Here is a 57,671-nt window from a genome sequence, read left to right as displayed (position 1 = left end):
CACGCCCGGCGGTTCGCCGCCGGTCTCCAGCAGGTCGCCGACGCGGACGTCGTGCCAGCCGAGGTTGGGGGCGCTGTGCAGCAGGCCGCCGTTGACGGGGCCGGGGACCGCGAGAGTGGAACCGGCGATGACGAGCCCGGCCGCCCGGGCTTCGTCCACAGCCCTGTGGATAAGTTTTTGCAGGCGGGCGAGGGTTTCCACAGGTGACGCGGCCCTGTTGTCCACAGCCTGTGTATAACGGAGCCGTACGGTCAGGGCGAGGTCCACGACGCACGCGGAGAGGTAGTCGACGTTGATCTCCAGACCGAGCGCCGCCACCCGCCCGCCGCTCAGGCTGACCGCCGTGCCGGGTCGGCCGCGCTCGCCGTCGCGGAGCGTGCCGGTCTCGGTGACCATCCCGGCGTCGAGCAGGTCGCCGACCATCTTGGACACGGTCGTCTTGGTCAGGCCGGTGATCTCCGCCAGCGCGGCGCGGGTGACCGGGCCGCTCCTGCGGACCTCGCCGAGGACCAGGCCCAGATTGCGGGCGCGCATCGAGTCGTGGCGCACGGCCTGTGTCATGGAACACCCACCCCTTGACGATCCCACTCTCCGCACTCATATTAAGTCCATAACGTGGATTAAATCGGAGGACCGCCTCATGAACGCCTACACGCCCACCCCGCAGGACCGCTTCACCTTCGGCCTGTGGACGGTCGGATGGCAGGCCCGCGACCCGTTCGGCGACGCCACCCGCGCCGCGCTCGACCCGGTGGAGTCGGTCCACAGGCTCGCCGAGCTCGGCGCGTACGGCGTGACCTTCCACGACGACGACCTGCTGGCCGTCGAGCCCGACCGGGACAAGGCGATCGAGCGGTTCAAGGGGGCGCTGGCCGAGACCGGGCTCAAGGTCCCGATGGCCACCACCAACCTGTTCACCCACCCGGTCTTCAAGGACGGCGCGTTCACCAGCAACGACCGCGACGTCCGGCGCTACGCGCTGCGCAAGGTCATCCGCAACATCGACCTGGCCGCCGAGCTGGGCGCGACCACCTACGTCTGCTGGGGCGGCCGGGAGGGCGCCGAGTCCGACGCCGCCAAGGACGTCAAGGCCGCGCTCGACCGTTACAAGGAGGGGCTCGACCTGCTGACCTCCTATGTGATCGACAAGGGCTACGACATCCGGTTCGCCCTGGAGCCCAAGCCGAACGAGCCGCGCGGCGACATCCTGCTGCCGACCGTCGGCCACGCGCTGGCCTTCATCAACGAGCTGGAGCACCCCGAGCGGGTCGGCCTCAACCCCGAGGTGGGCCATGAGCAGATGGCCGGGCTCAACTTCGTGCACGGCATCGCCCAGGCCCTGTGGCACGGCAAGCTCTTCCACATCGACCTCAACGGCCAGCACGGTCCCAAGTACGACCAGGACCTGATCTTCGGCCACGGCGACGTCAAGAGCGCGTTCTTCCTGGTCGACCTGCTGGAGAACGGCGGCTACGACGGCCCCCGGCACTTCGACTACAAGCCGCTGCGCACCGACGACGCCGCCGACGTGTGGGAGTCGGCCGCCGCCAACATGCGCACCTACCTGATCCTGAAGGAGAAGTCGAAGGCCTTCCGCGCCGACCCCGAGGTCCGGGAGGCGCTGGCCGCCAGCCGGGTCGACGAGCTGGCCCAGCCCACGCTGGCCCCCGGCGAGACCGTCGAGGACCTGGCCCGCGACGACTTCGACCTCGACGCCGCCGCCGAGCGCGGTTTCCACTTCACGCGCCTGAACCAGCTCGCCCTGGAGCACCTGCTCGGAGTGCGCGGATGACGCTCGTGGCCGGGGTGGACTCCTCCACCCAGAGCTGCAAGGTCGTGATCAGGGACGCCGGGACCGGCGCCCTGGTCCGCCAGGGCCGGGCGGCCCATCCGGACGGCACCGAGGTCGATCCGGAGGCCTGGTGGACGGCGCTGTCGGAGGCGATCGAGCAGGCCGGCGGGCTGGACGACGTCGCGGCGGTGAGCGTGGCGGCGCAGCAGCACGGCATGGTCTGCCTCGACGAGTCCGGAAAAGTCGTGAGAAAGGCGTTGCTCTGGAACGACACCCGGTCGGCGCGCGCCGCCGTGGACCTGGTGGAGGAACTGGGCGGGCCGGCGAAGTGGGCCGAGGCGGTCGGCAGCGTGCCGGTCGCGTCGTTCACGGTGAGCAAGCTGCGCTGGCTGGCCGAGCACGAGCCGGACAGCGCCCGCCGTACCGCCTCGGTGTGCCTGCCGCACGACTGGCTGACGTGGCGGCTGGGCGGCGCGGCCGGGGAGCTCGTCACCGACCGCGGTGACGCGTCCGGAACCGGTTACTGGTCCCCCGCGACCGGGGAGTACCGGACCGACCTGCTCCGGGCCGCCTTCGGTTCCGTCCCGCAGCTCCCCAGGGTGCTGGACCCCCGGGACGGCGCGGGCGAGGTCCGCCTCGCCCGCGACCCCGGTCCGGGCGCACGGCTCGCGCCCGGCACCGGGGACAACATGGCCGCGGCCCTCGGGGTGGGGGCGCTGCCCGGGGACGTGGTGGTCTCGATCGGGACCTCCGGTACGGCGTTCGCGGTCGCGCGGACCCCGAGCGCGGACCCCACCGGGATCGTGGCCGGGTTCGCCGACGCGACCGGGCGGTTCCTGCCGCTGGTGTGCACGCTCAACGCGGCCCGGGTGCTCGACGCCGCCGCGCGGATGCTCGGCGTCGGCCTCGACCGGCTGGACGAGCTGGCCCTGTCCGCGCCCTCGGGGGCGGGCGGCCTGGTCTGCGTGCCCTACCTGGAGGGGGAGCGGACCCCGAACCTGCCCGACGCGACCGGGTCGCTGCACGGCCTGACCCTGGGCACCTCGACCCCGGCCCATCTGGCCAGGGCGGCGGTCGAGGGCATGCTCTGCCATCTGGCGGACGCCTTCGACGCGCTGGGGATCGACCCGGCCAGGGTGCTGCTGATCGGCGGCGGGGCCAGGTCGAAGGCCGTACGGCGGATCGCCCCGGCCGTCTTCGGCCGGCCGGTGGTCGTGCCCACGCCCGGGGAGTACGTCGCCGACGGGGCGGCGCGCCAGGCGGCCTGGCTGCTGGCCGGGAGCGAGGAGCCGCCCACCTGGCCGGCGGGCGGGACCGAGGTCTACGAGGCCGACCCCGCCCCTTCCGTGAGGGCCCGCTACGCCGAGGTCCGCGGCCTGAGCTGATCCTCCGATGCCGTGCCGGATCCCGCGCCCGCCGTACCGGCGTGAGGGGGAGTGCGGGGTCCGGCCGCTCCCCGCCGGCCGGGGTCTCGCGGGTGGGATCTCAGGGACGGGTCAGGGTCGGGCCAGGGGCCGTTCCCGATGTTCGTGGGGGTGCTCCGGGGACAGTGTGGGGACATGCTCCGGTTGAAGATGTTCTACCCCCTGATCGCCTGCGTGGGCATCCTGATGGCGGCCGTCGCGGCGGTGGTGGGGCAGATCGACCCCGACCCCTATCTGGACCCGCTGAACCTGACGATCAGCGAGTACGCCGTGCTGGACCGCGGCGGCGCGACCGAGTTCTCCATGCTGTCGCTGGGGATCGCCTCGTTCGCGCTGGTCGCGGGCCTGCGCACGGCGAAGGCGCCGGTGGGGGCGCTCGCGGAGCGGCTGATGCTGGTGTGGAGCGGGGCGCTGGTGCTCATCGCGCTCGTGCCGACCACCGCGCCGGGGCTGGCGCTGGACACGGGCGCGCAGGTGCACCGTTACGTGTCGATCATGGCGTTCGTCGCGATGCCCGTGGCGGGGGCGCTGATGGTGGGGCGCTTCGCCGAGGACGAGCGGTGGCGGGCGGTGGCCCGGCCGGTGGAGTGGCTCTCGCTGGCCGGCGGGTTCGGGGTGCTGGCGATCACCTATGTGGCGCTGCCCGGGGACCGGGTGCTGATCGGTCTGGTCGAGCGGGTGCTGCTGGGCGCCGAGGTCGCGCTCGTCGGCCTGCTGGCCGTACGGCTCCTCCAGCTGACCTGGGTCCGCAGCACGCGTGCCGCTCAGGTCACTCTGGGATGACTTGTCACCTTACATGACTGTTTCCTGACTTATCACAAATAGGACAAAGTAACAGGACAGGTCAGTGCTATCCTCGTCGGCGATCTAGCGATCGCCCGGAGGGGTCCCCTCCTCTGGCGCTCCCAGACCGAGCCGTCGAGGTGACATGGCATCGAGCAGGTCCATCCGGTTCAAGGTCTCGGCGCTCCTGGTCGTCCCCCTCACCTCCCTGGTGGCGCTGTGGGGCTTCGCGGCCACCACGACGGTGGGCGACGCGGTCGGCATGCTCAACGTCAGCGCGCTCCACGACGGCGTCATCAAACCCGGTGACGCGCTCCTCATCGCCCTGCAGCGCGAACACCTCATGTCGGCCGAGTATCTGGCCAGCCGCTCGGACGCCGACCGCGCGACGCTCGCCAGCCAGCGCACGACGACCGACCAGGCCCGGGAGAGGCTCCGCGAGGACTCGGCGGAGGAGTCCACGCAGTCGGCTCTGACCCCGGAGATGAAGGTCCTCTTCGACGCGCTGGTGACCCGCGTCGGTCAGCTCGACGCGACCCGGGCCAAGATCGACGAGGGCCGCATCGAGATCGCCGACCTCCCCCGGGAGTTCGCGCCGGTGCCCGACGTGTTCCGGCGGCTCGTCTCCATCATGGCGATCGACAACGATCCCGAGACGCAGGCCGTGATCGACATCGGCTACTCCAAGGACTTCCTGACCCGCCAGCGCGCGATCGCCGCCGGGGCGACGGCCCAGGAGCGGCCGCTGTCCCCCCGCGAGCTGCAGCTGTTCAGGGAGTTCTCCACCACCCGGAACTTCCTGCTGAACCAGGCCATGGCCGACATGCAGGCGGAGCTGGGCGACCCCTTCACCGAGGTGGTGGGCTCGCCGGTGTACACCCGCTTCACCGCCATGGAGGAGCGCCTGCTGGCCGGTGAGGCCGTACGGCACGCGGCCTGGCGGAGCGTCGCCGACGACCTGGAGGCCGCCATCCAGGTGAACATCAGCAAGGCGACCGTGATCCTGACCGACCGGGCGGTGCCCCCGGCCGTCACCATCTTCGTCAGGGCCGGAGCCGCAGGCGCCCTGGGCCTGGTGGCGGTGATCGTGTCGCTGGCCGTCTCCTACCGGATGGGCCGCGGGCTCACCCGCGAGCTGGCCGGGGTGCGGCAGGCGGCCGTGGAGATGGCCGAGACGCGCCTGCCCCGGATCATGGAGCGGCTGCGGCGCGGCCAGGACGTGGACGTGGCGGCGGAGGTGCCCGGGATCGAGCGGCTGGGCAGCACCGCAGAGGTGCACGCCGTGGCCGCCGCCTTCGACAGCGTCGGGCGCCGCGCGGTGGACGCGGCCGTGGAGCAGGCCCGGCTCCGCGACGGCGTCGCCCACGCCTTCCGCAACCTCGCCCGGCGCAAGCAGGGCCTGCTGCAACGCCAGCTCAAGCTGCTGGACGGCATGCAGAAGCAGACCGAGGACCCGCAGGCGCTGGAGAACCTGTTCGTCCTGGACCACCTCACGACCCGCATGCGCCGCCACGCCGAGGGCCTGGTGATCCTGTCCGGCGGCGCGGTCGGCCGCCGGTGGCGTTCGGCGGTCCCGATGGAGGACGTGCTGCGCGGCGCGGCCGCCCAGGTCGAGGACTACGCCCGGGTGCGGATCTACCCGATGCCCGACGGCACGCTGGTCGGCGGCGCGGTGGCCGACATGATGCACCTGTTCGCCGAGATCATCGAGAACGCGACGGTCTTCTCCCCGCCCGGCGCCGAGGTGTCGGTCCGCGGCGAGCGCGTGGGCCGGGGCTTCGCGGTCGAGATCGAGGACCGGGGCCTGGGCCTGCCGCAGGACAAGCGCGACGCGATCAACGCGAGGCTGGCCAGCCCGCCGGAGTTCGACCCGGCGGAGACCGATCGACTGGGCTTCTCGGTGGTCGGCCTGCTGGCCGCCAGGCACGGGGTCAAGGTCGTGCTGCGCCCCTCGCCGTACGGCGGGACCGGGGTGGTCATCCTGATCCCCGAGCCCCTGCTGGGCGTGCCGGAGCCGGTGCTGACGGGAGCGGGCGAGCCGCACTTCGGGCACTTCGGATCGGGCGCGGCCGCCGAGCCCGTCCGGAGCGTCGCCCCCGACGACCTGTCCGGGCTGCCCGGACTGGCCGCGCAGATCCCGGCGGCCCGGGCGCACTCCGAGCTGGACGAGCGCAGGACGCCGCAGCGGCGCAACGGCGGGCTGCCCCGCCGGGTGCGCCAGGCGAACCTCGCGCCGAGCCTGCGCCAGGAGCCCGGACGGGTCCCGGCCGACGAGACCACGCACGAGAGCCCGCAGAAGGCGGAGAGGTCGCCGGAAGAGGCGAGGGCGTTGCTGAGCTCGCTGCAGTCGGGATGGCGGCGTGGGCGGTCGGAAAGCGAACACACTGGTGGGGAAGGGGCTTGACCACGTGCCGGGTGAGCTGTATTGGCTTTTGGATGACTTCGTCACGAGCGTGGCGGACGTCTCGCACGCGCTGATCCTGTCCAACGACGGGCTGATGATGGCGTCGTCGCGCGGGCTCAGCAAGGAGGACGCCGACCATCTGTCGGCCGTGGCCTCGGGCTTCCAGAGCCTGGCCAAGGGCACGAGCCTGCAGTTCGGCGGCGGCAGCGTACGGCAGACGATGGTGGAGATGGACTCCGCCTTCCTGTTCGTCACCTCGGCCGGTCAGGGCAGCTGCCTGTGCGTCATGACGAGCGGGGCCGCCGACGTCGGCCTGATCGCATATGAGATGGCCCGCCTGGTCAGCCGGGTCGGGCAGCACCTGGCCACCGGACCACGGACGGCGGGACAATGAGCGACGAAATCGAGTGGATAGACGAGGAGGCGGGCCCGGTGGTCCGCCCCTACGCCATGACCGGCGGCCGGACCAGGCCGTCCTCGACGGCCTTCGACCTGCTGTCGATGGTGGTGGCCACCGGCGCCACCATCTCGCCCCGGGCGAACCTGGGCTCGCAGCACCGCCGGCTGCTCGGCGTGGTCGGGCGGGCCCGCCCGATCGTGGAGATCGCCTCCGAGGTCGAGCTGCCGGTCGGCGTGATCAGAGTGCTGCTGGGCGACCTGCTGGACCAGGGCCTGATCCTGGTCAGGCAGCCGGTGACGGCCGCCTCCTCGCCCGCGCAGAGCCTCCTGCAGGAGGTCATCAACGGCCTGCGCGCCCTGTAGGGCGCGGCGGGCGGCTCCCGTCCGGGGGATCGGAAGCCGCCGCCCACTTGCCTCAGGAGCGCGTCAGGAGGAGGACTGGCTCGCGGTCAGCACCTTGAGCGAGTGCTCCACGAGCGTGATCAGCACGGTCTTGGCCGAGGCGCGGCGCCGTACGTCGCACAACAGCACCGGTACGTCCGGGTCGAGGTCGAGAGCCGAGCGCACGTCCTCGGCGTCGTAACGGTCCGCGCCGTCGAAGCAGTTGACCGCCACGATGAACGGCGTGCCCCGCTGCTCGAAATAGTCGATCGAGGGGAAGCAGTCGGTCAGCCGCCGGGTGTCGGCCAGCACGACCGCGCCCAGCGCGCCGTACGACAGCTCGTCCCACATGAACCAGAACCGCTCCTGGCCGGGCGTGCCGAACAGGTAGACGACCAGGCCCTCCCGGATGGTGATGCGGCCGAAGTCCATCGCCACCGTGGTCGTCGTCTTGCCCTCCACGCCCTCGACGTCGTCGATGCCGATGCCGCGGTCGGACAGCACCTCCTCGGTGCGCAGGGGGCGGATCTCGCTGATCGCACCGACGAGCGTGGTCTTGCCCACACCGAAGCCGCCCGCGATGAGAATCTTGAGCGCGACGGGCTCGTCAGAGGGCTCGAAGTCCATTGATCACTTCCTTGAGAATGCGCTCACTCGCCGAGGCGCGTCCGATGGAGATGAGGCCGTGGTCCTGCAGGTCGCCGAGGAGGACGCGGACCACGCCCAGCGGCAGGTCCAGCTCCGAGGCGACGTCGGCGACCGAGGTCGCCCCGGTGACCAGGGTGAGGATCCGTTCCTGCTCCGGCCCGGGGACGAAGCCGCCGGACGGCGCGGCCCCGGTCGCGGTGACCAGGGCTACCAGGTCCAGGGCGTCACCGGAGGACCGGGTCCGGCCTCCGATGAGCGCGTAGGGCCGGACGACCGGTCCGGCCTCCTCATCCATCCAGCGGGTCATGACGAGCCTTGGCGTGGATTGGTCGAGAGGTGCTGCCCGACCCGCTTGACCAGCATCGCCATCTCGTAGGCGATGTGGCCGACGTCGGCGTCGGAACTGCTCAGCACGGCCAGGCAGGTTCCCTGCCCGGCGGCCGTGACGAACAGGAAGGCCGATTCCATCTCCACGATGGTCTGGCGGACGTCGCCGCCGCCGAAGTGGCGTCCCGCGCCGCGCGCCAGGCTCTGGAAGCCCGCGGCGACGGCGGACAGGTGCTCGGCGTCCTCGCGGCTGAGGCCCTTGGAGAATCCCATGGCGAGCCCGTCGGTGGACAGGATCACCGCCTGCCGTACCGCGCCCACCCGGCTGATCAGGTCGTCGAGGAGCCAGTTGAGTTCGCCGGTGTTGCTCACTTTTCCGGCCATGTGACCTCCTCTGTAGGACTCATGACCATGATGCCGTTTTCGACGCCCTCGCTGCGCCCGGTCACATGTCCTCCTTTTCGCCTGTCTGATGGGGTGCGAAGTCGTTCGGGTGCTCCGCGCGTCCGCGGCGCGTGCCCTCCTGGAAAGCGGAGAACAGCGCGCGGGCCTGCTCGGGACGGTGGTCGGCCGCCGTCCCGGGATCCCGTTCCGGTCCGGAGGTCTCCTCCGGCTCCCGCTCCGGCCCGGCGGTCTGCTCCTCCGGTCCGGTGGTCTTCTCCGGCTCCGCCGGGGGATCCTGGCGCAGCTGGGGGGCCAGGTTCGCCTGCCGCACGCGACGGGGCAGGGCACGGGGGCGGGTGCTCTCGCCGGCCGGGGACTCCGCCGCCTCCGCGGTCCCGTTCGAGGTCCCGTTCGGAGTCGTCACCTCGGGCACCACGGTGAGGGTCGGCGCGGCCTGGGGCTCCGGGACGTCGCTCCCGGGCGTGTCCGAGGTGCGGGGGACCTTCCTCGTACGGCGCGGCAGGCCGGCTCCCGGCGAGGCCGGGGAACCGTTGCCCGCGGAGTTCCGGGCACGGGTGCCCGCCGGGGCGGCGGAGGGCGCCGGCGCGAGCGCGGCCACCGGGGCCGGCTCCAGCCGGAGCTCCGCGGGCCGCTCGTCGAGGCGCTCGGCGGTGATGGACAGCGGCGAGGGGGTCTCGGCGATCACGCTGCGCGGGATGAGCACGATGGCCGTGGTGCCGCCGAACGGCGAGGAGCGCAGGACCACCCTGATCCCGTGCCGGGCGGCGAGCTGGCCCACCACGAACAGGCCCAGCCGGTCGCTGTCGGCCAGGTCGAACTCGGGCGGGTCGGCCAGCCGCGCGTTGATCTCCGCGTAGTCCACGGTGCCCAGGCCCAGGCCCCGGTCCTCGATCTCGACGGCGAACCCGTTGGCCACCACGTCACCGCGCACCGTCACCATGGTCTGCGGGGGTGAGTAGATCGTGGCGTTCTCGATGAGCTCGGCGACCAGGTGCGTGATGTCGGCGACGGCCTCTCCGTCGAGCAGGACGTCCGACAGCGGCGCCACGTTGACCCGCTTGTAGTCCTCGACCTCGGCGATCGCGGCCCGTACGACGTCGACCACCGGCACGGGCCTGCTCCAGGCGCGGCCGGGCGCGGCGCCGGACAGGATGATGAGTCCTTCCGCGTGGCGGCGCATGCGCGTGGTCAGGTGGTCGAGCTGGAACAGGTCGTCGAGGCTGTCGGGGTCGGTGGCCCGCCGCTGCATGCTGTCGAGCAGAGTGAGCTGGCGGTGGAGCAGACCCTGCTTGCGGCGGGCCAGGTTGACGAAGACCTGGCTGACGCCGCGGCGCAGGTCGGCCTGGCCGACGGCCGCCTCGACCGCGGTGCGCTGCACCGAGCCGAACGCCTGGGCCACGTCGCGGACCTCGGCCGAGCCCTTCACCTCGATGAGCGGGGCGTCGGCGTCGGCGTCCACCTCCTCACCGCGCCGCAGCCGCGTCACCAGGCGCGGCAGCCGTACGTCCGCCAGTTCGAGCGCGGTGGAGCGCAGGCCGGCCAGCTCGTCCGCCAGGCGGCGGCCGAAGCGGACCGAGATCACGATGGACGCGGCCACCGCGATCAGGCCGATGCCCCCGGCCACGGCGATCCGGATCACGATCCCGGTGGACAGGGACCCGGACTGCTCGGCCAGGGCGGTCCCGGAGGCGGCGCCGAGCTGGTCGAGGCGGGTCGTCAGCGGGGTCGCGACCTCCTTCCAGCGCTCGGCCTCGGCGGGCAGGCGGTCGCCCTCGCCCGCGACGACGGCCCGCTCCAGCGCGGTGAACCTGTCGAAGGCGGTGGAGCCGAGGGTCTCGCGGTAGGGCCTGCCGAGCGTGACGTCCAGCGTGGACAGGCCGCGCGTGTGCAGGAAGTCGCGGGCGGCGGCGTACTCGGCGAAGGCGGCGCGCTCCTCGGCGGTCAGGCGCAGGTCGATCAGCGCGCCGCTGATCAGCGCGTTCTCCCTGGCCATCATCTCCCGGGCGTGGCCCATCGACTGCATCGCCGTGGCCTGCTGGAAGATCGTCAGGTCGGGGACGGCGACGAGCTGGTCGTACAGGAGGAACACCGCGTCGAGGATCTGGTTGTAGCGCGTCAGCACGGCCAGCCGGGGGCTCTGCCCGTCGTCGATCCCGGCCCGGACCTGCCCGAGGGTGTCGAGCCGGCTGAGCGTCCACTTCAGGGAGGCGTCGAGTTCCCGGCTCGCCGGCTCGTATCCGGCGACGGCGTCGCGGAAGCGCTCGACCGCCCGGTCGGTGCGCCCGCGCTGCTCGCCGAAGCCGCTGGTGCGGACCCGCGAGGTGATCACCACCGACGACTGGGCGCGCTCGGCCTGCAACTGCGTCCCCAGCTCGGTGGAGGTGACGCCGATCGTGGCGTAGAGCCGGTCGGATCGCAGCAGGGCCGCGCCTTCGCCGACGGTGAGGTTGAGGACGAAGCCCCACAGCGCGCTCAGGGTGAGCAGGGGCAGGAGCAGCAGCAAGAAGATCTTGAACCGAATCGAGCGGTTTCCAGAGCCCATGCCCACTCGTCCCAACCTCTGAGTGTGTGGAGGCTTGCGGCGTTAGGGGATGGAATATGCCTCCGGAAGATCGGACAGAGACTAGCATTGATGGGCTTCCGGCGCAGTGAAGCCCTCACATCTCCTCCGTTCCGTAACTGAACAGACGACTCACCGTTTGTCCTGACACATCATGTGTCGATGAGTTTTCCGGGCTTTCATCCTGTGTTGGCCGGAGGGCCGCGCCGCCATCGTTAGGGTCCGGGGGCTGTGAGCGTCGCCAGCCCCGTCCGGCCGCCCTCCCCCGGGGAGACCGCCCGCGACCCGTTCTTCGACAACGCCAAGTTCCTGGCGATCGCCCTCGTGGTCTCCGGCCACCTGATCGAGGACCTGCGGGACGTGGCGGTCGCCCATGCCGCGTACTTCTACGTCTACGTGTTCCACATGCCGCTGTTCATCGTGCTCAGTGGCTATCTGTCGCGCAACTTCACCTTCTCCTCGGGCAAGGCGCGCAAGCTGATCAGCACGCTGGCCGTGCCGTACGTCATCTTCGAGCTGGCCTACTCCCTCCCCCGGCTGATCATGTACGGCAGGCTCGACGTCAGCCTCCTCGACCCGTACTACCTGACCTGGTTCCTGATGTCGCTGTTCCTGTGGCGGCTGTCCACCCCGGTCTGGCAGCAGCTCAGGTGGCCGCTGGTGGTCGCGGTGGGACTGTCGCTGCTGTCGGGGACGAGCGCCCTGCCGGACGAGCTGTCGATGAACCGCACGCTCGGGCTGCTCCCCTTCTACGTGCTCGGCCTGATGCTGCGGCCCGAGCACTTCGCCCGGCTCAGGCGGCGGGCGGTGCGGGTCGCGGGGGCGGTCACGCTGGCGGCCGGGGCGGTGCTCGCCCTGGCCGTGCACACCGAGGTGCCGACCGAGTGGATCCGCTGGCGGCACGCCAACCAGGCGATCGGGGTGGACGACCTCACCGGCAGCCTGATCCGGCTGGCGATGCTGGCCGCGGGCGCGCTCCTGGTCGCCGCGTTCCTCGCGGCCGTCCCCTCCCGCCGGACGTGGTACTCCGGGCTGGGTGCGGCGACCATGTACGCCTACCTGCTCCACGGCTTCGTGGTGAAGGTCGCCGAGCGCTTCCACGGCGACTGGGCCGAGACCCCCTGGGGAGTGGCCGCGATCGCGGCCGCCGGCGCCGGCCTGGCCGCGGCGCTGTGCACGCCGCCGGTGCGCCGGGTGACCCGCTGGGCGGTCGAGCCCCGGATGAACTGGGCCTTCACCCGCCTGAGGCGTCCGGGCCAGGGGGCCTGACCGTCCCGACGGCGGCTCCGTCCCCCGATCCGGCCCCCGATCGGCGGGCCCTCGCCCCGGCTGCGGCACCGGGGACATCCCCGGCTCGTCTCCCGAGGTGCCGCAGGCGTCCTCCTCCCTAGCGTCGAGCGGGTGGGAAAGCCCGAGTGCGCTCTTTTCGGGCGCGACAGGAGGACAAGGATCATGGCAAGGAAAAGCATCATCGGCGCCCTGCTGTCGGTGGCGGCTTTGACGCTGGCCGGTACGCAGGCTCTGCCCGCCTCCGCCGCCACCGCGTTCGCCGACGCCGGTACCTGCACCTTCAACGCCGGCTCCGGTGAGCTCCGCTACACGGCGGCCGACGGCGTCGACAACGAGGTGGTCATCGAGCTGGAGAACAACAGCATCTTCATCCGGGACGGGGCCGGTGACGTCGTGGTGGGCGCCGGCTGCCTGGCCTCCGGCAACGACGCGCGCCGCCTGGCGGCGACCGTCACCCGCATCCACGTGGCCGCCGGTGACGGCGACGACAGCGTGCGGGTCACCGCTCCCAGGCGGGCGGTCCTGCGGGGCGGCGACGGCGAGGATGACCTCCGCGGCGCCGGTGTGGCCGACGACATCCGCGGCGGCGCTGACAACGACGACCTCCGCGGCGGCGGCGGGAACGACGTCATGTTCGGCAACGGCGGTGACGACGAGATGTTCGGCAACGCCGGGAACGACGAGCTCAACGGCGGAGCCGGGAACGACGACATGAGCGGCGGCGCCGGGAACGACGAGCTCAACGGCAACGGAGGCGCCGATGAGCTCAACGGCAACGCCGGAACCGACGACCTCAACGGCGGCGCGGGTCCCGACACCCTGAACGGCGGCGCCGGAACCGACTCCTGCAACGGCGGAGCCGGCACCGACACCGAGACCAACTGCGAGTAAACCCCGAACGACCCGAGGCTCGCGGCCCCCGAGACGGGGACCGCGAGCCTCGGCACGAGAACCCTTACCGGCCACCGGCCGCCGGAACGACGAGGGCGGTGGCCCGATTTCCTGCTCCCTCTTGACGAGAGGCTAATGACGTACGAGTCTCCTAATTATGTTAGGAGAACCGATTAGGGATAGGAAAGCCGAACGTCACGAGGGTACGAAGGCGGAGATCCTCGAAGCGGCGTGGGAGATCGCCCGTGCCGCGGGTCTCGCGGGGCTGACGTTGCGTGATGTGGCCCACAGAGTGGGGATGCGCCCGCCCTCGCTGTACTCCTACTTCGCCTCCAAGGAGGCCGTCTACGACGCGATGTTCGCCCAGGGGTGCCGCGAGTTCCTGAAGGAGCAGGAGGAGGTCGGGTCCACGGGGGACACGCTGGCGGACCTGAAGGTGATCGCCCGGTCCTTCGTCGGCTTCTGCACCGAGGATCCGACGCGCTACCAGTTGCTGTTCCAGAGGACCATCCCGGGATTCGAACCGTCCGCCGAGGCCTTCGCCATCTCGGTGAAGGGACTGGAGGAGCTCCGGCGGATGCTGGCCGGGATCGGCATCACCGGCCAGGAGTCCCTGGACCTGCTGACCGCGGTCGTGACCGGGCTGACCGACCAGCAGATCTCCAACGACCCCGGAGGAGACCGGTGGATCCGGCTGCTCGATGAGGCCATGGAGATGTACTTCGCCCACATCTCGAAACGTATGAAAGCAGGTGACGGACCATGACCATCACACAGATCCCGCGGATCGAGCACCGTCAGGCGGCGGCCCTGAGCGCCGCCGAGAACGACCGCTTCGTCGATCTCGTCCGTTCGCTGGAGCCCGGGGACTGGTCCGAACCGACCGACTGCCCCGCCTGGGACGTCCGCGCGCTGGTCGGCCACGTGCTCGGGATGATGGAGCTCACCTGCTCGGTCCGGGAGTTCTCCCACGTCGGCCGCGCGGGGAGCAAGGCCGCGGCCGGCCGGCCCGTCATCGACGGCATGACCGAGGTCCAGGTCGCCGAGCGCGCCCACCTGACCCACGGCGAACTGGTCGACCGGCTCACCGCCGCGGCCCCCCGAGCCTCCCGCGCCCGCCGCAGGCTGCCCGCGCCGCTGCGGCGGATCGCGATGTCGCAGGAGTTCGACGGGGCCAGGGAGAAGTGGCGGCTGGGCTATCTGTTCGATGTGATCCTCACCCGCGACACCTGGATGCACCGCGTCGACGTCTCCCGCGCGACCGGGCGCGAGATGGTCCTCACCGCCGAGCACGACGGCCGCATCGTGGCCGACGTCGTCGAGGAATGGGCGCGTCGTCACGGCCGGCCGTACGTCCTGACGCTGCACGGCCCGGCGGGAGGCGACTTCAGCGGCGGTGACGGCGGCGAGGAGATCTCCCTCGACGCGGTGGAGTTCTGCCGGATCCTGTCCGGCCGCGGCACCGGCACCGGGCTGCTGGGCCGGCAGGTTCCCTTCTAGAGAGACCGGTCATCCGGTCGGCGTCGCGGGAAGCCGGCGCGATGTGCGAGATCGCCCGCCGGGCGGTCCCGGGACAGGCCGGTCACCGTACGGCCCGCGCCCGCGCTTCAGCCGCCCACCGCACTCCGGCCGCCGTACTCAGATCATCACGTGGGCCTCGGGGTGGCCGACGAAGGAGAACTGGGCGCCTCGGGTCAGCTTGTGGTCGTCGGGCTGCCAGGTGTGCATCGCCGGGTCGCCGCTGCGCCAGTAGACGAAGTTGAACCGGTCGGCGGAGTAGATCTTGACGCGGTCTTCCTTCAGGCGCTTGACCAGGCGGGTGTCCTCGCCGCGGGTGACGTCCTCGAAGCCGTAGTGGCGGAACATGTCGGCCTTGCCGAGGAACGTGCCGCCCTGGACCAGCCAGGCGTAGCGGTGCTCCAGGCCCGGCATGCGCAGCATCGTGGTGTTGCGGCTCTCGAAGTAGGCGTAGTGCGCGCCCTTGCCCACCAGCTCGGCCTCGGAGTAGTCGAAGGCGCGGACCAGGTCGGACAGGTAGTGCGCGCCGTAGAGGTTGTCGTCGTCCATCTTGGCGATCAGCTCGCCCTCGGCCGCCGCGATGCCCGTGTTCATGCACGCGCCGAGCGACATCGACGGGTCGGCGGGGAGCACCACCACGTCGGAGATCCCGGCCATGCGGGCCTTGTCGGCCACGACCACCGGGTCGATGTCCAGGCCGTGCAGGACCATCACCAGCTGCAGCGGCCGGTGGATCTGCCGGGCCACCGAGGAGATGGCGTGCTCGATCTGGGAGGCGCGGTTGGTCGGCAGCACCACCGAGACCGACCGGGTCCGCGGCGTGACGGGCTTGCCGAGGAGCTGGAGGATCTGGTCCACGCGGTGGGAGAACAGGTGCTTGTCGAAGACCTCGCGCATGGCGAGGTGGCCCTGGCGGGCGCGGAGCTCGGGGCTGTTGATCAGGTGCAGGACCTGGTTGTAGGACTCCAGCTCGTCGTGGGCGATCGGGATCAGGTCCCCGAAGGTCTCCTCGATGGCGCGGGACCAGCCGGAGACCACCGAGGTCGAGCAGGCCGACAGCTCGAAGACGCGGCGGGCGCACATGGTCGGCGAGTCGAGCACCGAGTTCACGTTGAGGAAGACCTTGTACATCTTGTACGCGGCCAGCATCCGGTCGTAGGGCAGCTCGCCCACGATGTGCGGGACGTACTTCTCCGGCCAGGCGTACTTGGCGTCCACGGTCCCGTTGCGGGCGAAGATGTGCAGGCCGAGCTCGCGGATCGGGTTGAGGACGGTCTCCATCTGCTCGCGGCGCTCGGGGTGCTTGTCCCGGAAGTACATGCCCGCGAAGACGACGTCGTGCAGGCGCCCCTGCCTGTCCTGGATCGGGTTGTGCACCCGGGGCTGGGCCGCGAACTGCAGGACGTCGACCCGATCGTGTCCCAATATTTCGCGATATTTCGGCACCATGTCGCCGTCGCACGTGAACACGTAGTCGAACAGCTTGGCCGTGTCGATGAAGAAGTCGAAGTTGGGCGGGTCCTCCTTGTTCCAGAAGACCGTCGGGATGCCCTCCTCCCGGCACCAGTCGATCAGCGCGCGCAGCTCGGGCTTGGGCGCGTTGGTCCCGGTCATCTGATAGCGCCAGCGGCCCTGGTTGCCGTGCCAGGCCGACTCCACGAACAGCAGCTCCGGCCGGCGCTCGGCGAAGATCTCCGGCCAGTCGCGCAGCCCGAACTCGATCTGGTCCCACTCGTACTTGAACGCCATCCGCGAGAAGTCGTCCAGGATGACCGCGACCTTCATGTCCGGCCGCACGATCGGCCCGGACGGCCACTTCACCTGGGGCACGTCCGCGACCGGGCCGCGGTCGTCCAGCTCCGCGACGACCTCCGCCACCGGCCGCGGCGCCTTGGGCCCCTTGCGGGGCTTCATCGCGGCCTTGAGCTTGCCGGGCAGCTGCACCATCCCCGGACCCCGGGAGCCGGTCAGCGCCTCGGCCACCCGGTAGGGCCGCTGGGCCTTGGTCGACTCCAGCTTCCACTGGGCGTAGTCCGCACGCGCCTCGGCGATGGCCAGACGGCGCTCCAGGTCCCGCACGCGCTCCTCGAAGCGCTCGATGACCTTGCGCTCCTCGGGCAGCCAGTTGACCGGCCCGAGCCGTCGGAACGCCGGCTCTTCAGGGGTCTCTTCGCTCGCGGGGGAAGTCATGGGAATCGCCTTCGTCCGGGGTCGTGCCAGGGTACGGCCTGCGCCGCACTGAAAAGGTGCTTTTACAGGGATTTGGGCGGTACGGCCTGCGACGCCGGAGAGAGGTTCTCCCCGGCGAGCCAGGACGCGATCACCCGGGCGATCCGGGGACCGGCCTTGCCGTCCCAGAGCGGGGGCAGCTCGCCCGAGGGCGTGGTCGCGCCGTCGGCCAGGGCCTTGTCCGCGGCGGCCGGCAGCAGCGCCGGGGTCACCAGGCGGTTGGTGCCGTGGGTGACCGTGATCGGCCGCTCGGTGTTGGGGCGGACGGTCAGGCAGGGCACGCCCAGCATGGTCGTCTCCTCCTGCACGCCGCCGGAGTCGGTGACGACCAGGGTCGCGCCCCGCACCAGCGACAGGAAGTCGACGTAGCCCAGCGGGTCGACGATCAGCAGGTTCCCGCCGGTGACCAGCCCGGCCGCGGCCAGGCGCTCGCGGCCGCGCGGGTGGATCGGGACCACGATCGGCAGGCGCTCGCTCACCTGCAGGACGGCGTCGACCAGTTCCCCGGCGGCGGCGGGGTCGTCGACGTTGGCCGGGCGGTGCAGGGTCGCCACGCCGTACCGTCCGGGCAGCCCGAGGCGCTCGCGCACCGGGGCCGGGTCGAGGCGGTCGAGCGCGGAGAACAGGCTGTCGATCATCGGGTTGCCGACGAGGTGGACGCGCGCGGGGTCCACGCCCTCGTTCGCCAGGTGGGACAGGGCGTCCGGGGAGGTGGCGAACAGGATGTCGGACAGGGCGTCGGTGACGACCCGGTTGACCTCCTCGGGCATGCCCCGGTCGAACGAGCGCAGGCCCGCCTCGACGTGCGCCGTCGGGATCCGGAGCTTGGCGCAGACCAGGATCGCGGCCAGCGTCGAGTTCACGTCGCCGTAGACGACGACCAGCGCGGGATCGTGCTCCAGCACGACGCTTTCCAGGCCGGTGAGCAGCGCCGCCGTCTGCGCGGCGTGCGAGCCGGAGCCCACGCCCAGGTTGGCGATCGGCTCGGGGAGGCCGAGATCGGCGAAGAACACGTCCGACATCAGCGCGTCGTAGTGCTGACCGGTGTGGACGATGCCCTGCCGCACTCCCAGGTCGGCGAGACCGCGCATCACGGGGGCCGCCTTCACGAAGTTCGGGCGGGCGCCCAGCACGTGCAGGACGAGGGGATCGTCGGGGGCCGGCGTCGCCTGCGAAGGGGCGGAGTCCCTCATTGACCTCGCCTTTCATGTGGGAGTGGGGCAAACGTTGCCTATGGTACGGTCACGACCGTGGTACCTGACGCCAGTCCGCCGGAGTCCCCCAAGGTTTCCGCGAAGTCGGCGCGTGCCGGTCTGCGCGGACTTCTCAAGGGGTTCGCCCAGCATCCGATCATCGTTTCCCGAGTCGTCGCGGCCAAGGTCAAGACCGACCCCATGCGCGTCGCGCACGCGGCCGCCGACGCCCTTCCGCCGCGCATGCGCCCCGTCGTGGGCCGGGTCGCCTGGCCCGTCGCGCGCCGGGCCAAGCTCGTCGTGCGCAAGCTCGGCATGCGCATGGTCAAGGGGCCGTGGAACGAGGCGAAGGAGCACTTCGACGCCGGCCGGATGACCGAGGCCGCCGAGGTGCTCAAGGCGCACGGCAAGTACCCGTTCATCAAGCGCAGGGCCGCCTACTACGCCGGTGAGCTGGCCGCCATCCAGCCGAACCCGATCCCGCCCAAGTCCAAGGTGATCGTGGGCGAGCGGGTGCCCGGCCGGATCCTGCACTGCGTCACCAACGCCCTGCCGTACACGCAGGCCGGCTACACCGTGCGCACCCACCGGATCGTCACGGCCCAGAAGGCCCTGGGCCTGGACCCGCACGTCGTCACCAGCTGGGGCTGGCCGATGATGCAGGGCCACGCCGACGCCACGCCGTACGAGGAACTGGAGGGGATCCCCTACCACCGGCTGCTGCCCAGCGGCGAGGTGCCCTTCGAGAGCCGGGGACGGATGATCCGGGGCGCCGGCGAGGTGACCGAGCTGGTCCGGACGCTGCGGCCGCAGGTCCTGCACGCCGCGACCGACCACCGCAACGGCTCGGTGGCGCTGGCCGTGCGCGAGCGGACCGGCACCCCGGTGGTCTACGAGGTCCGCGGCTTCCTGGAGGAGACCTGGGCCTCCCGCGACCCCAAGCGGATCGGCAGCCAGCGGCACGTGCTCCAGCGCGACCGCGAGGCGTTCATCATGCGCTCGGCCGACGCGGTGGTCACGCTCGCCGAGACCATGGCCGCCGAGATCGTCGAGCGCGGCGTGCCCCGCGAAAAGATTTACCTGGCCCCCAACGCGGTGGACGACTCGCTGCTGACCGCCTCCTACGACGGCGCGGCCTTCCGCTCCGCCTACGGCATCGGGGCCGAGGAGATCGTCATGGGCTCGGTGTCCAGCATCGTGGCCTACGAGGGCTTCGCCACCATGATCAGCGCCGCCGCGCTCCTGCGCGACCAGGGCGCCCCGGTCAGGGTGCTGCTCGTCGGGGACGGCGCGGAGCGCCCCGCCCTGCTGGAGCAGGTCGAGGAGCTGGGCCTGGGCGACGTCGCGATCCTGCCCGGCCGGGTGGGTCCCGAGGAGGCCCTGCAGGCCCAGTCGGCGATCGACATCTTCGTCTGCCCCCGCGAGGACCTGCGGGTTTGCCGACTTGTTACGCCATTGAAACCTGTCGAGGCGATGGCGCTCGGCAAGGCCGTGGTGCTCAGCGATCTGCCCGCTCTGGCGGAGCTCGTCGGCTCCGACGGGGCCGGTCTGCTGGTCCCGCCGGGGGACCCCGAGGCGCTCGCCAAGGCGGTCGCCGGACTGCGCGACGACCCGGAACGCCGGGCCCTCATGGGCGAGGCGGGCCGGGCGGAGGTCGCGGCCAAGCGGACCTGGAGCCGGGTGGCGGAGATGTACCGCGGCCTCTATCAGTCGATCGCCGATTGACCGCCAGTGACAATCACGGACAACCTTCACGTTTGCCATGCGTTTGGTTGCATCAGACGTGGCTTGTGTCGAGTTGAGATAACCTTTGCGACCATGAAGTGTTGTTTCCGGCTCCTCAGGGTCTCCCAGTGACCGGCTACGACCTGGCCGTAATCGGTCTCGGGTACGTCGGCATGCCGCTGGCCAAAGAGGCCACCGCGGCGGGTCTGCGCGTCGTCGGGTTCGAGGTCGACCCCCGCAAGGTGGACGCCCTCAACGCCGGCCGCTCCTACATCGACGACCTGACCGACGCCGACCTCGAGCACATGCTGGCCCACGGGTTCAGCGCCACGCTGGACGAGACGGTGCTGTCCCGCAGCCGTACCGTCGTCATCTGCGTCCCGACCCCGCTGGACGAGGACCACCGTCCCGACCTGTCGGCCGTCGAGGGCGCGACCGCCACAGTGGCGCGCAACCTGGCCCCGGGCACGCTGGTGGTCCTGGAGTCCACCACCTGGCCCGGCACCACCGACGAGGTGGCCCGTCCCCTGCTGGAGTCCTCCGGGCTCGCGGCGGGCAAGGACTTCCACCTCGCCTTCTCGCCCGAGCGCATCGACCCGGGCAACCCCAAGTTCGGCCTGCGCAACACGCCGAAGGTGGTCGGCGGCTACACCGCGGCCTGCCGCGACGTGGCCACCGCCTTCTACGCGCAGTTCATCGAGCAGGTCGTGCCGGTCAGCGGCACCCGCGAGGCCGAGATGGCCAAGCTCCTGGAGAACACCTACCGGCACGTCAACATCGCCCTCGTCAACGAGATGGCGATCTTCTGCGACGAGCTCGGCATCAACCTCTGGGAGTCCATCGAGGCGGCGGCCACCAAGCCGTTCGGATTCCAGAAGTTCCTGCCCGGACCGGGCGTCGGCGGCCACTGCATCCCGGTGGACCCCTCCTACCTGTCCTACACGGTGCGCAAGCTGGGCTACCCGTTCCGGTTCGTGGAGCTGGCCCAGGAGATCAACGAGCGGATGCCGTCCTACGTGGTGGCCCGCGCGCAGCGGTTGCTCAACCGGCACAAGAAGGCCGTCAACGGCTCCCGGGTGCTGCTGCTCGGCGTCACCTACAAGCCCGACATCGCCGACGAGCGGGAGACCCCGGCGCTGCCGGTCGCGCGGGCGCTGATGGAGCTCGGCGCCGACCTGGTCTTCGCCGACCCGTACGTCAGAGAGTGGACGGTCGACGGGGTCTCGGTACCGCGTGAGGAGAACCTCGCCAAGGCGGTCGCCGAAGCGGACATCACGCTGCTGCTGCAGCAGCACGCCGCCTTCGACCTGACGACCGTCGAGGACCACGGCACGCTCGTGCTCGACACCCGCGGCGTGCTCGCCGAGGGTGAACGCGTCGAGCGGCTCTAGCGACGGAGGGCTGCGCGCAGTGCACGTGCTCGTCATGACGGTGGTTCATCACCCCGAGGATGCCCGGATCCTGCACCGGCAGATCCGGGCGCTCGTGGACGCCGGTCATGAGGTCACGTATGCCGCGCCCTACACCGCGCGCGGCGTCATGGCACGGTCCTGGGTCAACGGCATCGACCTGCCCCGCGCCGCGGAGCGCAAGCGGCTGGCGGCGGTGCGCGCCGCGCGCAAGGTGTTCAAGCGCATGCGCGACCAGGTCGACCTGGTGGTCATCCACGACCCCGAGCTGCTGCTCGCCGTGGCGGGCGTGCGCAAGCGCCCGCCGGTCGTCTGGGACGTCCACGAGGACACCCCGGCGACCCTGTCGCTCAAGCCCTGGCTCCCGGCCCTCCTGCGCCCGCCGGTGCGGTTCCTGGCCCGCATGCTGGAGGGCACGGCCGAGCGCCACCTCCACCTGCTGCTGGCCGAGACCGCCTACGCGGGCCGGTTCCGCCAGGCCCACCTGGTGGTGCCCAACGAGACGTGGGTGCCCGACGCCGTGACCGCGCCGGGCGACGACCGCATCGTCTATCTCGGCTGGCTGTCGGAGGCCCGGGGCGTGCACGAGGCCATCGAGGTGGCCCGTCTGCTCCAGCCGTACCGGGTGGCGGTCGAGCTGATCGGTTACGCCGACCCGCAGTCACGGCCGCTGCTCAACGAGGCGGTCACCGAGGGCCTGCTGGAGTGGCGCGACTTCATGCCGAACGACGAGGCGCTCAAGCGGCTCGACGGGGCGCTGGCGGGCCTGTCGCTCCTGCACGACGAGCCCAACTACCGCCACTCCATGCCCACCAAGATCGTGGAGTACATGGCCCACGGCATCCCGGTGATCACGACTCCCTCGCCCCGCGCGGTGGAGCTGGTCGAGCGCTACAGCAGCGGCATGGTGGTCCCCTGGCAGGACCCCAAGGCCGTGGCGCAGGCCGTGCTGACGCTGCGCGACGACGTCAAGGAGCGGCATGCTCAGGGCGCTCGCGGGTATGCGGCGGCCCGTGCGAACCATCACTGGCCGAACTCGGCCCGCCGCTTCGTCGCCCAGCTGGAGGCCTGGGCCGGGGTCAAGAACTGAGCCGGGGCCGAAGACTGATCCGCCGCCCGGCCGCAGGCGCGGGCCGCGGCCCGCGACCGGTCCCCGTCACGGGAAAGCTCCTTACGTCAGCCTGATCGCAAGAACGGTAGTGTCCTGAACGTGCGCTGGTTCACGGCTCTTCTCGGAGTGGCGATCCTCGCCGCGGTCGCGACCGTCGTGCTGGTCCTGCGGCCGGACGGCCCGGCGGGCGGCTCGGAGGGCTCGGTCAGGGCGGGCGACAGCTCGCCGATCGCCTCCTCCCCGGCTGCGAGCACTCCCGCCTCCACCTCCCCGGCCAGTACGTTCACCGACCCGTGTGGAACGTTCGACACGGGCGTGAAGGCCCCGTACGCGGTGACCGGTTACTGGCTCGTCCCGACCACCGACCACTGCACCTGGCGCAGCCAGTTCCGCGCCATCCACGAGGTCGGCGGCGACACCGTGATCCGGATCGGCTGGGGCCTGCAGGCCCGCCGGGTCGACGACGAGGGCCGGATCCTGAGCGGCGACGACGAGGTCGACCCCCGCTACGAGCCGTGCGAGGAGGACGGCCTGTCCTGCGTGGCGGCGGCCGAGCGCGACCTCAAGGCGCTGAACCCGGGCAACCGCATCAACTGGACCTTCGTCTACCGGACCGACGAGGCGTTCGGCCCCGGCATCTTCCGCTGCCCCTCCGTGGAGAAGAAGATCGACACGGGCCGGACGGTCTTCTACCGGATCGTCGCCCCCGCCGACGGCTCCGACGACGCCACCTGCGACAACCTCACCTCCGGGGGCCGGGGCTACCACGTGATCCTGATCGCCGCGGCCAAGGAGGACAGCCTCACCGAGCTGCTGGACCTGGGCGACCGGTTCGGGATGCGGGTCTTCCCCGCGCTGCCCCTGGCCCCGCGCGACCCCGGCCAGTCCACCCGGGCCTCCAAGGAGGGTGTCGACACGCTCACCACGCTCACCCGGCGCATCCTGCAGGACTACGGCGCCCGCTTCCAGAACAGGGCCTCGCTGGGCGGCTTCTACCAGCCGTTCGAGCTGCAGATGCGCGACATGGTCTACACCGGGTCGGACGACCCCGGGGAGGCGGCGAAGGACAACCCGACGCTGCGCGTCTACGCCTCCCAGCACGAGATCGTGGAGCAGGTGATGCCGGGCAAGCCCATCCTGGTCAGCCCCTACCTGGAGGCGCGCAAGAAGAAGGCGTTCAGCGCCACGCCCAAGGAGGTGGCCAAGGGCTTCGAGGCCCTGGCCAGGACCGGGGTCGGGATCATCGCGCCGCAGGACAGCCGGGGCACCGGGAAGGTCGGGCTGTTCTGGCCGGACGAGCGGGACGAACCGGTGGACGACCGGCTCGTCCCGGTGGTCGGCGAGGGGCTGAGCAACGGCGAGGCCTACCACGGCTCCACCCGCGACTACTACCGGGCGATGGCCGAGGCCCGCGCCAAGATGGTCGAGCAGGGCTACGACGTGCAGCTGTGGGCCAACGTGGAGGCGTTCGAGCCGTCGTCGGCCCAGCCCTGCGGGCCCCGCACCGGGACCCGGGGGGCCACCGACAAGGACCGGCTCGACCGGGCCGTCACGCAGGTCGGCCGGTACGTCTCCAAGGTCGTCTCCTACATGTGGAGCGACTTCTTCACCTGCGGCTCTCCGTCCCTGGCCGAGGAGGTCATGCGCGACCACGACCGGCCGATCCCGGTCGACGCCGTACGGCTGGGCCGCGACATCCAGGACGGCATCGAGATCCGCGGGTACAACATCCCCGTGGGCGCGAAGGCGACGATCACCTGGGAGGGGCAGGAGACGCCCAGGACGGTCGACGTCGCCGGGGTGAACCTCGCGCCGCCGCCGGAGGGCACGCCCACCGGGATGGCGACGGCGTGGCTGCCGTTCGACTGGACCCGGGTGCCGGCCGACGCCTGGGTGCGCATCGAGGTCGCCGCCCCCGACGGACGCGAGGCGGCGGAGCCGTTGCACGTCCGCATCGTCGCGTGATCGGTGTAACGTGCCTGCCGTGACTCCTCCGGTTCCGCGGATTCCCGTCAGCGTGGACCTGGTCGTCCTCACGGTGCGCGGCCACGAGCTGAGCGCGCTGGTCTGGCGGCGGGACAACCCGCCCTACGAGGGACACTGGGCCCTGTCCGGCGGCTTCATCCACCTCGACGAGGACCTGCCCGCCGCCGCGGGCCGGATCCTGGCCGAGCGGGCCGGCCTGCCCGGCGCCCCGGTGCACCTGGAGCAGCTGCAGACCTACGGCTATCCCGACCGCGACCCCCGCCAGCGCGTGCTGAGCGTGGCCTACCTCGGCCTGGCCCCCGACCTGCCGGCCTCCACCGAGGCGCACATGAGCTGGCAGCCGGTCGGGGAGCTGACGTCCATGGCCTTCGACCACCGGCGCATCATGGTCGACGGCGTCGAGCGGGCCCGGGCCAAGCTGGAGTACAGCTCGCTGGGCGCGGCCTTCTGCCCGGCCGAGTTCACGGTGGCCGACCTGCGCCGCGTCTACGAGATCGTGTGGGGCCGCCCGCTGGACCCGCGCAACTTCCACCGCAAGGTCACCAACGCCGAGGGCTTCCTCGTCCCCACCGGCCGGACCACCACCCGCGACGGAGGGCGGCCCGCCAAGCTCTACAGCCGCGGCCCGGCCGAGCTGCTGCACCCCCCGATGCTGCGCTCGCTCAAGGACTGACCCGCCGAGGACTGACCCGCCGAGGACTGACCGGCCGGGGTCTCCACCGGGCCGGGGGGTGGTGCCCCATCCGCCCGCTCCTCATAAGGTAAGGCCATGCCTCGTTTCCGCGCGATCCTGGACACAATGCCTGCCTACAAGCCGGGCAGGGCCGTGGTGTCCGCCGACGGCCGGTCCTACAAGCTGTCGTCCAACGAATCCCCCTACGACCCGCTGCCCTCGGTCGTCGAGGCGATCGCCAAGGCGGCGACGGAGATCCACCGCTATCCCGACCCGGCGGCGACCGCGCTCACCGCCGCCCTCGCCGAGCGGTACGGCGTGCCGGCCGAGCACATCGCGCTGGGCGCGGGCTCGGTGACCGTGGCCCAGCAGCTGTTCGAGACCGTCAGCGAGCCGGGCGCCGAGGTGGTCTACGCCTGGCGGTCCTTCGAGGCATACCCGCTCCTGGCCGACCTGGCCGGGGCGACCTCGGTCCGGGTCCCGCTGGTGGAGGAGACCCACCACCTGGACGCCATGGCCGAGGCGATCACCCCGCAGACCCGGATGGTCTTCGTCTGCAACCCGAACAACCCCACCGGCACGGTCGTGCGCGCGGCCGAGCTGGAGGCGTTCCTGAACCGGGTCCCGGAGAACGTGCTCGTCGTGCTCGACGAGGCCTACCGGGAGTACGTCCGGGACGCCGACGTCACCGACGGCCTGACGATCTACCGGGACCGGCCGAACGTGGCGGTGCTGCGGACCTTCTCCAAGGCGTACGGCCTGGCCGGGCTCCGGGTCGGCTATCTGATCGCCAATGAGCCGGTGGCCTCCGCCGTGCGCAAGACGATGGTGCCCTTCGCGGTCAACCACCTCGCCCAGGTCGCCGCGGTCGCCTCCCTCGCGGCCGAGGAGGAGCTGCTGGAGCGGGTCGAGACCGTGGTCAAGGAGCGCACCCGGGTCCGGGAGACGCTGATCGCCCAGGGCTGGACGGTGCCCTCCACCGAGGCCAACTTCGTCTGGCTGCGCCTGGGCGACGACACGACGGCCTTCGCCGAGGCGTGCGCGGCCGAGGGCGTCGCCGTACGGCCCTTCGCGGGTGAGGGCGCCCGGGTCTCCATCGGCGGCCCGGAGGCCAACGACGCCTTCCTGGCGGCGGCGGCCGGCTTCAGGGAGGCCTGACGCCCCTCCGGGCCGGTCGCGGAGGGCCCGTCCGGCCCTCCGCAGGCCTCGGCGGCCTCCAGGAGGCCCCAGGAGGCCGTGACCGCCCTCAGGCCGGGTCAGGCCGGGGTCGTGGCCTCCACGGCCTCGGACTCCCTCTCCTGCGTCACGGCGGGCCTGCGTCGCTCGGTGGAGACCACCAGGGCGACGCCCAGGACGATCACCAGACCGGCCGCGATCATGGAGCCGGTCACCGGCTCGCTCAGGACCAGCGCGCCGAGGAGCACCGCCACGACCGGGTTGACGTAGGCGTAGGTGGACACCAGCGAGATCGGCGCCTTGCCCAGCAGCCACACGTAGGAGGTGAAGGCGACCAGCGAGCCCATCACGATCAGGTAGGCCAGCGCCGCCCAGGACCGTCCGGAGACGGCGGCCGGGTCCAGCCGCTCGCCCGAGGTGATGGCGATCACCGCCAGCCCCGCGCCGCCGGCCAGCATCTCCACCGCGCTCGCGGTGAAGGGGTTGGCGGGCATCGGGATCCGGGAGGACAGGAACGAGCCGACCGACCACGACAGCGACGCGAGCAGGATGATCGTGATGCCGGTGGCACTGCCGGCGCCGTCGCCGCCGGTCAGGGAGAGCACCGCGACCCCGGCGAAACCGATGAGCACCCCGGCCAGCGTGAGCACCTGCGGCCGGTCGCGCGTGACGATCCGCAGGACCACCAGCCACAGCGGCACCGAGGCCACCAGCAGCGCGGCCAGCCCGCTGGAGATGTGCTGCTCGGCGACGGAGACCATGCCGTTGCCCGCGGTCAGCAGCAGGAGTCCGACCAGCGCCGCCCCGCCGAACTGCCGGGCGGTCATCCGGAAGGCCCCCGGCCCGCGCAGCAGCAGGATCGCGGCGGCCAGGACCAGCGCGGCCACGGAGAACCGCATGGCCCCGCTGAGCAGCGGCGGGATCGTCTCGATCGCGATCATGATGCCGAGGTAGGTGGAGCCCCACACCACGTAGACGATCGCCAGGGCTCCCCAGACGAGCAGTGATGTGCGATTGTCAGCAGTGTTCGGACTCATGACACATGACGATACCGGTCGCCTGTGACATTCCGCTCGCGGGTTCCGGCCGCCGCACCCCGCCCGGGATCACCGGCGGTTCCCGGGGACGACCAGGCCGGACTCGTAGGCCTGCACGACCAGCTGGGCCCGGTCGCGGGCGCCCAGCTTGCCCAGGATCCGGCTGACGTGGGTCTTGGCGGTGGCGTGGCTGATGGTCAGGCGCGAGGCGATCTCCTCGTTGGACATCCCCGTCGCGACCAGGGCCAGCACCTCGCGCTCACGGCCGGTCAGCCGCTCCAGGCCGGGTCCGGGCACCGGCCGGGGCGGGGTGGCGACGTACTCCTCGATCAGCCGGCGGGTCACCGAGGGCGACAGCAGCGCCTCCCCGCCCGCGGCGACCCGCACCGACTGCAGCAGGTCGGCCGGTTCGATGTCCTTGACGAGGAAGCCGCTCGCCCCGGCGCGCAGCGCGGCGAAGACGTACTCGTCGAGCGCGTAGTTGGTCAGGATCACCACGCGCACCCCGTCCAGCCCGGGGTCGGCGCCGATCCTCCGGGTGGCCTGGATCCCGTCGACCGACGGCATCCTGACGTCCAGCAGCGCCACGTCCGGCCGCAGCGCGCGGCACAGCTCGACGGCCCCGCCCCCGTCACCGGCCTCGCCGACGACGGCGATGTCGCCGGCCATCTCCAGCAGCACCCGGAAACCGGCGCGGATCAGCGGCTGGTCGTCGGCCAGCACCACCCGGATCACAGCGTCACCCCGGCCGACGGCCGCCGGGTCACGGCCCCACCCGGACCGGCGCCCACCCCGGTCACCCGCTCCCCGCCGGCGACTCGGCCCGTACGGCCGCCGGCGGGTCGCCCCGCACCGCCGCCCGAGGCCCGCCCCGTACGGCCGCCGGCAGTTCGGCCCGTACGGCGAAGCCCCCTCCCGGCCGCGGCCCGGCGCTGAACGACCCGCCGACGGCGACCGCGCGCTCGCGCATCCCGATCAGCCCCATCCCGTTCCCGGTCTCCCCGGCACGGGACTCCCCGTCGTCCTCGACGCCCAGCACGATCATGCCGGGACGATACTCGGTCGTCAGCGTGATCGACGCGGCCCCGGCGTGCCGCAGCACGTTGGTGAACGCCTCCTGCACGATGCGGTAGGCGGCCCGGTCGACCTCCGGGGGGAGCTCCCGCCGCGTGCCGACGACGACCGTGTCCACCGGCAGCCCCGCGGACTCGGCCCGGGCCACCAGCCGGGGCAGCCGGGCCAGGCCCGCCTCCGGGCCGTCCGGCTCGGCCTGCCGGAGCACGCCCAGGGTGGAGCGCAGCTCGTCCATGGCCTCGCGCCCGGACTCCCTGATGGCGGCCAGCGCCTCGCGGGCCAGCTCGGGCCGCTGGTCGAAGGTCTGCAGGGCGACCGACGCCTGGACGTTGACGACCGAGATGGCGTGGGTGAGCGAGTCGTGCAGCTCCTGGGCGATCCAGAGGCGCTCCTCCCCGGCCCGGCGCAGCGCCTCCTCCTCCCGGGTGCGCTCGGCCTCGGCCGCCCGCCGCTCGACCTCGCGGACGTAGGCGCGGCGGTTGCGGCTCAGCTCACCGGCCACGACCGCCGCCGCCAGCCAGCCGCTGAGCAGGGTCAGGCCGCCTGGCTCCGGATCGCTCTCGGCGAGCGCGACCGGGACGGAGATCCCCGCGGCGAGCACGGCGGCCAGCGCGATCGCCAGGCGGCGCCGCCCGAGGACCGCCGCCGTGTAGATGGCGACCAGCGCGGGCACGACGGCGAAGACACCCGGATACCGGGCGGCGTAGTAGGCGACGGCGCAGCCCACCGCGACGGCCCCGACCGGCACGGGGGCCTCGCGCCGCAGCGCCAGCGCGAGCGAGGACACCACGATCAGCACCAGGCCCGGCGTCTCCAGGGGCCGCTCCGCCAGCCCCGAGTCGGACAGCCGCCCGTAGGTGCCCACGACGCCCAGCGTCAGCACGACCACGGCGTTCAGCACGTCGACCTTCCAGGTCTTCACGCTCTCCGGGGCCCGCCAGATCCTCACGGTCTCCGCGGTCCTCCAGGCCCCGACGGCCCCCGAGATCCTCGCGCCCGAGCCCCGCACGCCTGAGATCCTCATCCCTGAAACGGTAGGTCACCGCGGCGGCCGTGCCCACCGGCCGGTGGATGACATCGCGTCTGCGCCCCCGGTGGTATCCGGGGCCCCGTACGGCCGCGCCGTACATCCCGGGATGTACGGCGAAGTGACGCCGCCGGTCGGACGACCGCGCGACGCCGTCACGCCACCATGGCGATCATGAAGAGCTCACCCGCCGCGGCACAGCCCGGCCTCCCGCCCGCCGCGGCGCGGGCCCGCCGTACCCGCGCACCCGGATGGATCGTCTGGTCGCTGCGCGTCACCGCCGCCCTGCACCTGCTCGGCGTGCTCGGTCAGGCGGCGCTGGCGGGACTGTTCGTCACCGGCGATGTGGACATGCTCCTGCTGCACCGCGACAACGCCGGGTTCACCACCGTCATGCTGCTGGGCCAGCTGGTGGCCGCGATCCTGCTGTGGCGCCCGGGCCGGGGACCGGCCTGGCCCCTCCGGATGAGCGGCGGGCTCATGGTGGCCGAGACGCTCCAGGTCTTCATGGGACAGGAGCGCATCCTCATCGGGCACTTCCCGCTCGGCGTGGCCATCTTCGGAGTCTCCGCCGTACTGACCGTACGGGTCTGGTCCGGCCTGCGGACGGAGGAGTCGTGATCTCCCGCCGGGGCTTCCTCGGGCTGCTGGGCGGCACCGGGCTCGTGGTCGCCGGGTGCGGCGCGGGGGGCGGGCTGACGGCGGAGGTCTCCGGGGAGGTCCTGACGAGCGCGCTCCCGCTGCCCAGGCCGTTCACCGTGCCGCTGCCCGTCCCCGCGACGGCGCGTCCGGTGCGGCCGGGCCGCTACGAGGTGGTCCAGCGCGCCGCCAAGGTGGAGATTGTCCCGGGCACCGCGACCGAGGTGTGGGGATACGACGGCACCTTCCCCGGGCCTACCTTCGACCTGCGCCGCGGGAACCGTACCGTCGTCCGGGTCCGCAACGAGCTGCCCGTGCCCACCTCGACGCACCTGCACGGCGGGGTCAACCCGCCGGACTCCGACGGCTATCCCACCGACCTGGTGGTGGCGCGGGGGCGGGGGTTCCGCCCGCCGCCCGGGGCGCACTCGCACTCCGGAGCCGGGGACATGTCGCAGTGGACCATCCATCCCGGGGCCAAGGACTACGTCTATCCGCTGGACCAGCCGGCCGCCACGCTCTGGTACCACGACCACCGGATGGACTTCACCGCGCCGCAGGTGTGGCGCGGGCTGGCCGGGTTCCTCCTGGTCCGCGACGACGAGGACGACGCCCTGCCGCTGCCGAAGGGCGAGCGGGACATCCCGCTGATGATCTGCGACCGCGCCTTCGAGGAGGACGGCTCCTTCCGCTATCCGTCGCTGGACCCCAGCCTGCTGGTGAAGCCCGGAGTCCGGGAGGCCTACATGGAGGGCGTGGAGGGCGATGTGATCCTGGTCAACGGGGCGCCCTGGCCGGTGCTGGAGGTGGACGCCGCCCGCTATCGGCTGCGCCTGCTCAACGCCTCCAACGCCCGCCGCTATCGGCTGGCGCTGACCCCCGGCGGCCGGTTCGTCCAGGTCGGCGGGGACCAGGGGCTGCTCGCCGCGCCGGTGGGGCACGACGCGATCACCGTGGCGCCCGGCGAGCGGTTCGACGTGGTCGTGGACTTCTCCGCCCATCCCGTGGGCACCGAGGTGACCCTGGTCAACACCCTGGGGACCGGCCCGGCCCGCAACGTCATGCGCTTCCGGGTCGCCCGCCGGGTCCGTGACGACAGCGCGGTCCCGGACCGGCTGGGCCGGGTCGACCCCCTCGACCGGTCGGCGGCCGTCGCGACCCGGGTCTTCGACTTCCGCCGGACCGGGCAGGGCGGCGGCGGGTCCTGGACGATCAACGGCAGGCCGTACCGTCCGGGAGTCCCGCTGGCCAGGCCGCGCCTGGGCACCGTCGAGCTGTGGCGGTTCACCGGCGACTTCCACCACCCCGTCCACGTGCACCTGGCCCGTTTCCAGGTGCTCTCGCGCAACGGCCGCCCGCCCGCGCCGACCGACGCGGGCTGGAAGGACACCGTGGACGTGCGGCCCTACGAGGTCGTGGACACGCTGGTCCGCTTCGAGGGCTATCGAGGCCGGTACATGATGCACTGCCACACCCTCGAACACGAGGACATGGCGATGATGGCCGACTTCGACGTGGTCTGACCGGCCGCCCTACCGGCTGCCGAGCTTCTCCACGATCAGGCGGTAGAGCTGCCGCGGACGGCCCGGCTGGGGGGTGCGGTTCGGCGGGAGCGGCCACGCGAGTCCCTCGTCCACCAGCGTGCGCAGCAACCGCCGTGCCGTGCGGGAGGTCACGCCGAGCATCTTGCCCGCGCTCTCCGCGTCCACCACCGTGTCGCCGCTCTCCAGCTTGGCGGCCAGGCGGGCCAGCACCTCGACACCCTTGGGCTTGATCGCCCCCGTGCCGTGCGGAGGCATCCGGGGCGCGGGGATCAGCGCCCGGCCCTCGCGGTCGACCGCGAAGCCCTGCGCCTGCTTGCCCGCCTGGGTGCGGGCCAGGGCGGCCCTGGCGTGCGCCTCGGCGTCGTGGGTCGTCCGGCCCATGCCGACGCCCACCTCCACGGCCAGGCCCAGCTCGTCGCGCACCCGGGCGGCGAAGGGCAGCACCCGGAAACCCTCGGTGGCCGAGGCCACCGAGCCGCGGGTGGCGGTGACCATGTAGCTGTGGTCGTCGATCGCGGTCACCGTCGCGTTGATCCGGTTGGCCTCCTGGACCAGCAGCCGGTGCAGCGACAGCCGCAGCTCGTCGCGCCAGTGGCGGGGCGCGGCCCGGCGGACCGGCTCGCGGAGCGTGGGCACCTCCACCAGGACCACGGTCAGCTGCGACTCCTCCAGGCGGTGGTGGGCGCCGAGCAGCGCCGCGGTGTGCAGCGCCGTGCGGACGGCCGCGGAGGTCGGGCGGATCCTGACCGCCGGGATGTCGGCCGCCCGCAGGCGGTCGGCGACCGCCGGCAGGCAGGTCAGGGCCCCGGTGGTGCTGCCCTGGCGCACCAGGCGCTCGTGGAAGGCCGCGATCGTGCCCGTGGCACCCGGCTCGTCGCGGCTGTGCACGTTCTCGACCGGCAGGCCCAGATCGGCGTAGGCCTCCTCGACGTCCGCCCGGCTCAGCACGTCCACACTGACCCGGCGGGGGTCGATCCGCTCGTCCATCACCGCCTTCGCCAGCGCGGCGATCAGCGCGGCCCCGCCGAGCTGGACGTACGTCGCCGGCATCGTCAGCACCCCCGACCGCCGGGCCAGGTCGTAGGGGACGGGGCTGGCGAACAGACACGCGTCCACCCCCGCCCCCAGGCGGGTCACCTTGTCCGCGGCCTCCTGTTCGTCGCGGTAGGCGGCGGCCACGAGGCGACAGGGAAGGGGCGCCGCCGCATGACCCATCAGCATCACTCGCTCGACGAGGTCATGGGGGCCCACCACACCGATAGTGAGATCCGGTGTCATGGCGCCCGGGCGTGACACTCGTGGAGCTTCTTCGGCCCGCTCGACCAATTTCGTTCCCATCCTGCCGTCCGTTGATTTCGGCTCTCTTTTGGAACGATCGCTCGCGGGGACCATAATGTCACGCCCGATTTGATGTCAATCCGCGGCCAACCTTGGGCGGTAAATCCTAACTCTCACTGTTTACACAGGTCACGACCGATATCGTCTGGGCGAAACCGGTTGATTATGGCTATGAAATCTCCTGCGTCACATCCGCGCCCAGCGCCTGCATGCGCTCGGCGAGATATGAGTGACCGCGGTCGATGAGATAACCGGACTCGATCACCGTTTCGCCTTCGGCGGCGAGACCTGCGAGAACGAGCGCGATTCCGGAACGGAGGTCATGCGCGGTCACCTGGGTGCCACGCAGCGGAGTCGCGCCGCGCACGACCGCGCTGTTCTCCTTGACCTCGATGTCGGCGCCCATCTTGTTGAGTTCGGTGGCCAGCGCGAAACGGCCGTCGAAAATGCGTTCGTGAATGTAGCTGGCGCCGTCGGCCAGGCAGGCCACCGCCATGATCGGCGACTGGAGGTCGGTGGCGAAGCCGGGGTAGGTGTCGGTGATCACGTTGATCGGGCGGAGCGGGCGGTCCCGGCGCACGTGCAGGACCGCGCCGTGGTCGGCGAACTCCACGCCCATCTGCTCCAGCTTGTAGCGCACCACGCCGAGGTGGTCGAGGTCGGCCCCGACCAGGTTGACCTCGCCCCCGGTCATGGCCGCCGCCATGGCGAACACGCCGGCGTCGAGCCGGTCGGGCATCACGGTGTGCTCGACGGCGTGCAGCTCGTCCACGCCCTCCACGGTGATGAACCCGGTGCCCCCGCCGCTGATCTTCGCGCCCATCCGGGTCAGCATGTCGATGACGTCGAGGACCTCGGGCTCCAGCGCCGCGTTCTCGATCACGGTGGTGCCGCGCGCCAGGGCGGCCGCCATGATGAGGTTCTCGGTGCCGGTGTGCGAGGGCGTGTCCAGATACAGGGTCGCCCCGGTGAATCCGGCGGCCTTGACGTGGATGACGGCGTCGCCCTCGTTGACCACGGCGCCCAGGCGCTTGTAGCCCAGGTAGTGGAAGTCGAGGTTGCGGCTGCCGAGGTTGCAGCCGCCGACGCCCTCGATGATCGCCTCGCCCAGGCGGTGCAGCAGGGCCGGGACGAACAGCACCGAGCCGCGGAAGCGGCGGGCGATCTCCGCGGGCAGCACCGGGCTGTCCAGCCCGGAGGCGTCGATCACCAGAGTGCGCTCCTTCTCGTGGAGCTCGACCCTGGCGCCGATGGCCTCGGCCAGCTCCACCGCGCGACGGACGTCCTCGATGATGGGGACGTTGCGCAGTACCGTGCGGCCCCTGGCCGCCAGCAGCGCCGCGCCGATCATGGGCAGGACGGCGTTCTTCGCACCTTGGATGAAGGCGGTTCCGCGAAGTGCGTTGCCACCGCGCACGCGGTAACGGACCATACGTCAGGCTCCTTGAGGATGGAGAAATGTGACTCGTACGACGGCGACGGCGACGTGAGCGTCGGCCCAAACCCGAATGGGGCCAACAGTAGCCGTTACGCATCCCCGAACTTGGTACTTCGGGGACCAACTACCCCGCGAAGGACTGACCAGTCAGTTTCTCATATGCCTCTACGTATCGGTCCCTGGTGCGCTCGACGATCTCGTCGGGGAGCGGCGGCGGGGCCTCGCCGGAGGCGCGGTCCCACCCGGAGGCGGGGGAGGTGAGCCAGTCGCGGACGTACTGCTTGTCGAAGGAGGGCTGCTGGCGGCCGGGCTCCCACTGGTCCAGCGGCCAGAAGCGGGAGGAGTCGGGGGTCAGCACCTCGTCGCCCAGGGTCAGCACGCCGTCGGCGTCCCAGCCCAGCTCGATCTTCGTGTCGGCCAGGATGATGCCCCGCTCCAGAGCGATCTCCGCGCCGCGCCGGTAGACCGCCAGCGTGATGCGGCGCAGCTCCTCGGCCGCCTCGGCGCCGACCTCCTGCACGACCCGCTCGAAGCTGATCGGCTCGTCGTGCTCGCCGACGGGAGCCTTGGTGGAGGGGGTGAAGATCGGCTCGGCGAGCCGGGACCCGTCCACCAGGCCGGGCTCCAGCCGTACCCCGGAGACCTCGCCGTCGCGGCGGTAGTCGGTCAGCCCCGAGCCGGTCAGATAGCCCCGCGCCACGCACTCCACCGGGACCATGCGCAGCGGCCTGCACAGCACGCTGCGCCCGTCGGGGCCCGCACTCACCACGTGGTGGGGCACGATGTCGGCCAGCTGCTCGAACCACCACAGCGACAGCTTGGTGAGGATCGTGCCCTTGTCCGGGATGCCGGGGGTCAGGATGTGGTCGAAGGCCGAGATGCGGTCCGAGGCGACCATCAGCAGCAGGCCGTCGTCGGTCTGGTAGAGGTCCCGGACCTTGCCGGAGTGCACGTGCTTCACGGGCCAAGTGTGACAGGAGCGCCGCAGCCCCCCGGCGGACGGGGGCCCGCCGGAGTGGCGCGGCGGGCCCGGTCGTGTCCTACAGGGCCTGGAAGGCGATGTCGGTGCGGTGGTGGGAGCCGCGCAGCCGGATGCGGCCGACGGCCGCGTAGGCGGCGGCGCGGGCCGCGGCCACGTCGGGGCCGGTGCCGACCACGCTGAGGACCCGGCCGCCGCTGGAGACCACCCGGTCGCCGTCGGCGGCGGTGCCCGCGTGCAGCACGTAGGCGCCCTCGACCTCGTCGGCCTCCGCCAGGCCCTCGATCACGTCGCCCTTGACCGGGTCGGCCGGGTAGTGCTCGGCGGCGACCACCACGGTCACCGCCGCGCCGTCGCGGTAGGAGATCGGCCCGAACGCGCCGAGCGTCCCGGTGGCGCAGGCCAGCAGGAGCCCGGCGAGCGGGGTCCGCAGGCGGTCCAGCACGACCTGGGTCTCGGGGTCGCCGAAGCGGGCGTTGAACTCGATGACCTTCGGGCCCTTGGAGGTGAGGGCCAGGCCCACGTAGAGCACCCCGGTGTACGGCGTGCCGCGCCGGGCCAGCTCGGTCACCGTCGGGATGACGGTCTCGGCCATGACCTGCTCGGTCAGGCCGTCGGGGGCCCAGGGCAGCGGCGTGTAGGCGCCCATGCCCCCGGTGTTGGGACCCTGGTCGCCGTCGTAGGCGCGCTTGTGGTCCTGGGCGGGCTGGAGCGGCACGGCCGTGGTCCCGTCGCAGAGCGCGAACAGCGACACCTCGGGGCCGTCGAGGAACTCCTCGATGACGACCCGCTCGCAGGCCGCGGCGTGCCGCAGCGCCTCGTCGCGGTCGTCGGTGACCACCACGCCCTTGCCGGCCGCCAGGCCGTCGTCTTTGACGACGTACGGCGCGCCGAACTCCTCCAGCGCGGCGGCGGCCTCCGCGGGGGTGGTGCAGGTGCGCGAGCGCGCGGTCGGCACGCCCGCGGCGACCATGACGTCCTTGGCGAACGCCTTGGAGCCCTCGACCTGCGCGGCCTGCGCCGACGGCCCGAAGCAGGGCACGCCGGCCTGCCTGACCGCGTCGGCGACCCCGGCCACCAGCGGCGCCTCGGGGCCGACCACGACGAGGTCCGCCCCCAGTTCCCGGGCCAGATCGGCGACCGCCGCCGGGTCGGTCGCGGTCACCGGGTGCAGGGTCGCCACCCGCGCGATCCCGGCGTTTCCGGGAGCACAGTGGACTTCGGTGACCTGGGGGTCCGCCGCCAGAGACCGGCACAGGGCATGCTCACGCCCGCCGGATCCAATCACAAGAACGCGCACGCGGAGAGCCTATCGGCCCCGGCCGGGCCGGGCCGTCCACAGCCTGTGGACAAAACCCCGCGAACCACCCGATGTTCATCCGTGCCCGGGACACCCGGCCGGCGGGATGCCCGATTGTGTGAGATCTCCTCCGGAGCCCGGAGTACTCTGAAGAGAGTCCCCCGGATTTCTGTGACCGAGCTATGTGGTAGATTCGGACGGCTTTGCGTGCCTACTGCTGATTGGAGGTGGTTTGGGATGTCCTCTGGCGATCCCAGCAGTACGTGCTCGCGCACGCTGCCTGTGCGCACTCTCAACCACTTCTCCATATCGGTGCCCGAGCGGCCCCGCGCGCATTCATGTTCGAACTGAGGTGACATCACGTCGTGCGCGGGAAATGCCGGATCGGGCGGGAAGGCATGACATGCGCTCCTCGCTCCTGTTTCCCCGTATCAAGCACGCACGTGCTGTCCGCGTCCCGCACGGCCCCGGGGTCCCGGTCCGTGACCGGCTGAACGGCACCTGCGTGCCGCCGAGCGACTCCCTCGTCGAGTACGCCGCCTACGTCGGCGGCAAGAAGATCGACGCCCTGGGCATCCCCGACGCCCTGGAGCTCGTCCGCGCCCACAACGCCGCCAAGGAGAAGGCCGACGGTTTCGTCTGGGTCGGCCTGCACGAGCCCGACGCCCCCGAGGTCGAGTGGCTGGCGGAGGTCTTCGACCTGCATCCGCTCGCCGTCGAGGACGCCGTCAAGGCTCACCAGCGCCCCAAGGTCGAGCGTTACGACGACTCGCTCTTCGTGGTCCTGAAGACCATCGCCTACCTGGAGCACCAGGAGCTGACCGCGACCAGCGAGATCATCGGCACGGGCGAGATCATGGCGTTCGTCGGCCCCGACTTCGTCGTGACCGTGCGGCACGGGCGCTACTGCCCGCTGTCGGAGGTGCGCGAGCGCCTGGAGGACAAGCCCAAGCTCCTCAACCGCGGCCCGACCGGCGTGCTGCACGCCATCGCCGACCACGTCGTCGACCGCTACCTGCACGTGGCCGACGAGATGCAGGCCGAGCTGGAGGAGGTGGAGGCCATGGTCTTCGCCGACGTCAGCGCCCGCGACATCAGCCGCATCTACAACCTCAAGCGCGAGATGATCGAGATGAAGCGGGCCGTGACCCCGCTGCAGTCGCCGCTGTCCTCGCTGAGCCAGCGCCGGATGATCCCCTCCGACATGCGCGAGTACTTCCGCGACGTCGTCGACCACCTCGCCCGCGTCTGCGAGCAGGTCGAGTCGTCCAACGAACTGTGCAACTCCGTGCTGCAGGCGGCGCTCGCCCGCTCCAACGCCCTCGCCAACGAGGACATGCGGAAGATCTCCTCCTGGGTGGCCATAATGGCCGTCCCCACGATGATCGCCGGGATCTACGGCATGAACTTCGAGCACATGCCGGAGCTGGACTCCGTCTACGGCTATCCGGTCGTGCTCGCCGTCATGGTGCTCGTCTGCTCGCTGCTCTACCGGGGCTTCCGCCGCAACGGCTGGCTGTAGGGGGAGCCGGGGCGTGGCCGTCCGCGGGCCGGCCCGAGCGCGTCCGGAGGTCGGTCGGACTTCGTCCGGGGGGTCAGCCGGAGGCGCCGTCCCCGGTGTCGCCGCTCCCGGTCTCTCCGCTCCCCCCGGTCTGGGCGCGCACCATCCGCGCGTACAACCCGTCGCGGTCGCGGAGCAGGTCCGCGCGGGCGCCCTGCTCCACCACCCGCCCCCGCTCCAGGGCGACGACGGTGTCGAACGACTCGGTCACGCCGAACCTGTGAGTGATCATCACGGTCGTCCGGCCCTTCCGCTCGGCCAGCACCGCCTCGACGACCTCCCGTTCGGTCAGCGGGTCGAGCGCCGAGGTGGCCTCGTCGAGCACGAGCACGGGGGTGCCGGCCAGGAGCGCGCGGGCGAGGGCGACGCGCTGCCGCTCGCCGCCGGACAGCAGCGCGCCGCGCTCGCCCACCGGTGCGCCGTAGCCGCCGGGAAGCTCCATGATCCGATCGTGGATCCGGGCGATCCCGCACACGCGCGCGAGCTCGTCGTCCGGGGCCTCCGGGGCGGCGTATCTGAGGTTGTCGGCGACCGAGGCCTGGAAGAGGAAGGGCTCCTGGGCGACGATGCAGACGCGCCCGGGAAGCGGCCCGCGGACCTCCGTACCGTCGAGTTCGATCGAGCCCCCGGCCGGCGGGTGCAGCCCGGCGAGGAGATGGCCGAGCGTCGTCTTGCCGGACCCGCTCGGGCCGACGATCAGCGTGGCGGAGGCGGCCGGGACGTCGAAGCTCACCTCCCGCAGTGCCGGGCGTTCCCGCCGATCCGTGCCCGGATGGCGGAAACCGGCCCCGCGGACGGTGAGCGCGCCGGACCCCGGGGCGGCGAGCGCGGCCGGGCCGAGGCTCGGCGGCGGCTCGGGTGCGGGCCGCAGGTCGAGGTAGTCGAAGACCCGCGCGAAGGCGCCCAGAGCGGAACGGATCTCGGTGGAGACGTTCAGGACCTGCCACAGCGGCTGATGGATCCTGGCCTGCAGCACGGCGAAGGCGGCGAGCGTGCCGGGGGTCACGCCGTCCGTCAGTCCCGCGACCAGGAACACCAGGTACGGCGTCAGCACGAAGAAGACGTGCCCGGCGCTCATCACCACCTGGGCCACCACCCCCGAGCGCACTCCCAGCCGCGTCAGGCGTTCGCTCTCGGCGGCGAACCCGGCGATCTCGTCCTCGCGCCTGCCGTGCACCCTGGCCAGGACGACACCGCCCAGCGCCAGGCGCTCGGCGGCGATGGAGGACAGCTCGGCCCGGACGCGCTGGGCGGCGGCCGACAGCCGCTCCAGGGCCCGCCCCGACCGGGAGGCCACCAGCAGGACGACCGGTGACAGCACCAGGGCGACGCCCGCGAGCTCCGGCGACAGCACCACCATCGCGCCCGCCGCGGCCACGAAGCCGAAGACGCCGGAGAGCAGGCCGGGCAGGGTGTCCTTGATCGCGTACTCGATCTGCGCGGTGTCACCGGCCAGCCGCGACTGGACCTCGCCGCCCCGTTCGGCGGCGAAGAAGGTCAGCGGCATGCGCTGGAGGCGGCCGAACATCTCCACCCGCAGGGTGTGCACCACCCGCTGCGCGACCCGGGACGACACCCACGTCTGCCCGAGGTCGACGGCGCCCACCGCGCAGGCCAGGGCCGCGGCCAGTCCGGCGGCCAGGGCGAGCAGCGGCAGGTCCGGGCCGCCCGGTCCGAAGAGCGCCCGGTCGAAGACCACCTGCGTCAGCAGCGGGACGGCGGCGTTCAGCGCGGAGTAGATCATGATGAGCACGGCGATGACGCACACGGCCGCTCTGTACGGGACGAAGAGCCGCGCGACCCTGCTCCGGATCCCGGGAGCGGGGGACGCCTCCTGCTCGGAGAGAGGACGATCGTGCACGACCGGGCCCGTCCTTGTCTGTGCGTCTGTGCGTCTGTGCGTCTGTGCGGGGAGGAGGGTGCCTGCGCGGAGAGAGGGCCCCGCCCCTGCCGGGCGGGGCCCTCACATCAGTTGTCGGTGCAGAACAGGTGCTTGAAGCAGTTGGTCAGGCGCAGGGCCTCGGTGCCCGAGGGCTCGGTCTCCTGGAGCGCCTGCAGGTCCTCAACGTCGAAGGACATGGTCGTTCACCTCCTTGCGGATCGCCGGGGCCGCCCGGTGCGGTCCCGTGTCTTCACCGTCCCGGGACGGGAGCGGCGAGCCTGGGGCGTCGTCCGGCATCCACAGGCGGGGAAGCCGGTGACGCAGCCGGAGGAGGAAGGCGACGGTGCCTGCCGTACCTCCGAGGAAGGTCGGGGAGAAGCGGTCGTCGAGGCCGGGCACCAGGAGCCGGCCGGAGTGGTGCGCCGCCCGGGAGACCAGGCAGCCGGCCAGGTCCAGGGCCTGGCGGTGGTGGCGGTCGTCTCCGGTGAAGGCGGCCATGTCGAGCAGGAACTCGCCGTCGCCGGCCAGGCCGTGGCAGGGCACCGTCCCCGACTGCCGGCGGGTGCGGTGGACGGCGGTCGCCGCCCGGCGGGCCAGATCCAGGGCGAGCGGGTCGCCGGTGGCCTTCCAGTAGCGCACCAGGAAGGAGCCGACCCCGGAGGATCCGCTGCACCAGTGCGGCCGGCGGGGACGCGCGGTCTCCGGAGCGCCCCGCAGCGTCGGCCACCAGGCGGTGTCGCCGTCCACTTCCGCGTACGCGTACAGGGCGCGGGCGATCCCGTCCACGGTCACCGCCCAGTCCCGGCGGTTCAGGACCCGGCTCGCCTGCAGCAGCGCGGTGCCGATCCCGGCGATCCCGTGCGCGAAGCCGACGTGGTCGGCCCCGGCCAGGCCGGAGTCGAAGTCCTCGGGCGTCGGCCACCGCGGGTGCCCGTCCAGGTGGGACCGCGCGTCGTGCAGGTTGCGGAACACGGCCGTGGCGTGCTCGCGCAGGGCCGGATCGTGTGAGCCCAGCGCGACGCGCAGGACCGCCATGCCGCACCCGGCCAGCCCGTGGGTGAGGTCGGGGCCGGGGTGCTCCGCGGGCAGCCGGTGCGCCGCCCGCACCGCGAAGCGCGCCAGCCCGGGGTCGCCGATCGCCTCGGCCGCGTCGTGCAGCGCCCACACCGCGCCCGAGCGCCCGAAGTACAGGCCGGGAGGCCAGGCGTCCTCCGCCTCCAGGCGCCGCCGCAGCCAGCCGGACAGAGCGGCGACCGCTCCGGCCGTCTGCGCCACGGCGGTGGCCTGCGTCAGGACTGCCAGGAGTCCCGGGGCGCCGCCGTTGACCGAGCAGGGGTCCGTCTCGATCCCGTCGGCGGCGTCGGACCACGGCGAGAGACCGCGGTCACGCCCGTCCACCGCGGACACCAGGTGCCCGATCCCGTCGCCGATGAGCCGGTCGATCAGGTCATCGGTCCGGCGCGGAGCCGCACCGTCGGACAGGGCCGGGCCGGGGACGGCCGTCGTGTCGGGAAGCGTCGGGCCGGGGACAGTCGCGGCGTCGGGCAGGGCGGGATCGGGAACGAGTCCGGAGAGGAAGCGCTCGCACCGCCCAAGGGACCAGCGTCGCTCCGGCCCGATCGCGGTCAGGCCCTCGACGAGGGGCAGCAGCAGGGCGAGCGTCGGGTTGTCCGCCGCCACCGCCGCGGTCCAGGACGGATCCTGCGGCGCCTGCGAGGCCGGTGCGACCTGCGCGGCCGGAGGGTCCGGGTGGGCGGCGACCGACAGGAAGTACAGCAGCGCGCCGAGACCGTAGAGATCGGCGCTCGGATCCGGCGCGGGCCGGAAAGCGCCCACGTACCCGGCCAGCTCCGGTGCCAGGTAACCCTTGGTGCCGCCCACCATGACGGTGGCACCCGGCACGCTCGCGTGCTCCAGGTCGACGAGCCGGAGCTCGCCGCCGGGCAGCAGCATCACGTTGCCGGGGGACAGGTCGCCGAAAGTGTGCCCCCGGCCGTGGACGGCCTTCAGCAGCCCGACCAGCCGCCGGGCGATCGGCAGGACCGCCGCGGCGGCGTTGCCGAACCCGTTCTCGCCCAGGGGCCCGGCGTTCCCGTCGGACCAGCGTTGCAGCGTCAGACCCGGGAGGAACTCCTCTGCGAGGAAGACGTGCCCGCCCTGCTCGAAGAAGTCCACCACGGCCGGGACGGCCGCGGTCTCCGCGAGCCGCTCCAGATTGGAGCGTTCCAAGGCGATCCTGTCGCGCGCGTCCCGGCCGCCGAGGTCGGCGCACGCGTGCGGGCGGCCCTCCTTGATCACCACCTGCCGGCCGGTCGCGGTGTCCTCGGCCAGGTACACCCCGCCGCGGTTGGCGTGCCGTACGGCCTCGCGGACGACGAACCGCCCGTTGAGCGTGACCGCGGCCGGGGACGGCCGCCCGGCCGCTTTCGCCGGAGTCTCGAAGGGGCAGGTCGCGAAGGCCGGAGGGGAGAAGCGCGGGCGCCGCTCGTCGAGGACGAACCGGCCCTCGGGCGAGCGCAGCCGGATCTCGTAGCACCCGTCGTTGCCGAGCACCTTGTATCCGCCGAAGGCGCCGTAGCGGTAATGCACGATCCCGCCCGCCCGGTAGGGGCGGTCGGAGAGGATCACGGGTCCGGGCAGGCCCAGGGTCGCCTCGTCCAGGAGGGCGGCCAGGCGGACCGCCTCGGCGTCGTCACGCGGGTAGACAGTGACGAATTTGCCGGCCTGGGCGCGGCTGCAGTGCGGTTCGAGGAGCGCCCAGTAGTCGTCCAGCCGGGCCGGGAACTTGAAGGCGGATCCGGCGGCCGCCAGAACCCGGCAGACGCGGGAGAGCACCACCGGCGCCGAGAGCATGGTCGCCGAGACGTGCAGCTTCCAGCCCTGCGCGGGCATCGGGTAGGCCCGCGGCGTGACCGTGCACCAGGGGTGGGCCTCGATGACCGACCAGTCCCGCGCGTCCGCCCGGCCGAGTTCGGCCGTCACGATGTCACGGAGAACGGCACGGTCGTGCGGGCACGATTTCACGCGGGAACTCCCTCTCGGTTGTCGCGGTTCTGCCGCATGGGGCACAAGAGCGGACGACTCCCGCCGCGGGGTGCCCGGCGTCGTCGAACCAGGGCAGACACTCATCGGGCGTCCTTGCAGGACGCTTATACGCCGCTTGAACCGCAGATGAATGCGATGGGTCTACCTGAAATCGGCATTTATTTCGGCATATAACATGCCACTTACGCCACAACTTAAATGAGGGTGATGAAACGGACGAAAAACTCTTCGCCGGAAATACAGGGTGATTGCTCGGCGGAGATCAGACCCCGGCGGTGCGCCGGGCGGTGACCGGGGCGGGCGGCACGAGGCCGCGCTCGGTCCACAGGGTGCGCATCCGGTCGGGATAGTCGGTGACGATCCCGGCCACGCCCAGGTCGGCCAGCTCCGCGGCCCTGCCGGTCCCGTTGACCGTCCAGGGCACCACCGGGAGCCCGGCGGCCGCGGCCTGCCGCATGAAGGACTCGTCCACCATCACGTGCTCGGGCGAGACCGTGGTGCCCCCGGCCGCCGCCGCGGCGGCCGGGACGTCGCCGCCGAAGTCCGCCAGGTCCAGACCGTCCAGCCAGACGCTGTCGAGGGTGTCCAGCTCGATCAGCGCGTAGCGCTGCGTGCCGGGGACCAGCTCCCGCGCGATCCGCAGGATGCGCCAGTCGAAGCTGAGGATCGCCGCGCCGCCGAGCCGGTGGTGCCGGTCGAGCTCGGCGACCACCATCTCGGTGAGCTCACGCGGGTCGGCGGACAGGTCGGGCCGCGTCGGGTCGGACTTCAGCTCCACGTGCAGCCGCACGCCGTCGGCGCCGTAGGCGTCCACCAGGCCGAGCACGGCGCCCAGCGTGGGCATCCGGGTGTCGGGGACCGGGACCTGGGTGGCGGCGAAGCGGTCGTCGGGGTGCTGCGGCAGCCGTACGCCGCAGTCGAGGGTGCGCAGCTGCGCCAGGGTGAGCGAGCCGACCGGGCGGCCCACGTAGGGGAACAGCGGGTCGCCGCGGAAGGCCGGGCGGACGTCGGCGCTGGTCACCGCGGACACGGTGAGGTCGTGGGTGAGCACCAGGCGCCGGTCGGCCGTCATGGCGACGTCGAACTCCAGCGCGTCGACGCCCACTTCGAGAGCGTGGGCCAGACCGGGCAGCGTGTTCTCCGGCCGGAGCCCGCGGGCTCCCCGGTGACCGTGAATCTCGACATGCACACAGGGACTTTACCGACCCTGCGCGCGAATCCCCCGGTACGGCTCGCGCCTGATCGATCCGGATGCGAGCCGTACCGGGATGGATCTCAGATCAGCGGGCGCAGCTGGAGGGTCTCGGTGCGGCCGGGACCGACGCCGATGGCGGAGATCGGGGCGCCGCTCATCTCCTCCAGGGCCTTGACGTAGGCCCGTGCGTTGGCGGGCAGGTCCTCGAAGGACTTGGCGCCGGAGATGTCCTCCTGCCAGCCGGGGAACTCCTCGTAGATCGGCGTGGCGTGGTGGAAGTCCGTCTGGGTCATCGGGATCTCGTCGTGGCGCACGCCGTCGACCTCGTAGGCGACGCAGACCGGGATCCTCTCCAGGCCGGACAGCACGTCCAGCTTGGTGAGGAAGAAGTCGGTGACGCCGTTGATCCGGGTGGCGTAGCGGGCGATGACCGCGTCGAACCAGCCGCAGCGGCGGTTGCGGCCGGTGGTCACGCCGTACTCGCCGCCGGTGGTGCGCAGCCACTCGCCCATCTCGTCGTCGAGCTCGGTCGGGAACGGGCCGGAGCCGACGCGCGTGGTGTAGGCCTTGAGGATGCCGATCACCCGGGTCAGCCGGGTCGGCGGGATGCCGGCGCCGGAGCAGGCGCCGCCCGAGGTGGGCGAGGAGGAGGTGACGAACGGGTAGGTGCCGTGGTCGATGTCGAGCAGGTTGCCCTGCCCGCCCTCCAGCAGCACGACCTTGCCCTCGTCCAGCGCCCGGCTCAGGATCAGCGAGGTGTCGGCGATGTGCGGCTTGAGGCGCTCGGCGTAGCCGAGGTACTCCTCCAGCACCTGGGCCGGGTCGAGCCCGCGCCGGTTGTAGATCTTGGTGAGGATCTGGTTCTTCTCGTTGAGGGCGATCTCGATCTTCTTCTGCAGGATGCCCGGGTCGAGCAGGTCCTGGACCCGGATGCCCATCCGGTAGATCTTGTCGCCGTAGGCCGGGCCGATGCCCCGGCCGGTCGTGCCGATCTTGGCCTTGCCGAGGTAACGCTCGCTGACCTTGTCGATGGCCTTGTGGTGGGGCATGATCAGGTGCGCGTTGGCCGAGATCAGCAGCCGCTCCGAGGAGACCCCGCGGGCCTCCAGTCCCTCGATCTCGCTCAGCAGCACGCCGGGGTCGACGACGACGCCGTTGCCGATGACCGGGATGACGTTCGGTGACAGCACTCCCGTCGGCAGCAGGTGCAGGGCGTACTTCTGGTCGCCGATGACGACCGTGTGGCCCGCGTTGTTCCCGCCCTGGTATCTGACGACATAGTCAACCTGGTCGCCGAGCAGGTCGGTGGCCTTACCCTTGCCCTCGTCGCCCCACTGGGCGCCGAAGAGAACGACAGCCGGCATCGTTGTTCTCCCACTGAAAACCGAAAACCCCTGGCGCAATCGCGACAGGGGCTCTTGCGAGGAGAGAATACCCGACCGGGTCGGAAATGGGGATCTCCCACCTCACGGAGGGAGATCCCGCGCGTCAGCGGCCGCTCAGCTCGTCGTACGCCTCGGGGCTGGAGTCCTTCAGGAACTGCGTGCAGCGCTCGGCCTCGTCCTTCTCGCCGATGGCCTGGGCGGCGCGCGCCAGCGCGTTCAGGCAGCGCAGGAACCCGCGGTTGGGCTCGTGCTCCCAGGGGATCGGGCCGTGGCCCTTCCACCCGGCGCGGCGCAGCTGGTCCAGGCCCCGGTGATAGCCGGTGCGGGCGAACGCGTACGAGGTCACCGCGTGGCCCGCGGCGAAGTACTCGTCGGCGAGTGCGCCCCACGCGGCGGAGTAGGAGGGAAAGCGCGCGGCGACGTCGGAGGCCTGGGCGCCGCTCTCCATGGCCTCCCTGGCCTCGACCATGTCCGGCAGGTGGGTGGGCGGAGGCCCGGCGAGGAGGTTCTCGTGCGATTCCATACTCATGTCCTATCTGGTGCACCCGGATCGGCCAAGACCGGCCCCCGGAGAGTGCTCCGGGGGCCGGCGCGTCGCGCGCGGACGCGACGCAGGCTCAGGCTCAGGCGAGCTTGGTGCCCGCGGACTTCAGGTGCTGGCACGCCTCCACGATACGGGCGGCCATGGACGCCTCGGCGGCCTTGCCGTACGAGCGCGGGTCGTAGGCCTTCTTGTTGCCCACCTCCCCGTCCACCTTGAGCACGCCGTCGTAGTTGCTGAACATGTGCGCGGCGATCGGGCGGGTGAAGGCGTACTGGGTGTCGGTGTCGATGTTCATCTTGACCACGCCGTAGGAGATCGCCTCGTGGATCTCCTCCAGCAGCGAGCCGGAGCCGCCGTGGAAGACCAGGTCGAACGGCTTCTCCTTGCCGTACTTGGCGCCGACGGCGTCCTGGATCTCCTTGAGCACGCTCGGGCGGAGCTTGACGTGGCCGGGCTTGTAGACGCCGTGCACGTTGCCGAAGGTCGCGGCGAGCATGTAACGGCCCTTGTCGCCGACGCCCACGGCCTCGGCGGTCGCCAGGGCGTCCTCGGCGGTGGTGTAGAGCTTCTCGTTGATCTCGCCGACGACGCCGTCCTCCTCGCCGCCGACGACGCCGATCTCCATCTCCATGACGATCCTCGCACGGGCGCACTTCTCGATGAGCTCCTGCGCGATTTCGAGGTTCTCCTCCAGCGGTACGGCGGAGCCGTCCCACATGTGCGACTGGAACAGCGGGTCCTGCCCCCTGGCCACCCGCTCCAGGGAGATGTCGATCAGCGGGCGCATGAAGCCGTCCAGCTTGTCCTTGGGACAGTGGTCGGTGTGCAACGCGACCGTCACGGGGTACTTCGCCGCGACGACACGGGCGTACTCCGCCAGCGCCGTCGCACCGGTCACCATGTCCTTCACCGTGCTGCCCGACAGGAACTCGGCGCCGCCGGTGGAAACCTGGATGATGCCGTCGCTCTCCGCCTCGGCGAAACCTCGCAGGGCGGCGTTCAAGGTCTGGGACGAGGTCACGTTGATCGCCGGATAGGCGAAACCGCCGGCCTTGGCACGGTCGAGCATCTCAGCGTAGATCTCTGGGGTAGCGATAGGCATCGGGTTCATCTCCCTGGAGACGGCGGGCTCTGATCGGAGGGCCTGGCCGGGGGCCCGGCCCTCCCGGGTCAGTATTCCTGTTTCCCCTTCCCGCGGGTAGGTTCGCCGCAGCTTCGCGCCAAGCGAACGCCCGCTCCGCCGCCCGCCCCCGTCCGGCCCTCGTCCGGCCGTGCGGAACCGGTCGTCGCTCCTGCCACATATGGCGGGTCAGTCGTGAGATTCCTTCACTTACCGCTAACCTCCACTGTGTGGGACGCCACAGGTCTGACCCGATGGGCATCGCCCGCCTGGCACTGGCCGTGTCAGGGGTGCTGGCGCTGCTGTCCATGATCGTGGTTGGAATCCTCTCCCTGGCCGGCGCGCTCGACGCGGACTCCGCACCGGCCTCCTCCACGCCCACCCCCATGGCCGCCTCCTCCTCCGTCCCGTCCGGGCGGGCGCCCACGGTGCTCGTCGAGTGCCTGCAGGAGCGCTGTCCCACGGTCTTCCTGAAGGTCGCGGGCGGAGACGTGCTGCTCAACAGGGAGATGGCCCGCGGCGAGCAGATCCAGTCCTTCGACGAGAAGGTGGACGTCGTGCTGACCGACTCGTCGTCCGTCCGCGTCCAGGTGAACGGCCGGGCCCGCATCCCCGGGGAGGCCGGGGAACGCCAGGAGTTCACCGCCACCAGGCAATAGGGGACGAGTGCCCGGGACCGAAGCGGTCCCGGGCGTGTCGCGGCGGCCGGAGACGGGGGTTCGAGGCCGGGACCGGGGGCCTCAGGCCAGGCCCAGATCCCGCAGGTCGTAGGCGGTCCGGTACGGCAGGCCGGCCTCGGCGACGGCCGCGGCGGCCCCCCGGTCCACGATCGTGGCCACCGCCACGACCTCGGCGCCCGCCTCGCGCAGCGCCTGCACCGCGGTCAGCGGGGACCCGCCGGTGGTGGAGGTGTCCTCGACCGCCAGCACCCGGCGTCCGGCGACGTCGGGCCCCTCGATGCGGCGCTGCATGCCGTGCGCCTTCTGCGACTTGCGGACCACGAAGGCGTCCAGCGCGCGGCCCCGGGCCGCCGCGGCGTGCAGCATGGCCGTGGCCACCGGGTCGGCCCCCAGGGTCAGGCCGCCCACGGCGTCGTAGTCGAGGTCCTCGGTGAGATCCAGCATGACCCGGCCCACCAGCGGCGCCGCCGTCCCGTCAAGGGTGATCCGGCGCAGGTCGATGTAGAAGTCCGCCTCCTTGCCGGAGGACAGGACGACCTTCCCGTGCACCACGCCCTTGCTCTTGATCTCGGCCAGCAGGTTCTCACGATCACTCATGGCACCAAGCGTAGGGCCGCCCCGCCCGTCGTCCCCGCCCGCCGTCCGCCCACCGCCCCCGCCCACCGCCCCCGGCCGCCGGCCCCGGCCGCCGGGGGAGCCGCGGGCGGGTAAAGCGCGGCACCCGGTTTAGCAACGGAGGGAACTGCGGAATGAACCGGTGCGGCAACGCTGAGTAATCGTGAGGTCACAATGAGTATGGATGCGTCCCAAAGCGACGCCGAGCTGCTCGCCGCCATCCGGAGCGGGAACGCGGCGGCCTACGTCGGCCTCTACGAGAGGCACGCGGCGGCGGCGCGGACGCTGGCCCGTCAGCTCGTTCTGAGCCCGGTCGAGGCGGAGGACGTGGTGGCGGAGACGTTCACCAGGATCCTCGACCTGATCAGGCGGGGCGGCGGCCCCGAGGAGGCCTTCCGCCCCTACCTGCTGACCGCGCTGCGCCGTACGGTCTACGAACGCGGCCGGAGTGACACCGGGCGCGGCGGCGCGGAGATCGAGCTGTTCGACCCCGGGGTGCCCTTCGTGGACCCCGCGCTGACCGGTCTGGAACGCTCGCTGGTGGCCAGGGCCTTCCTGTCGCTGCCCGAGCGCTGGCAGCTCGTCCTGTGGCACACCGAGGTCGAACGGGCCAGGGCCGCCGACGCCGCCCTACTGCTCGGCCTGCCGGCCGACAGCGTGGAGGCCCTGGCCTACCAGGCGCTCGAAGGGATGCGCCAGGCGTGCCTGCGCACCCACATGGCCGAGACGCCCCGGCAGGGCTGCCGCTCGGTGGTGGCCAAGATGGGCGCCTACGTGCGCGGCGGCCTGACCAAGCGGGAGAGCCGGACGGTCGACCGGCACGTGGAGGGGTGCGCCGACTGCCGCGTGATCTTCATGGAGCTGTCCGACGTCAGCCAGGGCCTGCGCGTCATCGTCGGCCCCCTCATCGCCGGCCCGGTCATGGGCTCCTACCTGGCGGCGCTGGGCAAGACCGACCACACGGGCGGCTTCCTCGGCGGAGTGATCGGCTGGGGACGGGAGCCCGGCAGGGGCCGGCAGGCCGCCGCGGTCTGCGGCGCCGTCGTCGCGCTCGCCATGGCGATCGTACTCGTGCTGATCACGGTGGCCGATCCGGCGGTCTTCACCCGCTCCCGGTCCTCCACCCCGATACCGGCCCCGATCGTGGCGCAGCCCGAATCCGGCCCCGGCGACCCGCCCGCCCCGCCACGGGAGACCGGGGCGCAGGAGACGGAATCGGCGGAGGCGGTGCCGTCGGGGACGGCGCCCTCTGAGACAGCGCCGTCGGGGGCAGAGCCGTCGGGGGCGACGCCGCAGCCGAGCGGGTCGGCGACCGCGTCCCCGCCGATCCGGTGGCGGTCCGGAGTCGGCCTCCCGCCGCTGCCGCCCTCCTCGCCCGCGCCGCTCCTGCCCGCCCCGCCCGCGCCGCTCCTGCTGGCCAGCGTCGACCCGCTCGGCGCGCTGGTCAGGTCCGAGTCCGGCATGCTGGCCGTACGGCTGCGCAACGCGGGCACGGCGGGCAGCGCGCCGCTCGTGGCGTGGGTCGGCCTGCCGTCCGGGGTGACGATGGCCCCGGCCGCCCGCCGCGCGCACGCCACCGTCTCCGGCGGGGCCGTCGGCACGGTCGACGGCTGGTCGTGCCGGGCCGTGCGGACGGGCGCGCGCTGCGCCCGCGGCCCGCTGGGTCCCGGCCACTCCACCACGGTCTTCCTGCGGGTGCTGGTCTCCTCACGGGCCAGGGAGGGCGCCGTCCCCTCGGCGCGGATCACCGGCGCGGGCAGGGTGATCACGGCGACCTCGGCGAGCGGGGTGCGCGCCGCCGGGGCCCCCGCGCGCTTCGCCGCCGACGGCCGGGTGACCACCGCCGCGATCGGCAACACCCTGGTGGCGCCCGGACCCGCCCCCGCGACCCGGGTCCGGGCGCGGGCGACCGCCGACCAGGGCTGCGGGGACGTACCGGGGAAGGGCGGCGCCGAGGCTCCGGAGCCCGCCGCGGGACCGCGGCCCCTCGACCGGGACGGGGATCCCGCGACGAGGAGTTCGAGCGCGGCGCGGCTGGCGCTGCCCCGGCGCAGCAGGGTCGTCTGGGCGGGCCTGTACTGGTCGTCGGGCGTGCCCGCCGGGCCGGTCAAGTTCAAGGTCCCCGGGGCGGAGGAGTACACGCGGATCAGGGCCGCCCGGACGATGGAGCAGGAGCTGCCGGAGGGCCGGGCCTACCAGTCCTTCGCCGACGTGACCCGGCTGGTGCGCGGGCTGCGCGGGCGCTACTGGGTGGCCGACGTCCCGGCGGGCTCCGGCGCCGTCCGGCACGCGGGCTGGAGCCTGGTGGTCATCGCGGCCGACCCGCGCCGGCCGTACGGCCGGGCCGTGGTGGTCGACACCTTCACCGCGGTCGGCCGGGGCAGGCCCGCGCGGATCCCGCTCGACGGGCTCATCGCCTCCGCCGCGCCCGCGCGGGTGGACCTGGTGGCGTGGGGCGGCGAGGCCGGGGTGCGGGGAGACCGGGTGAGGGTGGGCCGCGGCGCCCCGCTCCGCCCCGAGAGCGGCGGCCGGGAGCCGGGTGACGTCTTCGACGGCTCCGCCACCGGGGCGCTCGGGACGGTCCTGACCTCGGGTGTGGACGTCGACGGTTTCCGGGTGGCGCTGGGCCGCAAACCGGTGCTCAGGGTGAGCGGCGGACGCGACGCGGTCCTGTTCGGAGTGGCCGTCGTCAACGTGCAGGCCCGTTCGTAATGAACGGCCTCAGGAACGGGACAAACTGGTACGGTCTGCGTAAACGCTCTGGCAGATGGTCGGGCGAGGGGCGAATCGTCGGGATTCACCTTCGGACGATCAGTTGCTTGATTACCCTGAGAAAGGGCCGCCTGTCCGGTCTCTCGGGGCGCTTTCAGGCTTGTCTGAGACGTACGGTCGGGCCACGTAGGAAGGGCGGTGTCGCGTGGATCGCTGCGCGCTGTTCGTGGACGCTGGCTACCTTCTGGCCGACGGCGCGATGGCTGCACACGGAACCCGCCACCGTGAGGCGGTCTCCTGGGACTATCCGGGCCTGATCCAGCTGCTCACCGACCTGTCCAGGGAGCGCACCGGCCTGCCGCTGCTGCGCTGCTACTGGTACGAGGCGACCGTCGAGGGCCGGCACACCGCCGAGCACGACACGCTGGCCGACATCCCGGGCCTCAAGCTCCGCCTGTCGCGCATCCGCCCGGGCCGCAGGGAGGGTGTGGACGCACAGGTCCACCGCGACCTGATGACGCTGGCCCGCAACAACGCGATCTGCGACGCGGTCGTGGTCAGCGGCGACGAGGACCTGGCCCAGGTCGTCTGCGACGCCCAGGACCTCGGCATCCGGATCACCGTGGTGCACATCGGCGCCGACGGCGGCTGGGCCGTCTCCCGCTCGCTCCGCCAGGAGTGCGACGACCTCATCGAGATCGGCGGCGGCCATCTGCGTCCGTACGTCACCCTGCGCACCGGCGTCGCCGAGCTCCCCGCCCTGTCCAACGGCACCTCCTCCAGCAACGGCCACCAGTCCACCGGCGTCACCCCCTCCCTCAACAGCGGCCCGTCGTCCCTCAACGGCCCCGCCCCGCTGGGCAACGGCCCCTCCCTCAGCGGCCCGGCCCCGCTCGGCGGCTCCTCCCTCGGAGCGAGCCGCGGCTCCACCGGCCCCACCCCTCTCGGCACCGGCACCGGCCTGCCGTCGGGCAACGGCGTCCCCGGCAGCGCCTCCGCCCCGCCGGACCAGCCCTCCCGCCCGTCCCAGCCCGCGCTGCCCGTCTACCCGAGCTACCCGCCGGAGTCCCCGACCACCTCGCCCTCGCCCGCGGTCTCCGCGTCCTCTCCTCCTCCCGCGGCCCCCACGGGCCCGCAGTACGCCTCGGGCAACACCGGCAACATGCCTGCCTACCAGCCCGTCGGCCCCTACACCGGCCCCCAGGCGGCCCCCGTCCCGATCCAGAGCGCCTCGACGAGCAGCACGACCACCCTGGCGGAGGCGGTGAAGGCCGCCCACACGGAAGGCCACGACTTCGGCGAGTCCGTCGCCAAGGACGCCCCCGCCCTGTGGCTGGAAGCCGTCCTGGCCCGCAAACCCCGCATGCCCTCCGACCTCGAAGCCCGCCTCCTCCAGGGCTCCTCCCTCCCGATCGACTTCCTCCTCCACGACGAAGTCCGCCACGCCCTGCGCCGCGGCTTCTGGGACGCCCTGGAACAAGCCCGCCGCTGAGGCATGCCCGGTGAATCATGAGAGCCGGTCCACGGTGACGACCAGCAGGATCCGGCTGCGGTAGACGGCCGCGCGCCTGGCGTACCCGGCAGGCCGGCGCGTGTCACGGGCACTGCGGGCCTTGTCGGCGATCACCCGAAAGCACCGGCAGCGGGCGTCCACCGCTCCGTCCAGACCCGCTTCCTCGGCCTGCCCGGCCGGCCGGGAACAGGACGTCTTGGCAGGCCCGCGAACCTGACGGCTCCGTCGCCCGACTGTACTGGCGGGCGACGGGAGGACGAGATGACCGACGAACTGCTGGTACTGCGATGCCAGCTCGGTGAGCCTGAAGCGCTCACCGAGCTGGTACGCGACTGGCACATACCGGTGTGGAACTACGTGCGCGGCATGCTGGGCGCCGACCGGGCCGACGACGTGACCCAGGAGATCTGGCTGGCGGTGATCCGCGGGCTGCCCCGGCTGAGGACGCCCGGTCGGTTCGCGCCCTGGCTTTTCACGATCGCCAGACGGGCTGTGACCGATCGGCTGCGCCAGGAGTACAGCGTGACCGAGGTGTGCGCGCAAGAGGAGCCGGTCACCGAGGACGCGGCCGGGGCCCTGGTGGACCGTGCCGGACTCGTCGCCGCCCTGTCGGGCCTGCCGGTCCGCGAACGTGAGGTCCTCGTACTGTTCTACCTGGAGGACCTCACGTTGGAGGACTGCGCCGAGATCTGTGCCGTACCGGTCGGCACGGTCAAGTCACGGCTCAACCGCGCCCGCCGCATGCTGCGCGACCATCTGACGGAGGAAGGGTCGAAGCGATGAATGACGAGCCGAACCTGTCGGCCGAGGAAATGATCGAGCGGCTGGCGCCGATGCTGTCTCCCCGGCAACGCCTGCGCGGGATCGTGGCCCTGGTGAGCGGGTCGGCCGGGACGATCTGCCTGGCATCGCTGTGGGTGACAGAGCCCACTGCGCTGCCTGGCCATACCCGCTTTGCCTTCGCCGCTTTCATCCTGCTCTGCCTGGCATGGGCCGGATACGGTGGCTGGGTGGTCGCCCGGCAGACACCTCTGTTCGCCCTGGACCGGGTGATCGCGGCGTGGATCACCCTGACCGCCTCGATCACGACAAGCGCGATCATCATCGCGGTCGCCGCCGATCGGGGCTCCGGCCTCATCCCGGCTCTGCCGGCCGGAGCCGTTCTCATCGCCGCATCGGCCGCGCTCGTCCTACGGGCACATATCCGGCGTGCCATGCTGCTGCGCCGCAAGCGGGAGCTGACCGGAAGGGATACGCCGTGAACGCCCGGCCAGATCCGTCCGGTCCGGCCACCGGCATGACGGCGAGGCGCTGGGCCGCTCCCGGGGCAGGCCGAGGAGGCGGGTCTGGACGAAGCGGTGGATGCCTGCTGCCGGCGGTGATCCTCACGCCCGGCCAGGCCTGAGACGGCCGGCCGGAACGCCCGCCCGCACAGCACGACCATGCCTCCCACCCCGACAGCCCGACCTCGCCCACCGAAGCCGCCCGCCGTACAGACGGCGCCGAGCACCGCCGTTCCAGCGCCTCGCCGTACCGGCGCCGGTGCCTTGCTCAGCATCCGCGCCGTACCGGCGCCCGGTGGGGTCAGGTCAGGGCGTCGAAGCCGGAGCGGAGGTGGCTGACGCGGTCGGTGAGGTCGGACAGGGGGCCGGTGAGGGCGGGATCGTTGGTTTTGGCGGCCACCTCGCGGACGCGGGTGAGTTCGGTTTCGACGGCGCTGAGGCGGCGGGAGAGTTCGGGGAGCACGGCGGCCTGGTCGGCGGCCTTGCCGGGAGGGAGTTCGGTGGTGAGGCGTTCGCGGAGCATGGAGGCCTGTTCGGCCAGGCGGCGGTTCATGTTGTAGAGCTCGACGAACACCGAGACCTTGGCCCGCAGGACCCAGGGGTCGAACGGCTTGGTCAGGTAGTCGACGGCGCCGGCGGCGTAGCTGCGGAAGGCGTAGTCGGGGGCGCTGTCGACCACGGTCAGGAAGATGATCGGGATGTTGCGCGTGCGTTCACGGCGTTTGATGTGGGACGCGGTCTCGAACCCGTCCATGCCGGGCATGCGCACGTCGAGCAGGATCAGCGCGAACTCGTTGCTGAGCAAGGCCTTGAGCGCCTCCTCCCCCGACCGGGCGCGGACCGGCGCCAGATCGAGAGAGCTGAGAATGGCCTCAAGGGCGATCAGGTTCTCCTCCCGGTCGTCGACCAGGAGAATCTTGGCTCTGTCGGGCATCGATCACGCCCCTTCGTGCGAGTCGCTGGTGGCCCGGCCGCGAGCGAGCCATCCGCGCAGCCGTTCAAGCAGGCGGTCGACGTCGACGGGCTTGGGCACGTAGTCCGAAGCACCGGAAGCGATGCTTTTCTCCCGGTCTCCCTGCATGACCTTAGCGGTAAGCGCGATGATCGGCAGGTCGGCGAACTGCGGCATCTGACGGATCGCGGACGTGGTGGCCCAGCCGTCCATCTCCGGCATCATGATGTCCATCAGGACCAGCGCGACGTCCTCGTTGCGTTCGAGCTGCTCGATGCCCTCGCGCCCGTTCTCGGCGAAGACCACCGTGGCGCCGTGCCGCTCCAGCACGCTGGTCAGCGCGAAGACGTTGCGGATGTCGTCGTCGACGATCAGGATCTTGGCCCCGCCGAGCGGGTCGTCGCCGGTCCAGCCCTGACTGCCGTTCTCCGGCAGGTGCGGGAGCGGCAGGGCGGCCAGCTCGGTCTCCGGCATCGGGATCTCCGGCAGGTCGGTCACGGCCTCCGGACCGCTGAGGATGATCTGGTCGGGGGACCCGCCGATGCTCGGTGTGGCGGCTCCGCCGTCGCGGGCGGCCAGCGGGCCTCCGTAGGACGGCGGGAGATACAAGGTGAAGGTGCTGCCCCCGCCCACCTCGCTGATCACGTGGATCTCACCGCCGAGCAGGCGGGCGATCTCGCGGCAGATGGACAGGCCCAGGCCGGTCCCGCCGTACTTGCGGCTGGTCGTGCCGTCGGCCTGCCGGAACGCCTCGAAGATGACCTCCAGCTTGTCGGCCGCGATGCCGATGCCGGTGTCCACCACCTCGAAGGCCAGGATGCCGCCGGCGTCGCGCAGGGTCTCGTCCACGAACGCCACGTCGGGCTGGGCGTGGATCACGCGGAGCCGTACCTCGCCGTTGGGAGTGAACTTGATCGCGTTGGAGAGCAGGTTGCGCAGCACCTGCTGCAGGCGCTGCTCGTCGGTGCGCAGTTCCTGCGGGACCGACGGGTCCACCTGGACCGCGAACGACAGGCCCTTGTCCTGGGCCAGCGGGGCGAAGGTGGACTCCAGGTAGTCGACGAGCTTGGGCAGGGAGATCTGCTGGGGGTGGATGTCCATCCGCCCGGCCTCGACCTTGGACAGGTCGAGGATGTCGTTGATGAGCTGGAGCAGCGCGGAACCGGCGCCGTGGATGGTCCTGGCGAACTCGACCTGCTGGGCGGTGAGGTTGCCCTCGGTGTTCTCGGTCAGCAGTTTGGCCAGCACCAGCAGGCTGTTGAGCGGGGTGCGCAGCTCGTGCGACATGTTGGCGAGGAACTCGGACTTGTAGCGCGAGGAGATGGCGAGCTGCTCCGCGCGCTCCTCCAGGGTCCGGCGGGCCTGCTCGATCTGGAAGTTCTGGATCTCGATGGCCCGGTTCTGCTTGGCCAGCAGCGCGGCCTTGTCCTCCAGCTCGGCGTTGGAGCGGCGCAGCTCCTCCTGCTGGCGCTGGAGCTCGTCGGAGCGTTCCCGCAGCTCGGTGGTCAGGCGCTGCGACTCGGTGAGCAGGTCCTCGGTCCGGGAGTTGGCGATGATCGTGTTCATCGTGACGCCGATGGTCTCGACGAGCTGGGTCAGCAGGTCGTGGTGGATCTCGCTGAACTCCTCGAAGGAGGCCAGCTCCAGAACGCCGAGCACCTGGGACTCGAACAGGATCGGCATGACGACGATCTGCGCGGGCACCGAGCTGCTCAGGCCGCTGTCCACGGTGAGATAGCGGGCCGGGACGTTGCCCAGGAGGATCCGCTTGCCCTCCATGGCGGCCTGGCCGACGATGCCCTCGCCGGTGGCGAAGCGCTGGCGGGGGCCGACGCCGGGGCGGGTGCCGTACCCGGCGATGAGGTGGAGGTCGTGGTCGCCGGTGGGCTCGGCGAGGTAGAAGGCGCCGTAGTTCGCCGAGACCAGCGGGGTCAGCTCGCTCATGATGAGCTTGGCGACCTCCATCAGGTCGCGGTGGCCCTGCATGAGCCGGGAGATCCGGGCCAGGTTGGACTTCAGCCAGTCCTGCTCCTGGTTGGCCGTGGTGGTGGCGCGCAGTACGGACACCATCGTGTTGATGTTGTCCTTGAGCTCGCCGATCTCCCCCTCGGCGTCGACGCTGATCGAGCGGGTCAGGTCGCCCTGGGCGACGGCGGTGGTGACCTCGGCGATCGCGCGCACCTGGGTGGTGAGGCGGCCGGCGAGCTCGTTCACGCTCTCGGTGAGGCGCTTCCAGATGCCCTCGGCGCCCTCCACCCGGGCCTGGCCGCCGAGCTTGCCCTCGGAGCCCACCTCGCGGGCCACCCGGGTGACCTCCGCGGCGAAGCTGGACAGCTGGTCGACCATGGTGTTGATGGTGGTCTTCAGCTCCAGGATCTCGCCCTGCGCGTTCACGTCGATCTTGCGGGTGAGGTTTCCGCGCGCGACGGCGGTGGTGACCTCGGCGATGTTGCGGACCTGGGTGGTCAGGTTGTTGGCCATGAC

General features: G+C 72.0%; 48 protein-coding genes (1 of these 48 running past the window's edge). 24 read left to right on the top strand and 24 right to left on the bottom strand.

Annotation, left to right across the window (positions count from 1 at the left end; genetic code table 11):
* On the bottom strand, positions 1-561 hold the 5' portion of the coding sequence (locus Pta02_RS18250) for an ROK family transcriptional regulator (protein WP_203876060.1). The gene continues 705 nt to the left of window position 1, outside the view; only the first 561 of its 1,266 coding nucleotides appear in the window; the start codon lies at positions 559-561; its stop codon lies off the left edge, out of view.
* 79 nt (positions 562-640) lie between these two features.
* Between Pta02_RS18250 and xylA the strand changes: the two genes are divergently transcribed.
* The 6 genes from xylA (at position 641) to Pta02_RS18220 (ending at position 7,165) form a co-directional block, all read left to right on the top strand.
* A complete protein-coding gene (xylA, locus tag Pta02_RS18245) occupies positions 641-1,792 on the top strand; it encodes a xylose isomerase (RefSeq protein WP_203876059.1) in 1,152 nt (383 codons plus the stop codon).
* Positions 1,789-3,177, top strand: coding sequence for a xylulokinase (gene xylB / locus Pta02_RS18240; RefSeq protein WP_203876058.1), 1,389 nt, complete (start codon positions 1,789-1,791; stop codon positions 3,175-3,177). The genes xylA and xylB overlap by 4 nt, the downstream gene beginning before the upstream one ends.
* A gap of 174 nt (positions 3,178-3,351) precedes the next feature.
* Complete coding sequence (locus tag Pta02_RS18235) at positions 3,352-3,999, top strand: DUF998 domain-containing protein (RefSeq protein ID WP_203876057.1); 648 nt, start codon at positions 3,352-3,354, stop codon at positions 3,997-3,999.
* 145 nt (positions 4,000-4,144) lie between these two features.
* Entirely contained in the window at positions 4,145-6,403 is a 2,259-nt protein-coding gene (locus tag Pta02_RS18230; protein ID WP_203876056.1) for a sensor histidine kinase, read from the top strand.
* A gap of 4 nt (positions 6,404-6,407) precedes the next feature.
* A complete protein-coding gene (locus Pta02_RS18225) occupies positions 6,408-6,797 on the top strand; it encodes a roadblock/LC7 domain-containing protein (protein ID WP_203876055.1) in 390 nt (129 codons plus the stop codon).
* Positions 6,794-7,165, top strand: a complete 372-nt coding sequence (locus tag Pta02_RS18220; RefSeq protein ID WP_203876054.1) for a DUF742 domain-containing protein — start codon at positions 6,794-6,796, stop codon at positions 7,163-7,165. The genes Pta02_RS18225 and Pta02_RS18220 overlap by 4 nt, the downstream gene beginning before the upstream one ends.
* 63 nt (positions 7,166-7,228) lie before the next feature.
* Here Pta02_RS18220 and Pta02_RS18215 read toward each other — a convergent pair whose 3' ends face one another.
* The 4 genes from Pta02_RS18215 to Pta02_RS18200 all read right to left on the bottom strand — a co-directional run bounded on the left by Pta02_RS18215 (position 7,229) and on the right by Pta02_RS18200 (position 11,105).
* Complete coding sequence (locus Pta02_RS18215) at positions 7,229-7,810, bottom strand: GTP-binding protein (RefSeq protein ID WP_203876053.1); 582 nt, start codon at positions 7,808-7,810, stop codon at positions 7,229-7,231.
* Positions 7,791-8,138 (bottom strand): DUF742 domain-containing protein, encoded by a 348-nt coding sequence (locus tag Pta02_RS18210; RefSeq protein ID WP_203876052.1) that lies wholly within the window; start codon positions 8,136-8,138, stop codon positions 7,791-7,793. Before Pta02_RS18210 ends, Pta02_RS18215 begins: the two co-directional genes overlap by 20 nt.
* Complete coding sequence (locus Pta02_RS18205; RefSeq protein WP_203876051.1) at positions 8,135-8,542, bottom strand: roadblock/LC7 domain-containing protein; 408 nt, start codon at positions 8,540-8,542, stop codon at positions 8,135-8,137. Before Pta02_RS18205 ends, Pta02_RS18210 begins: the two co-directional genes overlap by 4 nt.
* Before the next feature lie 61 nt (positions 8,543-8,603).
* Positions 8,604-11,105 (bottom strand): nitrate- and nitrite sensing domain-containing protein, encoded by a 2,502-nt coding sequence (locus Pta02_RS18200; protein WP_203876050.1) that lies wholly within the window; start codon positions 11,103-11,105, stop codon positions 8,604-8,606.
* Positions 11,106-11,354: 249 nt separating this feature from the next.
* Here Pta02_RS18200 and Pta02_RS18195 point away from each other — a divergent pair, with 249 nt between their 5' ends.
* The 4 genes from Pta02_RS18195 to Pta02_RS18180 all read left to right on the top strand — a co-directional run bounded on the left by Pta02_RS18195 (position 11,355) and on the right by Pta02_RS18180 (position 14,804).
* Positions 11,355-12,392, top strand: coding sequence for an acyltransferase family protein (locus Pta02_RS18195; protein WP_203876049.1), 1,038 nt, complete (start codon positions 11,355-11,357; stop codon positions 12,390-12,392).
* A 183-nt stretch (positions 12,393-12,575) separates the two neighbouring features.
* A complete protein-coding gene (locus Pta02_RS18190) occupies positions 12,576-13,304 on the top strand; it encodes a calcium-binding protein (protein ID WP_203876048.1) in 729 nt (242 codons plus the stop codon).
* Between the two features lie 157 nt (positions 13,305-13,461).
* Positions 13,462-14,070 (top strand): TetR/AcrR family transcriptional regulator, encoded by a 609-nt coding sequence (locus tag Pta02_RS18185; protein WP_203876047.1) that lies wholly within the window; start codon positions 13,462-13,464, stop codon positions 14,068-14,070.
* The gene (locus Pta02_RS18180; RefSeq protein ID WP_203876046.1) at positions 14,067-14,804 is read left to right on the top strand and encodes a maleylpyruvate isomerase family mycothiol-dependent enzyme; all 738 of its coding nucleotides are present in this window, start codon (positions 14,067-14,069) and stop codon (positions 14,802-14,804) included. Before Pta02_RS18185 ends, Pta02_RS18180 begins: the two co-directional genes overlap by 4 nt.
* Before the next feature lie 138 nt (positions 14,805-14,942).
* On the opposite strand, the gene Pta02_RS18175 is transcribed toward Pta02_RS18180, so the two are convergent.
* Positions 14,943-17,012 (bottom strand): glycosyltransferase family protein, encoded by a 2,070-nt coding sequence (locus Pta02_RS18175; RefSeq protein ID WP_203876045.1) that lies wholly within the window; start codon positions 17,010-17,012, stop codon positions 14,943-14,945.
* 62 nt (positions 17,013-17,074) lie between these two features.
* Positions 17,075-18,244 carry a non-hydrolyzing UDP-N-acetylglucosamine 2-epimerase gene (gene wecB, locus Pta02_RS18170; RefSeq protein ID WP_203876044.1) on the bottom strand — a complete coding sequence of 390 codons (1,170 nt, stop codon included), beginning with the start codon at positions 18,242-18,244 and terminating at the stop codon, positions 17,075-17,077.
* Between the two features lie 57 nt (positions 18,245-18,301).
* On the opposite strand from wecB, the gene Pta02_RS18165 reads away from it, so the two are divergent.
* The 6 genes from Pta02_RS18165 to hisC all read left to right on the top strand — a co-directional run bounded on the left by Pta02_RS18165 (position 18,302) and on the right by hisC (position 26,306).
* Positions 18,302-19,969: a glycosyltransferase family 4 protein gene (locus tag Pta02_RS18165; RefSeq protein WP_203876043.1), complete on the top strand. Its 1,668-nt coding sequence runs from the start codon at positions 18,302-18,304 to the stop codon at positions 19,967-19,969.
* 128 nt (positions 19,970-20,097) lie between these two features.
* Positions 20,098-21,360 (top strand): nucleotide sugar dehydrogenase, encoded by a 1,263-nt coding sequence (locus Pta02_RS18160; RefSeq protein WP_203876042.1) that lies wholly within the window; start codon positions 20,098-20,100, stop codon positions 21,358-21,360.
* A 34-nt stretch (positions 21,361-21,394) separates the two neighbouring features.
* Complete coding sequence (locus Pta02_RS18155) at positions 21,395-22,468, top strand: glycosyltransferase (RefSeq protein WP_239130856.1); 1,074 nt, start codon at positions 21,395-21,397, stop codon at positions 22,466-22,468.
* Between the two features lie 120 nt (positions 22,469-22,588).
* The gene (locus Pta02_RS18150; RefSeq protein ID WP_203876040.1) at positions 22,589-24,454 is read left to right on the top strand and encodes a DUF4434 domain-containing protein; all 1,866 of its coding nucleotides are present in this window, start codon (positions 22,589-22,591) and stop codon (positions 24,452-24,454) included.
* A 19-nt stretch (positions 24,455-24,473) separates the two neighbouring features.
* A complete protein-coding gene (locus Pta02_RS18145; protein ID WP_239130854.1) occupies positions 24,474-25,148 on the top strand; it encodes an NUDIX hydrolase in 675 nt (224 codons plus the stop codon).
* Between the two features lie 96 nt (positions 25,149-25,244).
* Positions 25,245-26,306: a histidinol-phosphate transaminase gene (gene hisC / locus Pta02_RS18140; protein ID WP_203876038.1), complete on the top strand. Its 1,062-nt coding sequence runs from the start codon at positions 25,245-25,247 to the stop codon at positions 26,304-26,306.
* Positions 26,307-26,404: 98 nt separating this feature from the next.
* Here hisC and Pta02_RS18135 read toward each other — a convergent pair whose 3' ends face one another.
* From Pta02_RS18135 to Pta02_RS18125, 3 genes are all read right to left on the bottom strand, one after another.
* Complete coding sequence (locus tag Pta02_RS18135; protein ID WP_203876037.1) at positions 26,405-27,361, bottom strand: EamA family transporter; 957 nt, start codon at positions 27,359-27,361, stop codon at positions 26,405-26,407.
* Positions 27,362-27,430: 69 nt separating this feature from the next.
* Positions 27,431-28,096 carry a response regulator gene (locus Pta02_RS18130; RefSeq protein WP_203876036.1) on the bottom strand — a complete coding sequence of 222 codons (666 nt, stop codon included), beginning with the start codon at positions 28,094-28,096 and terminating at the stop codon, positions 27,431-27,433.
* A gap of 61 nt (positions 28,097-28,157) precedes the next feature.
* Complete coding sequence (locus Pta02_RS18125; protein ID WP_203876035.1) at positions 28,158-29,459, bottom strand: sensor histidine kinase; 1,302 nt, start codon at positions 29,457-29,459, stop codon at positions 28,158-28,160.
* A gap of 177 nt (positions 29,460-29,636) precedes the next feature.
* Here Pta02_RS18125 and Pta02_RS18120 point away from each other — a divergent pair, with 177 nt between their 5' ends.
* A complete protein-coding gene (locus Pta02_RS18120) occupies positions 29,637-30,083 on the top strand; it encodes a hypothetical protein (protein WP_203876034.1) in 447 nt (148 codons plus the stop codon).
* On the top strand, positions 30,080-31,624 hold the full coding sequence (locus Pta02_RS18115) for a multicopper oxidase family protein (RefSeq protein WP_203876033.1): 1,545 nt from the start codon (positions 30,080-30,082) through the stop codon (positions 31,622-31,624). Before Pta02_RS18120 ends, Pta02_RS18115 begins: the two co-directional genes overlap by 4 nt.
* 9 nt (positions 31,625-31,633) lie before the next feature.
* Here Pta02_RS18115 and Pta02_RS18110 read toward each other — a convergent pair whose 3' ends face one another.
* The 4 genes from Pta02_RS18110 to purD all read right to left on the bottom strand — a co-directional run bounded on the left by Pta02_RS18110 (position 31,634) and on the right by purD (position 36,700).
* On the bottom strand, positions 31,634-32,923 hold the full coding sequence (locus tag Pta02_RS18110) for a GTP cyclohydrolase IIa (protein WP_203876032.1): 1,290 nt from the start codon (positions 32,921-32,923) through the stop codon (positions 31,634-31,636).
* Positions 32,924-33,152: 229 nt separating this feature from the next.
* A complete protein-coding gene (gene murA, locus Pta02_RS18105) occupies positions 33,153-34,415 on the bottom strand; it encodes a UDP-N-acetylglucosamine 1-carboxyvinyltransferase (protein ID WP_203876031.1) in 1,263 nt (420 codons plus the stop codon).
* A gap of 130 nt (positions 34,416-34,545) precedes the next feature.
* Positions 34,546-35,382 carry a phosphoribosylaminoimidazolesuccinocarboxamide synthase gene (locus Pta02_RS18100; protein WP_203876030.1) on the bottom strand — a complete coding sequence of 279 codons (837 nt, stop codon included), beginning with the start codon at positions 35,380-35,382 and terminating at the stop codon, positions 34,546-34,548.
* 79 nt (positions 35,383-35,461) lie between these two features.
* Positions 35,462-36,700 carry a phosphoribosylamine--glycine ligase gene (gene purD / locus Pta02_RS18095; protein WP_203876029.1) on the bottom strand — a complete coding sequence of 413 codons (1,239 nt, stop codon included), beginning with the start codon at positions 36,698-36,700 and terminating at the stop codon, positions 35,462-35,464.
* A 403-nt stretch (positions 36,701-37,103) separates the two neighbouring features.
* On the opposite strand from purD, the gene corA reads away from it, so the two are divergent.
* A complete protein-coding gene (gene corA / locus Pta02_RS18090; RefSeq protein ID WP_203876028.1) occupies positions 37,104-38,222 on the top strand; it encodes a magnesium/cobalt transporter CorA in 1,119 nt (372 codons plus the stop codon).
* 73 nt (positions 38,223-38,295) lie between these two features.
* Here the strand turns inward: corA and Pta02_RS18085 are convergent, their stop codons facing one another.
* From Pta02_RS18085 to fbaA, 7 genes are all read right to left on the bottom strand, one after another.
* Entirely contained in the window at positions 38,296-40,122 is a 1,827-nt protein-coding gene (locus Pta02_RS18085; RefSeq protein WP_203876027.1) for an ABC transporter ATP-binding protein, read from the bottom strand.
* A 107-nt stretch (positions 40,123-40,229) separates the two neighbouring features.
* Positions 40,230-40,340, bottom strand: coding sequence for an ALQxL family class IV lanthipeptide (locus Pta02_RS18080; RefSeq protein ID WP_203876026.1), 111 nt, complete (start codon positions 40,338-40,340; stop codon positions 40,230-40,232).
* Positions 40,324-43,167, bottom strand: a complete 2,844-nt coding sequence (gene lanL / locus Pta02_RS18075; protein ID WP_203876025.1) for a class IV lanthionine synthetase LanL — start codon at positions 43,165-43,167, stop codon at positions 40,324-40,326. Before lanL ends, Pta02_RS18080 begins: the two co-directional genes overlap by 17 nt.
* 283 nt (positions 43,168-43,450) lie before the next feature.
* Positions 43,451-44,377 (bottom strand): glycerophosphodiester phosphodiesterase family protein, encoded by a 927-nt coding sequence (locus Pta02_RS18070; RefSeq protein WP_203876024.1) that lies wholly within the window; start codon positions 44,375-44,377, stop codon positions 43,451-43,453.
* 86 nt (positions 44,378-44,463) lie between these two features.
* On the bottom strand, positions 44,464-45,747 hold the full coding sequence (locus Pta02_RS18065; protein ID WP_203876023.1) for an adenylosuccinate synthase: 1,284 nt from the start codon (positions 45,745-45,747) through the stop codon (positions 44,464-44,466).
* A 124-nt stretch (positions 45,748-45,871) separates the two neighbouring features.
* Positions 45,872-46,291, bottom strand: coding sequence for a DUF3151 domain-containing protein (locus Pta02_RS18060; protein ID WP_203876022.1), 420 nt, complete (start codon positions 46,289-46,291; stop codon positions 45,872-45,874).
* A gap of 100 nt (positions 46,292-46,391) precedes the next feature.
* Positions 46,392-47,414 (bottom strand): class II fructose-bisphosphate aldolase, encoded by a 1,023-nt coding sequence (gene fbaA / locus Pta02_RS18055; protein ID WP_203876021.1) that lies wholly within the window; start codon positions 47,412-47,414, stop codon positions 46,392-46,394.
* 248 nt (positions 47,415-47,662) lie between these two features.
* On the opposite strand from fbaA, the gene Pta02_RS18050 reads away from it, so the two are divergent.
* On the top strand, positions 47,663-48,091 hold the full coding sequence (locus Pta02_RS18050) for a hypothetical protein (protein WP_203876020.1): 429 nt from the start codon (positions 47,663-47,665) through the stop codon (positions 48,089-48,091).
* Positions 48,092-48,172: 81 nt separating this feature from the next.
* On the opposite strand, the gene pyrE is transcribed toward Pta02_RS18050, so the two are convergent.
* Positions 48,173-48,709, bottom strand: coding sequence for an orotate phosphoribosyltransferase (pyrE, locus tag Pta02_RS18045; RefSeq protein WP_203876019.1), 537 nt, complete (start codon positions 48,707-48,709; stop codon positions 48,173-48,175).
* 198 nt (positions 48,710-48,907) lie between these two features.
* Between pyrE and Pta02_RS18040 the strand changes: the two genes are divergently transcribed.
* From Pta02_RS18040 to Pta02_RS18025, 4 genes are all read left to right on the top strand, one after another.
* A complete protein-coding gene (locus Pta02_RS18040) occupies positions 48,908-51,439 on the top strand; it encodes a zf-HC2 domain-containing protein (protein ID WP_203876018.1) in 2,532 nt (843 codons plus the stop codon).
* 205 nt (positions 51,440-51,644) lie between these two features.
* Positions 51,645-52,931, top strand: coding sequence for an NYN domain-containing protein (locus Pta02_RS18035; RefSeq protein ID WP_203876017.1), 1,287 nt, complete (start codon positions 51,645-51,647; stop codon positions 52,929-52,931).
* A 282-nt stretch (positions 52,932-53,213) separates the two neighbouring features.
* Positions 53,214-53,735, top strand: coding sequence for an RNA polymerase sigma factor (locus tag Pta02_RS18030; RefSeq protein WP_203876016.1), 522 nt, complete (start codon positions 53,214-53,216; stop codon positions 53,733-53,735).
* Positions 53,732-54,214: a hypothetical protein gene (locus Pta02_RS18025; RefSeq protein WP_203876015.1), complete on the top strand. Its 483-nt coding sequence runs from the start codon at positions 53,732-53,734 to the stop codon at positions 54,212-54,214. Before Pta02_RS18030 ends, Pta02_RS18025 begins: the two co-directional genes overlap by 4 nt.
* A gap of 322 nt (positions 54,215-54,536) precedes the next feature.
* Here the strand turns inward: Pta02_RS18025 and Pta02_RS18020 are convergent, their stop codons facing one another.
* Together Pta02_RS18020 and Pta02_RS18015 are read right to left on the bottom strand one after the other, a co-directional pair.
* Positions 54,537-55,169, bottom strand: coding sequence for a response regulator (locus Pta02_RS18020; RefSeq protein ID WP_203876014.1), 633 nt, complete (start codon positions 55,167-55,169; stop codon positions 54,537-54,539).
* A 3-nt stretch (positions 55,170-55,172) separates the two neighbouring features.
* A partial coding sequence (locus tag Pta02_RS18015; protein WP_203876013.1) for a hybrid sensor histidine kinase/response regulator occupies positions 55,173-57,671 on the bottom strand: 2,499 nt, incomplete at its 5' end.

Source organism: Paraplanobispora takensis, from assembly GCF_016863195.1.
Classification (GTDB): domain Bacteria; phylum Actinomycetota; class Actinomycetes; order Streptosporangiales; family Streptosporangiaceae; genus Planobispora; species Planobispora takensis.
The sequence above is the reverse complement of the archived record's forward strand: the minus strand, read 5'-3'. Positions and strand labels throughout refer to the sequence as shown.

What these genes read in the sequence shown, in the direction of transcription:
- Pta02_RS18040 (WP_203876018.1), top strand. Translation starts at nt 48,908, where the DNA reads ATGGATGCGTCCCAAAGCGACGCCGAGCTGCTCGCCGCCATCCGGAGC.
- Pta02_RS18175 (WP_203876045.1), bottom strand. Translation starts at nt 17,012, where the DNA reads ATGACTTCCCCCGCGAGCGAAGAGACCCCTGAAGAGCCGGCGTTCCGA.
- Pta02_RS18190 (WP_203876048.1), top strand. Translation starts at nt 12,576, where the DNA reads ATGGCAAGGAAAAGCATCATCGGCGCCCTGCTGTCGGTGGCGGCTTTG.
- Pta02_RS18205 (WP_203876051.1), bottom strand. Translation starts at nt 8,542, where the DNA reads ATGGCCGGAAAAGTGAGCAACACCGGCGAACTCAACTGGCTCCTCGAC.
- Pta02_RS18065 (WP_203876023.1), bottom strand. Translation starts at nt 45,747, where the DNA reads ATGCCGGCTGTCGTTCTCTTCGGCGCCCAGTGGGGCGACGAGGGCAAG.
- murA (WP_203876031.1), bottom strand. Translation starts at nt 34,415, where the DNA reads ATGGTCCGTTACCGCGTGCGCGGTGGCAACGCACTTCGCGGAACCGCC.
- Pta02_RS18155 (WP_239130856.1), top strand. Translation starts at nt 21,395, where the DNA reads ATGACGGTGGTTCATCACCCCGAGGATGCCCGGATCCTGCACCGGCAG.
- hisC (WP_203876038.1), top strand. Translation starts at nt 25,245, where the DNA reads ATGCCTCGTTTCCGCGCGATCCTGGACACAATGCCTGCCTACAAGCCG.
- Pta02_RS18135 (WP_203876037.1), bottom strand. Translation starts at nt 27,361, where the DNA reads ATGAGTCCGAACACTGCTGACAATCGCACATCACTGCTCGTCTGGGGA.
- Pta02_RS18080 (WP_203876026.1), bottom strand. Translation starts at nt 40,340, where the DNA reads ATGTCCTTCGACGTTGAGGACCTGCAGGCGCTCCAGGAGACCGAGCCC.
- Pta02_RS18020 (WP_203876014.1), bottom strand. Translation starts at nt 55,169, where the DNA reads ATGCCCGACAGAGCCAAGATTCTCCTGGTCGACGACCGGGAGGAGAAC.
- Pta02_RS18215 (WP_203876053.1), bottom strand. Translation starts at nt 7,810, where the DNA reads ATGGACTTCGAGCCCTCTGACGAGCCCGTCGCGCTCAAGATTCTCATC.
- Pta02_RS18030 (WP_203876016.1), top strand. Translation starts at nt 53,214, where the DNA reads ATGACCGACGAACTGCTGGTACTGCGATGCCAGCTCGGTGAGCCTGAA.
- Pta02_RS18185 (WP_203876047.1), top strand. Translation starts at nt 13,462, where the DNA reads ATGTTAGGAGAACCGATTAGGGATAGGAAAGCCGAACGTCACGAGGGT.
- Pta02_RS18125 (WP_203876035.1), bottom strand. Translation starts at nt 29,459, where the DNA reads ATGAGGATCTCAGGCGTGCGGGGCTCGGGCGCGAGGATCTCGGGGGCC.
- Pta02_RS18220 (WP_203876054.1), top strand. Translation starts at nt 6,794, where the DNA reads ATGAGCGACGAAATCGAGTGGATAGACGAGGAGGCGGGCCCGGTGGTC.
- fbaA (WP_203876021.1), bottom strand. Translation starts at nt 47,414, where the DNA reads ATGCCTATCGCTACCCCAGAGATCTACGCTGAGATGCTCGACCGTGCC.
- wecB (WP_203876044.1), bottom strand. Translation starts at nt 18,244, where the DNA reads ATGAGGGACTCCGCCCCTTCGCAGGCGACGCCGGCCCCCGACGATCCC.
- Pta02_RS18210 (WP_203876052.1), bottom strand. Translation starts at nt 8,138, where the DNA reads ATGACCCGCTGGATGGATGAGGAGGCCGGACCGGTCGTCCGGCCCTAC.
- Pta02_RS18110 (WP_203876032.1), bottom strand. Translation starts at nt 32,923, where the DNA reads ATGACACCGGATCTCACTATCGGTGTGGTGGGCCCCCATGACCTCGTC.
- xylB (WP_203876058.1), top strand. Translation starts at nt 1,789, where the DNA reads ATGACGCTCGTGGCCGGGGTGGACTCCTCCACCCAGAGCTGCAAGGTC.
- Pta02_RS18230 (WP_203876056.1), top strand. Translation starts at nt 4,145, where the DNA reads ATGGCATCGAGCAGGTCCATCCGGTTCAAGGTCTCGGCGCTCCTGGTC.
- Pta02_RS18200 (WP_203876050.1), bottom strand. Translation starts at nt 11,105, where the DNA reads ATGGGCTCTGGAAACCGCTCGATTCGGTTCAAGATCTTCTTGCTGCTG.
- Pta02_RS18060 (WP_203876022.1), bottom strand. Translation starts at nt 46,291, where the DNA reads ATGGAATCGCACGAGAACCTCCTCGCCGGGCCTCCGCCCACCCACCTG.
- Pta02_RS18180 (WP_203876046.1), top strand. Translation starts at nt 14,067, where the DNA reads ATGACCATCACACAGATCCCGCGGATCGAGCACCGTCAGGCGGCGGCC.
- Pta02_RS18120 (WP_203876034.1), top strand. Translation starts at nt 29,637, where the DNA reads ATGAAGAGCTCACCCGCCGCGGCACAGCCCGGCCTCCCGCCCGCCGCG.
- xylA (WP_203876059.1), top strand. Translation starts at nt 641, where the DNA reads ATGAACGCCTACACGCCCACCCCGCAGGACCGCTTCACCTTCGGCCTG.
- corA (WP_203876028.1), top strand. Translation starts at nt 37,104, where the DNA reads ATGCGCTCCTCGCTCCTGTTTCCCCGTATCAAGCACGCACGTGCTGTC.
- Pta02_RS18235 (WP_203876057.1), top strand. Translation starts at nt 3,352, where the DNA reads ATGCTCCGGTTGAAGATGTTCTACCCCCTGATCGCCTGCGTGGGCATC.
- pyrE (WP_203876019.1), bottom strand. Translation starts at nt 48,709, where the DNA reads ATGAGTGATCGTGAGAACCTGCTGGCCGAGATCAAGAGCAAGGGCGTG.
- Pta02_RS18025 (WP_203876015.1), top strand. Translation starts at nt 53,732, where the DNA reads ATGAATGACGAGCCGAACCTGTCGGCCGAGGAAATGATCGAGCGGCTG.